The following is a 57,172-nucleotide window of genomic DNA, read 5'->3' on the forward strand; positions in this document are numbered from 1 at the left end:
GGAGCGGGTGGTGCAGGGGGTGCGGGAGGAAGGCCAGGAGGCATGCCGGGAAGCCCCGGAACACCCGGCCAACCCGGGATCTCCGGGCAGCCGGGCCTCTTGTGGAGCGGCCGAGTCAGCGGGTGCGGAATTGGCGGATCGGGCGATATCTTCCGAGCATGGAAGCCCTGACACACGCACGTTCCGGCGTGGCGATCCGGGCGGCGTCGAACTAGTCTAGCGGGTCGTCGGGTACTGGGGGAATGGCCGGTGCGGATCCCTCGTCGCGCGGGTGACTGGGGTGATGCGTCGGCATCACTGCGGCGGTATCGAGGCGCAATCCAGAGATCGTGAATCCTGCCGCGGCGAGTTGTTCCGCGACGGCGAGCGACGTCGAAGCCGCTCGTATGCGAGCCCGATGCTCGAAGCGGTCCAGCCGAACGTTCAACGTAAAGGGCGACAGGGTGGTGCGCAGCGCGATGAGCGCCTTCGAGAGCCGGTGGAGATCCGTCAGGTCGCCCGGAAGCGCGACGGTCATCGTAATGCCCAAGATGTCGGTACCACCCCGGCGGATCAGGCTCCCGATCACATCGCGGCTCGTCACAAGCCCAACGAGCGTTTGCCCGTCCACCACCGGCAACGCCCGAAGGTCGTGCCAGTAGATGGTGCGGGCGGCTTCCTCGATCGGCGCCTCGGCACTGATCACCACCGGGTTCTTCGTCATCACGGTAGCGATCGCGACGTCCGCCGGACTACCCGCGCAGGACGAAGGCACGCGCATCAGGTCTCCCCAGGTCGCGACGCCGACGAGGTGGTCGCCGGCCACAACGCACACGCGTCCCGTGCGCGCGGCCCGCATGGACTCTGCCGCCGCACTCACGGTCGCGTCCGCTCCGATCGTGAGCGGGTCCGTGATCATGCACTCCTGAACGAGCATCGCTCCCCCCAATCGCGTGTCATTAACGTAGGCGGAACGGCCCCGTGAGGCAATCGGGTCGTGGCCCGATTCTCCGGTTGCGGATTCTCGGCCGATGTACCTGAGCAACATCGTCAACATTCGACCGTGGGGCAGGTGCCGGATGGAACCGGGCGGGTCCGTGCGCGGTAGGGTTTTTGCTGGGGCGTCGGCGAAGTTGCCGACACGGGACGCTTGCCGCGGATCAGCCCGCCGAGAACACGCAGGGCAGGCTCTTGGGGAGGGTGGAATGCCGGGGTATCCGGCGATCGGGCTGTTTCTTCTCGCGGCGCTTGTGCTGCTGCTCATCCCGGGTCCAGCCGTCCTCAACATCGTGGCCTGCAGCGCGACCCACGGCCGGCGCGCGGGGCTGGTCTGCGTGTTGGGTACCCACGCGGCGACCCTCATCCACGTAACGGCGGCGGCCGCCGGGCTCTCGGCGCTCCTCGTGTCGTCGGCGCTCGCACTGAGCACCCTGAAGTATGTTGGAGCGGCGTACCTGATCTACCTGGGCGCCCAGGCGCTGCTGACGAAGGACGGAGACGAACAGGCGCCGATGCCCGCGCCCAAGCGTTCGGGTGAACTGTTCGCCCAAGGCTTCTGGGTCAATCTACTGAACCCGAAGACTGCACTCTTCTTCTTCGCGTTCCTGCCGCAGTTCCTCGATCCGGCCAGGGGATCCCCCGCGATCCAGATCTTCATTTTCGGCGCGCTGTTTGTGACGCTGGGATCCTGCACGGACGGCGCCTACGCTCTGCTCGCCGGCTCGGTGGGACACTGGATCAGAGGCGACGGTCGGTTCCGGCGCGTGCGGCGCGTGGTCACGGGCGGCATCTATATCGGCCTCGGCTTGACGGCCGCGTTTGCGTCTCCCGAGAAGAAGTAGCCACCGATCCACGCGCGGGGCCGACACATCCGTCGCGTGCCCCGAGGCTCGGGACTACGGTGAGCGGGACGTTGCTCGAACCCGGCGGCGCCCGAAGCGGGCGTCGGGAGTGCGCGCCCGCGCGGGTTGCGAACACCGCGAGAGTGATCCAGAGCGCCAGCCGCTCCTGACGGAAGAACGTTGATGCGTGGTCACGGATTGCTCACGGCCGGTGGGTCCGGTCCCCGGGGACCCGCGGCCGGGTCGGTGCGAGCGCTATTGGCCTAGCTGATCGAGCCGACTCATGTCCTCAGCAGTGATCTCGAAGTCGAAGACCCGCGCGTTCTCGTCGATGTGCTCCGGCCGCTGGGACTTGGGAAGGGCTGTGGTGTGCTTCTGCAGCGCCCATCGGATGAGAATCTGCGCGGGCGATCGCTCGTAGGCCTGCGATATCGCCAGGAGCCGTCGATCGCGCAGTTGCCGTCCCTTCGTGAGCGGACTGTACGCCTGAACGGCGATGCCGTGCTCGCGGCAGAAGTCCGCGAGCGCCCGGTCGAAGCCGAATGGGGAGAACTTGATCTGGTTCACGGTGGGCGGGATCTTCGCCGTGCGCAGGATCTCGCTGAGTTGATCGATGGAATGGTTGCTGACGCCGATGGCCCGGCACCTGCCGTCGCGGCACAGTTCTTCCATCGCCTTCCAGGTTCGCGTGACCATGCCCGGCGCGGGCCAGTGCACGAGATAGAGATCGACGTACTCGAGGCCGAGCGTCGCGAGGCTCCCCGCGAACGCATCGCTCGCGTGGGGTTGATCCCCGGTCCACAGTTTGGTCGTTACCCACACGTCCTCTCTGGAAACGCCGCTGTTGCGAACGCCTTCCCCGACGCCCTTCTCGTTGTGATAAACTTTCGCGGTGTCGATGTGGCGGTACCCCGCCCGCAAGGCGTACGCGACCGCGTCCGCGGCCGGCTTCCCATCTTCGATCTGCCACGTTCCGAGCCCCAGCACCGGCATCGCGGTGCCGTTGTTCAGCGTTACGCGGGACTGCAGGTTCATCACGCGTCTCCCTGTCTGCGGCGTCTTTCCAGCGTTCTGGTCGCCCCGAGGATCTTCCTGTGCGGCGCCCGGGCGACGCCCGCGCTGTCGCGGCCCGTCTGAGAGGCGGCGGCATCTTCGCAACATCTGCATGCTGCATTCACTGAGTCTTCACTGGGTCTTCACGGGTGACGCTTACGATGGCAGTAGAGGCGGGGAACGAATCCTTCCCGCTCGGGAAGCGAGGAGATCAGCGATGCGACAACTGACCGCGGTCGTCACTGTGGTCCTGATCACATGCCTGGGGCTCGCCAGCGTCGGCAGCGCCCAAGCGCAGCAACCGTTGCAGATCCAGGGCACGCTTCAGGCGGCGAACTGCCAAGCCCAGGAGATCACCGTGAACACGTCCGGCGGCGCCTCGACGTTTCCGGTCACCAACCAAACCGCGATCTACGTGAACGGCACGTTGACGCCGGTATGTTCGCTCCAAGCGTTCGTCGGAGCCCCCGTGACGGTGTACCTCGTGCCGAGCAACAGCCAGTTCGTCCTGGGTCGGCTGGACGTTAGCGTGCCGCAGGCCGCATCCCAGCCGGCGCCCTCGAGCGTGGCGGCGCCGTCCAGTTCCTCGACCGCGGTGGGCATCGCGCTCGGCGCGCTGTTCCTCGGCGGGCTCGCATACGTACTCCTGCACAACGCGAACAACCAACCGGCGCCGGCCTACGACTACAATCGCGGCGGCGACCACCGCTCCGATCAACGGAACCGGTGCCAAGATCCGAACAGCGGGAACCAGTGGTGCCGGTGACCGACGGCACGACGCGATGAACGCGGGAGCCGCGGGGCGCGCCACCGCTCCGCGGCTCCCGCTGTAGCGGATCGCCGCCGGGTCCTGTGAGTGTTACGGAGGGCGCCGCGGGCCCAACTCCGCGGCCGAGCGCAGCGCCCGGACCATCTCCGCCAATCCCTGCTGCGCGTCGTCCGGGATGTTGCCCGCGAACGGCAGGAGGATGCCCTGGAACACCTCGTGGGCGTTCAGCCGGACCTGGTCCGGGGCGACCGGCTCGATCGAGAACGTCAGCGTGCGTTGCAGGTTGTGGGAGAGCATCCATCCGCCCCAGCTCAACTCTTCGTCGGGCTTCACGCTGAGCACCGTCTCTTCGATCACGACCGTTTGGCCACCGCTGTGCAGCGTGAGCTCGAGTTGCGCTCCCTCTTTGAGCTCGCCTTTCGCCGGCGAGATGTATGGGTTCCACACCGCGTAGCCGGGCAGGTCCGCGAGGAGGCCCCATACCTTCTCCGGGGAGGCGTTGATCACCACATCGGACTGCGCTTCGCGGTGCGTGCTGAGGTTGGGCAGGTTGAACACCTGGGCCAGGACCAGGAGGGTCGCGGCGATCCCGGTATAGAGTTTCACCTCGCGTGCTCCGGGCCGCATCGGCGCAGGCCGCGATCTGCCGTCTTCATGGCTCCACTATAGCATCCTCGCCCAGACGCCGTCCGCTCCCGGCCGCGGAGGGTTCCAGGAGCCTGCGCCCGCGGGGCGGAACCGTACTCACCAGCCTCCGTTCCAGGGGTCGAGGTGCGCCATGGCATGGTCGGATGTGCCGATCGGTGACCGGGCTCCCGAGATCGTCAACACGGTCATCGAGATCCCGAAGGGGTCGAGCAATAAGTACGAGTACGATGAGACGCTGGACATCATACGGCTCGACCGCGTGCTGTTCTCGTCGGTGTACTATCCGACGGACTACGGGTTCATTCCCGAAACGCGCTCCCCCGACGGCGACCATTTGGACGTCATGGTGCTGATCTCGCAGCCTACGTTTCCGGGATGTGTCCTCGAGGTCGCACCCGTGGGCATCCTGGACATGCGCGATGAGGCGGGTCGCGATTGGAAAGTCATCGGAGTCGCGGTGGGGGACATGCGCGTGGCGTCGATTCGCGCGATCGACCACGTGAACGACCACACGCGGCGCGAGATCGAGCATTTCTTCGAGACCTACAAGAACCTTGAGGGGAAGTCGGTGGCGGTGACGGGATGGCTCGGCCGGGACGAGGCCTACCGCGTGGTGTCCGAGGCGCGCGAGCGTTTCCGCACCGGGGATCAGCGCCGCTAGCCCGGCCTGCAGGTGCTCGCTGGCTACCCGTTGAGGCCGACGTTGGCCTTGGGGTCCAGAAAGTTTGCCACGGCCTCGCCGAACAGATTGAACGCCAGCACCGCGAGCATGATCACAAGCCCCGGCAGCACCGATTCCCACGGCGCCATCATCAGCGACTGCCGGCCTTCGTTGATGATCGCGCCCCACGTCGGCGTGGGAGGCCGGACGCCGAGCCCGAGGTAATCGAGTCCCGCCTCGATCAGGATCGCGACGGGGATCGAAAACGTCCCGTAGACCGTCAGCACTTGGAAGAGGTTGGGCAGGATGTGACGCAGCATCACGCGGCCCAGTCCGGCGCCGCTCGCCCGCGCCGCCGAGACGAACTCCATCTCCCGAAGCGATAGCGTGGACGCATGCGTGAGTCTGGCGAATCGGGGCACGTAGGCGATCCCCACGGCAAGCATAACGTTCTGTACGCCTTGGCCGAAGAACGCCAGGATCAGGATCGCGAGCAGGATGAACGGAAACGCCAGCGCCACGTCGATGCAGCGCATGATTGCCTGTTCCCCCCGCCGCCCGCTGATCCCGGCCAGCATACCGAGCAACGTACCGCCGGCGGCGCCGATCGCGACCGCGAGCACGCCCACCAGGAGCGAGAGGCGCGTCCCGTAGATGACGCGCGATAGAATGTCACGGCCGAACAGGTCCGTGCCGAACGGGTGCTGCCACGTTGGCGCGCGAAAGGACGCCGACGCCGAGATGATCGACGGGCCGTAGGGCGCAAGCAACGGTGCAAAGACCGCGACGATGACGAGGAGCCCGATGAACACAAGCGACAGCAACGCGGGGATGTTGCGCCGGAGTGCCCGCCCGAAGCCGCGCCACCGGGAGCGCACCGCGGGGGCGGTAGGCGTGGATGCGATCGACCGCAACGCGTGTGCCACGGCGCGCGGCTACCGGTACTGGATACGCGGGTCCACGACCGCGTAGCACAGGTCGGTGACGAGGTTCATGACCACGAACGAAACGGCGAGGACGATCACGCAGGCTTGAACCTGCACGTAGTCCCGGCCCGTGACGGAATTCACGAGCAAGCTCCCGATCCCGGGCCGCGCGAACACGGTCTCGATCACGACCGTGCCGCCGACGAGCTCGCCGACCGCGATCCCGAGGATGCTGAGCACGGGGAGCAGCGCGTTCCGGAGCGCGTGCCGGAACACTACGGCGCTTCGCGCAAGCCCCTTGGCGCGCGCCGTCCGGACGTAGTCGTCCCGCAGGACCGACAGGAGGGTGGTCCGTGTGATTCGCGTCAGGTAGGCGAGGAGGCCGGCGGACAGCGCGAGCGCCGGGAGGATCGCGTGCAGGATGATCGAGCCGGGTTCAGCAAACGAGCCCGCGCCGATCGACGGCAACCACCCGAGTCTGCCTGAGAAAACAATGAGCAGCACGATGCCCACGAGGAAGTTGGGCGCGGAAACCAGGAGCAGGGACAGGAAGAGCGACAGGCGGTCCACCGGCGTCTCACTCCGCACGGCGGCCGTCACGCCGAGCGGGATGCCGATTCCAACCGCGATCGCCAACGCCGCCACGCCCAGGACGATCGTGTAGGGCAGCAGGCTGAGAATCTGCCATGCGGCGGGCGCGCCGGTGAGAAACGAGGTACCAAAGTCGCCAGCGGCGACGTTCCGGAGGTAGTGAGCGTACTGAATGAGGAGGGGTTGATCAAGCCCCCACATGTGTCGAAGCGCGGTCTCCCGATCGCTCGTCGCGAACGGACCGAGGAGCACCGCCGCGGGATCGCCCGGGAGCAGGTGAATGACCAGAAACACGCTGGTCACCACCCCCCAGATTAGCGGGATGATGAGCAGAACCCGGCGGACAAGGTACGGACGCATCGAGATGAATGTGAACATTCGATGGGCGCGGGCGTTCCGGGAATCCGCGCGCCGTCCGTGAGATTCGACGTCCCTGGCCTGCGCGTCCTTCTGCTGGCTCCGCGAGGTCCCGGCGCGCCGTTAGGGAGAGAAGACCGGGTTGACTTCGGGCGGAACGACTTCGACCCACTCGGGACCGCGATCGAAGGCGATCTCGTTCCCGGCTTGGTCGAAGAAACGCAGGCGGTCGATGCGGGATGCTTTCCGCCACGTGCCCGTGACCGCGACGCCGTCCTCGACGACCCACGCCTGTCCCGAGCCCAGGTCGGAGAACGTCCACGTGTCCTCGCCGATCACCGTACGCCCGTGGGTGCGCGGTACGACCGCGATCGCAATCGACTTGGCGGTCAGGGCCTGTCCGGTCCCCGCGTCGGTGTCCTCGGTGCCCCCGAGCTGCCGGACGTAGTCGTTGCTCGCCGGCCGATAGATCCACGAGACCGCGTACTCGGGAAACGAAAACGCGATCGATACGCTCTGATTGGCGGGGCGCTGGGCCGGCGGCGCATCGTCCTTCCAGTGCGGCGCGCCCACCGTGACGTCTTCGTCCCATCCCGGTTGGGTGACGGCCCGCAGGGCGTCGGTGGAGGTGAACACCGTGTGCTCGAACGCAACATGCGGCGCGAAGATCCGGTGAAATGCGTCACCGAACCGGAACTCGTTCAGGTCCTTCACCCGCAGCTGCTCGATCAGAGCGAGCGCATCGGCGTTGCCGCCCACGTGCGCCAGCGCGGCGTCCAGCTCGAGGGTGTAGTTCAGGAACTGTGTGCGCGCGGATCGGACGGGGCCGATGCGGGCCGCGTCATGCTCGGCGAAGATCGCAAGGTAGCGCGTGATCCCGCCTTCGGTGATGGCTTCATAGACGCGCGACGCCGCCGAAAGGCCCCATTGCGGCCTCGCTTCCGGAAAGTTGTCGATCATAATCGCGATCGGCCGGCGGGCCGCCAGCGCACCGGAGACCGGCTCGCCGTCGATCGGATCGGGCACAAACCGTTGCGTGGGCGGTTGCGCTGGCAGGCGTGGTGCGGGCGCGGGTCGGTGCGCCGGTGCGGTCCACAGGAACGCCCAGACGATCACAAGCGTCAGCCCCGCGAGACCCCACGTTGTACGGTTGACACGGATGCGCATAGTGGACCAGCCCAGTCTACTGAGCGGTGCTCCCATTGGCAAGGCGAACGCGTGTCCAGTGCCGTGTCCCGATCGCCGCGGCGTGTTTCGGGCCGGCGTCCCGACGCGGTCGTGATATTACCCAATCGCCCTGATCCCGGTGCGTTCGTTACCTGGGGCATCGATGAGGGAAGAGGAGAGATAATCTGGTTCTCCGTATCTTGCAACCGCGGCGCACGCTGCGGATCGTGGGAGGCGACGATGCGACGTTCGAATTTGCGGGGATGTGTCGCGGTGTTCTCATCCGTATTGGTGTTGACGGGAACACCGGAGATGCTTCGAGCCCAGCAGGCCCCGGACGCCACGGTGATCCGCCTCTACGCGCCGTTTGCTCCCGGGGCGGTTCGGCCTGGCGTGGAGGTCAGCGGTCGCGTGACCGGTGAGTGCTTCGCCGCCTCGCTGGCCGATCAGTCGCGAGCTGACGCCTGGCGCTGCATGAGCGCGAACCGGATCCTCGATCCATGCTTCCAAGGGTTCGAAGGAAGCAAAATCATGCTGGCCTGTCCGGAAAATCCCTGGTCGCCGCGGGTGACTTTGTTGGTGCCGAGTAAGGTGCCACCGCGCGCCCAGGCCAATAGACCGGGCATTGGACAAGGGCTCCCATGGGCCCTGGAGTTGACCAACGGGACCCGCTGCGTGTTTCTGACCGGGGCCACGTCCGCGGTCGCCGGCATGCGAGTCAACTACGGGTGTGTCGGCGGCCCGAGCGTCGTGGGCGAGCTGGATCGCACGCTGCCGCAGTGGCGCGCTTTTGTGGATCCAGGCAAGGGCGTGACCGTCCAGATGCAGGGACTTGCGGTCGTGTGGTACTAGCTGACTTAAAGGCGGGGCCGGAAGCCATCGGCTTCCGGCCCCCCAACGGCGGATCGATTGGTCGTCGGCTACGAGCCGCCGAGGGACAAGGCGGCGAGAATCTCGTCCGCTTCTGGCCGTCTTCCGGTCTGTTTCTTGGAAAAGACCAAACGGCCGTTGGCTGTCACTTCAAATACCCCGCCGGACGACGGGATCAGCCGCACCGATTCGATTTCAGAGAGGTTCTCTTTGAGGATTCGCTCCGTCACACGGACGGCGTGGGGAAGATACCCTCAACTCGTGCAGTACTCGATCGCGAGCGCTATCTTGCCAGCCACGAACTTCACCTCCGATGTCCGTTGCATGCACTCTTAGTACGCTTTTGATATAACATATGGCGACTCGTTTTGCTAACCCCCTCATGGGCGCCGGGCACGACGCCGGTTCGCGGCAGTCTGAGTGGACGAAGATTGTTGTCTCGGCACGTTGACCTTCGCGTCTCCATCGCGCATAATTACGTCAGGCGCAATCTCCCGGAGCCCCAACGACCGGCGGATCAGCGCAACCGAATAGTCCAGCACCGTACTTCCTCGGGCGGCAACCGCAGGTACGCACGATCATTCCGGCGGAGCGATTGAGGAAAGTGTATTTGCGCCGACGCGGGTGCGGCTGAGCAGCGGAGCGCGTGCCGGAGTCCCGGCGCCAATGGCAGAGAAGAACTCGCCCGTGCCGATGTTGGCAGGTGTGCAGTCGTGGTTGCCCATCGGTGATGGCAAGTGCGACAGTATGTGTCTCGGACGTTGGCACCTGGGTAGGCGTGGCGAACCGCCGCCGGGTTGGTTACGTTGCTTCGAGTGTAGGATCACGCTGCACCGGGTAAGTGTCTTGATAAGAGGAAGCGATCGATTGTTCGGCCGAGGAGGGCCCGTGCCGGATTCCGATCGCGGGTGTCTCGGCTGCGCTCGATGGGACGCCCCGGTTTTGGGTTGTCGCGGTGTACCGGCTACATCGAATGCGTTGGCCACAAGTAGCATTGGATGGAGGGTATGAGGATGTCCGGGCAGTTGGATCGTATCGAGCAGATGCTACGTGCGCTGTGCGCCCATCTCGGTGTGCACGATCTTGAGCAAGTAGTGGCGACCAACGGGGCGGAGTCCCAAGTCGCTGACGGCCGCCGCTACACCGGAGTCGTGTCTCGCTTCGAGCACGGATGGGGATTCATCGAATGTGAAGCGATGAACCGCAATTTCTTCGTCCACTACAGCGACATCGAAGGCACCGGCCTCCGTTCGCTGGATGCCGGCGAAACCGTGTCGTTCGAGATTGCGCCTGGTAAGGATGGACGTCCGAAGGCGGTCAAGGTGCGGCGGCAAGGAACGGTCCGCTCGCCGCTCCGGTCACCGCGCATCGAGGCGATTCCCCGCCGGCCACCCGCCTACGCGAACGGCGACGACGGGCTCGATGCCGAGGAAGGCACCGACGAGCATGAAGTGGCGCAACCAACGGGTCCGGCGGTGGGTCCCACGCGACCCTAGCATCAATGCCGTTCCGCACCTCTGCTCTGTCCCGGTAGAGACCCCGCGCCGCCGCTTTCGGCGCCCATCCATTGTGGCATGGCTGGACTTCGGCGGTTGACGAGCGAGCGCGACGAGGGCGCGGACGCTCGCGCCGCGTCGGGCGTCGACTGTGCTACACTATGGAAGAATGTCGGCTGAGCAGACCGGCGCGGGCCCGTAGCTCAGTGGATAGAGCAGGGGACTCCTAAGCCTCTGGTCGGGTGTTCGATTCACCCCGGGCCCGCCAAGCCTTATGTCCCACGCGCACCCCCCTGGATGAGGCCGTCGAGGCGTTCCTCCTCACGAAGCGTGTCGCCGGCTGCACCGCCGAGACCCTGCGCACCTATGATGGGTGGCTTCGGCGTTTTACCGCAGGGGTGCCGGAGACCACGGCGCTGGCGGTTCGCACGTTCTTCGTGGGGCTGCAGCACCTCAGCGCCAGCCGCCAGCACCAAGCATTCCGCACGTTGCGGACGTTCTTCCGGTGGTGCGTCGAGACAGGCGTGCTCCGGGAGACCCCATTCCGCGGCTTCACGATGCGCACCCCCAAGACGCTGCCAGACCTGCCGGCGCTCCCATCTCAACCTCATGGGCAAGGGGCAGCACCGGGCACGCGCACGGGCTGTACGAATCGCCGCTCACGCCGCGACTGGTCATCGAAATGGTCGGCGCGTGCTCGGCGAACTCCCCACACCGGCGCTGACCGTCGCCGTTGCGCGTGCGCCGGGAAACCAGCCACCGGGAGGGCAGCAGGTCTACGGGGGCGCGAGCACAGGCGAATACCTGTTCATCGTTGTGCCAATACTAGCAATGACCCAAGAGTTCTTGCGCGATCCGCGCGTGGGCGCCGTAGCGCAGGAGGAGCGTCGCGCAACAATGTCGGGGATCGTGACAACGATTCGGGGCACGACTGCTTGCCGACGCTGGGGATGGTGCAGCCTTACGGCCCGAACGGAATGCTGAAGTTGCCGAAGGAGGATGCGCTCCATCCATGAGCGGTGCACGAGTCCAAGGGGTTCTTGCCCTGCCCCACCGGCCCGTTCAAATACATCTGCGCGATCATGAAACAGGTCATCAGCAACCGCTTGGAGTCATCATTTTCTTTCGAGAACATGTTGACCTGAGTCTGTTGCAGCACGGTCTGCGCCTGTTGCAGTGCAGTGAGTTTTGATTCGATGTTTCCCAGGCGCGTCGAAATGTCGGTAAGGTCTTTGTCCAGTGCGTACGCTGGGCCCTGTGCCGCAGGTGCGGGCGCCAGCGGTGCTGCGTGCGCGTCCGGCGTTGGAAGATTAACGAGAATCGTACCCAGTTCAAAGGTAATTGCAGTCAACAGGACAATCGTCAGAACCTGGAACTGTTTCATCGACAAAGCCTCCTCAGTTTTCTACGCTCGTTATAAGACGACCTGATCGCGGACTCGCCCCACGTGTACACAGGGTGGCCCGCCGAGGAAGAGCTCCGGCGGGCCACCTGAATGCCTGGGCCGCACGGTCATCGCTGGTCGCGCGTCCGACCAGTTTCTGTTACGGGTCGACTGCCTTGATCGCGGTACCGCCGCAAACGGCGATCGCGAGGCACTTCACCATCGACGACCCTCTGGGATAGCGTGACGCCCGCCGGCCCCCCCCGGCCAAAGCGCCTGTGCCCTTCCGCACCCACCCCACCCGGAGGAGTCCGACTCCCTCCGGGTCCGCCACGCCGGCTATGCTAGAGGGTGCGGAGATCGGGGCGGTCGAGTAGTTCAATCCTGACACCATCGGGGTCGCGAATGATCCCAATGCGACCGATGCCGTTGCCTGCGGGCTTGGGGGTACCCGGCTCGGCGGCAACACCCAGCGCAGCCACGCGTTCAAGCGCTCTGTCCACATTCTCGACCCTTAGGGCGATGTGGCCAAAGATGTCGCCGGTGTCGGGTGTCGGTCGGTGCAGGAGCTCGACCACATCGTAGTTGAGATTAAAATACAGGATGTCGAGTTGTCTTTGCTCGATGTACATCTGCTTCAGGAGATTCATGCCCAAGCGGCGGCCGTAGAAGTCCCGTGCCGCGACGAGATCATTCGCGCGCACCGAGTAGTGGTCAAGAGACTTGACGACTCCGTGCTCGATGGGCGCCGTCCGATAGTCGACGTCGCGCTGGATGAGCTCAACGCGAGCTCCGTTTGGGTCCCCCAGGAAGCCGAGGCGCCCCACCCCCGACCCAGCGACCTTGGGCGCCACCAATGACTCGCAGCCGGTGTCGACGAGCGCTCGGTAGTCGGCGTCGAGGTCATCGGTCATGAACGCGATGTGCGTGATCCCGAAGACCTCGTGGGCCGCTGGCTCACGACGGTGCAGCAATTCGATCAGGCCCCCGGCGATCTGCAGGTAGACGATATCGGTTTGGCTGGAAGGGATGCGGTTTCGGACCGCCACCTTGCCACCAAGCACGTCCTGGTAGAAGGCGACGGACTTGTCCAAGTCTCTGATGACGATCCCGACGTGGTTGAGTTCGTAGATCATTGTGGCACCCCTTCTCCGTCTCTCGGTGCGCAGGCGCGGAAGGGCGTGGCGTTCCGACCTGCCCCTTCGGGCCGGACGAGGTCTGCCCTCGGCGACGCGCCGCGTGCAGCCCGCTCATCCGGCAGCCGTCGACTGTAGCAGGGTTCCCGCCGGCCCGCCTCGCCCCCTTTTGATGCAGGGGGTCAATCGATCTTCTTCAGTCCCTGCGATGCGGCGGTTTGCCGCGAACCCGCGCCGATGACGTCCGCTGAGCCTGGTTCATCCGGTGCTCGTCACTCAACTGGTGCCGGCCCACGGTCTCACCGTGATGTCAGGAATGTGGAGCCGGCTCGGACGATCCAACAGCCAGGCGACGATTTCTGCGATGTCTGACGGGTGCAACATCAGCGCCCGCTCGTCTTGCGACGGCGGCTTAATCTTATGATCCCAGATGGTCGTATTGACCGGGCCGGGGCTGACCGATGTGATACGAATGCCGGAGTTGCGGTATTCTTCGATCAGGGCTTCGGTCAGCGCTCTGGCCCCAAACTTGGACGCTGCATAGAGGCTCACACCCGCCGTGCTCCTGAATGCGGCGGTCGACAGGACATTGAGGATGTACCCACCCCCGGCCGCCTCGAGATGGGGCAACACCGACCGGCACATTAGATACGTGCCGGTCAGGTTCGTGTCGATGAGCCGATTCCACTCGTCGGTGGTCGTGTCTACCAGGCGCCGACGCGCGTTCATGCTCACACCGGCGCAGTTGACCAACACATCGATGCGGCCGAATCGCTTCATGACCTCGGCGACCGTGGCCGCGACCTCGTGCTCACGGGTGACATCTGCCGGGAGGCCCACGACCCGGCCGCGTAGCTCGGCGCCGAGGCTGTTGAGGGCGGTCTCGAGGCGCTTCGGGTCGCGGGCGACGGCTATCACGTGCATCCCCCGACCCGCGAGCACGCCGACGGTGGCGAACCCGATCCCCTGGCTCCCACCGGTCACGATCGCGACCTGGTCCGACAGGTTCCCCGCGCGTCTGTCCGGTAGCGCCATCAGCCCCTGAGCGCTCCCTCGCTGAGCCCTCGGACGAGCAACCTCTGCGAGAACGTGAACACGATGACCGCGGGGATGCTCATCAAGAGCGACGCCGCCATCAGATCGCCCCACCGGATGCCGTTCTCGTCGATGAAAAAGGCGAGGGCGACCGACAGCAGGCGTTTGTCCAACCCTTGCGTGAACACGAGCGCGAACAGGAACTCGTTCCACGCGAGGATGAACGAGTACATGGCGACCGCAACCAATGCGGGCTTCGCCATCGGCAGGACGATCCGCCACAGGAGACGCGGGATCGTGCAGCCGTCGACCACCGCCGCCTCTTCGATCTCAACCGGGAGGCTGTCGAAGAAGCCCTTGATCAACCAGATGGAGACCGGGAAGACCACCATGAGATACACGAGGACCAATCCCGGCAAGGTGTTCATCAGGTGCAGGTGGCGGAGGGTGATGAAGAACGGGACGATCACGACCACGCGGGGAAACAACTGCGTGAAGAGGACGGACCAGAGCAGCGTGTTGCGACCCGGAAAGCGGAAGCGGGAGAACCCGTAGCCTCCGAGGATCCCCACTGCGAGGGCGATCGCGGTGGTCGAGGTCGCCACGATCACCGTATTGACGAACCCGCGAATGATCGCCGCGTTGTGGAGCACCGAGATGAAGTGTTCGAAGGTCACCGGGTCGGGGATCCACTTCGGCGGATACGCGTACTGGTCGTTCGTCGTCTTCAGCGCCGTGCTCACGCCCCAGATCAGCGGCACGACGCTGAAGCACACGAAGAAGAGCCCGCACGCATACACCAACACGTACCGTCCGACACGGGCGGTCTGCTTTTTTGTGATCCGCGGCCCGGCCGCCGTGAGGCCCCGTGCCTGGGCCGGACGCCCGTGGGTCTCCAGGGGCGTCATCGCCAAGCCTGCTTGACTTGGCCGCCCCGGTTGGCGGCGCTGTAGACTGCAAGCAGCACGAGCGCACCAAGAAACATGAGCACGCTTAGCGCGGAGGCCCCACCCAGGTTGAAGTCGACGAATCCGGCCCTGTAGATCGCGAGGCTCCACGTCTGTGTCGCGTTCGCGGGGCCGCCGCCGGTCATCACGGTCAGCGTGTCAAAGGAGTTGACCGCGCTGACCGTTTCCAGGATGAGGGCGATGGCGAGTACACCCTTCACCGCGGGCACCGTGATGAAACGGAACAGCTGCCACCAGTTGGCACCATCGACCGAGGCCGCTTCGTATTGCTCCCCGGGCACGCCGCGCAGCCCGGCGAGGATCAGCAGCATGATGAAGGGGAATCCCGCCCACGAGTAGGCGATCATGACGGCAGGAAGCGCGGTGTGGGGATTGCCAAGCCAGTTGCGGGCCCAGCCAGTTAGGCCCCACGCCGTGAGGCTCTGGTCGAGGATCCCGCTGTCGCTCTGCAGGATCCAGCGCCAGAGGTTGGCGGCAACGACCGCCGGAATCGTCCAGGGCAGGAGGACCAAGACGCGCATCCAGGTCGTCCCCCGCACCTTAGCATTGAACACGAGGGCGGCCAAAAACCCGAGGACGAAACGGAGGACGACCGTGCCTACCACCCACCAAATGGTGCGTTCGAGGAGCAGGCCGGTCGCAGAATCACCGATGACGGCGGCAAAGTTGGCGAGCCCGACGAACGTCGTCTCGAAGGTCGGCAACCGAACCGCGGAGATGCTGAAGCGTAGGGTCTGAAGCGTCGGATAGATCATCATGACCGCGATGAGCACCGTGGCGGGTAGCACGAGGACGTACCCGGGCCCCCATTTCTGGAGCGCGACGCGGCGCCGACGCGCACGGGACGCCGCGAGCCGCTGCTGGAGGGCGTGCGGCGCGCCCCCAGGCCGGACGTCCGTGGCCCCACCGTCAGGAGGCGTCCGGATCACATCCTCCCCGACATGTACCGAGCAAAGTGCGGGATGGCCACTTCCGGCTCCTCGATCTCCGGGTGCCAGGCCTTCTCCCACTCGAAGTCCACGTATCCGTTGTAGTTTGCCGTCTTGAGAACCTCGAGAAACGAAGGGATCGGCGCCGTTCCTTCACCCGTCAAGACGAGATCGAATCCCTCCGCGGATGATTTGGCCGAGTCCTTCACGTGGACGTGCTTGATGTGTGGACCGAGCTGCGCCCACGTGTGCGCGCCCGACTCTCCGTGCCGGTAGGTGTGCAGCGTGTCCCAGAGGATCCCGAGATGCCGGCTCGCCCCACGAGAGAACAGATCGAGGATGCTCTTCGACGTGGAGAAATGATCGTGCGTCTCGAGCAAGGCGGTCACGCCGCGGGCATGGGTTTCGTCTGCTACTTCGCTGAGCCCCTTGACGATGGCGGTGATGGTCGCCTCCCGGTCCTGGTTCGCCGGGATCGGGCCCCCGTAGACGCGAAGGTACCGAGCCCCCAGTCCTTCCGCAATGGCGCAGTTGGCCCGCGACGACTCCAACTGCTTCCGTCGTTCGCCCTCGTCGAGGGAGTTCATTCGCACGCTGGTGTCGATGCAGACGACCTCGATGCCGCTGTTGTCGAAGCGCCGCCGAGTCTTGCCGATCGATGCCTGCGAGAACTCTTCCAGCTTCGGCAAGTCCACCTCGCCGCGAAGGAAACGAATCTCCACGCCGGAGAAGTCGTTGGTCTTCGCGAGTGCAATGACCTGGTCGATGTCGTAGTTGGGACACCCCAGGGTGCTGAATCCGAGTTTGAACACGGCGCGTATCCTTCCCGCTATTTTTTCGCCAACAAGGCGTCGATCTGCGTGGCCATCGCGTCCGCGGCTTGCTGCGGCGTCATCTGTCCGACGAGGATCTTCTGCGCATCGGTGATGATCACGGTCTGAATGCTGGCCCAGTTGCCAACCGTAGGCAGCGACCTCGCATCCCGCAGCGCCTTCGCGAAGATGACGTACTTTGGGTCGTTCCACGGGGGCGCGTTGTAGACGGACAGACGCGCAGGGGTGCGGTTCATGATCTTGCCCATATTCGCCGGTTTCGCGAGCCACAGGAGAAAGACCTGAGCGGCAGCCGCGTTCTGCGCGCCGACCGGCACTCCCATCGTCCACCCGCCGGACCGGTTGACCTTGCTCGGTGAGAGCACCACGCCCCATCGGAGGTCTTTGTGCTTCGATAACTCGTCGAAGATGTTCGAGGAGCCCGTGATCATCCCGACCTTGTTCGCCTCAAACAAGGGGAGGAGGTCGCGGGTCGTCGTGAAGTTGGGAGTCCCCTCCGGGGCGACGTGGTACTTGGTGTAGAGGTCAGCCCAGAAGGTTAGGGCCTGGACGCTCTTGGGGGAGTTGATCGTCGCTTTGGTGCTGTCCTTGTTGAGGAAATCCCCCCCATACGCCCAGATCACGGCGGACAACAGGTCCATGGCATTGGACGGGTCGCTGAGGTCGGCGGCGACGCCGACACCGTACTGGCCCGCGGTCGTGACTTTCCTCGCAATCTGCAGCATGTCGCCGAAGGTCCAAGTGTCGGTGGGGTAGGCGGCCCCCGCCTTGTCGAAGACGGTCTTGTTGTAGTAGAACACGTTGGCTGACGCTCGATTCGGGATCGCGTACTGATGGCCGTTGTAGCGGCTGGAGGCCCAGACCGAGGGCGAGTAGTCCTTCACATCCAGGCTCTTCGTGAGCGCGTCGAGCGGCTGCAGAAGGCCTTTGGCGGCTGCCGTGGACACCCAGGTCGCGTCGAGGTCGATCACGTCCGGTGGGGTGCCTCCGAGCGCGGACGCGACGAACTTATCGAGGTACCCGTTGATGGGCAGCGGCTCGATCTTGAGCGTGACCCCCGGGTAGTCTTGCGCCCACATCTGCGTGGCGATCGGGATCTGGGGTTCCCACCAACTCCCGACCCACACCGTCACCGTGCCGCTCGCCGTGGCGGCGAACGTCGACACGTTCCACGTGAGCATCCAAGCAAGGGCGAGCAGGACGACGGTGCGCAGAACCGGTTTGGTCCGCATGCGCGGCTCTCCTCCTCGATCGACGCCACGATCTCGACTGCGGGGCGGGGCCCATCCGGTCGCGGCGCCACGCGGCATTTGTTCGCCCATTCGAGTTTCGGCGCAAGACTCCCTGTCGAAGATGCGCTCCGGCCGGGCGCGCCTCAACAGACGAAGACCCGGCATCGAGCTGGATACGACTCGGAGTTCATCGAGCGCCAGAGGGGGCGAGCACGCACCACGCGTGCTTCTGTGAGCCTTGGACAGGCCATATGCCCGGCTGAGGTGATAGGGGGTCCGCCCATCGAGTCGCGCCCCGAGCTAATCTCCGTCGGGAACGAGCACCGCGCCCGTTTCGTTTTCCGGCAGCATGGCTTGCGGCAGGTGGTGATGCGGCAGGAAGAACCGGTTCGCCACCCAAGTCGGGACCACCGCACTCGCAATCACGGTTGCGACCAGAAAGGAGTATTGACTCTGCGAGATGATTCGGTGGGATAGCCCATACAGCGACGAGATCGTCCCGAACGTCAAGCCGGTCGACATCAACAACGTTGTGTACATGGCCTCGTCCCATCTGTACTGGAGGCGCAGCGTCAGCGGATAGAGCGCGACGAACTTACTGACGGCCTTGGCGAGGAAGAGCAGCACGAAGATGCCGATCCCTGCGACCAACACGGGAATTTGCACAAACGACCCCGCGCGAAGGAAGTAGAATGGCGTCAGCAGGCCGAGGCTCAGCGTCCGTAGGCGCCTGACGAAGGCAAGGTCTCTCCCGACCGTCCCGGCGAGCACCATACCGATGAGATACGCCGGCAATACCGGTTCCGATCCAGACCACGCGGCGAGGCCGCCGAGCAAGAACAGCGTGAACAACAGATATTTAGTTTCGAACTCCGACGGTCGACCGCCGAACCTCCGAAACAGGCCGGCCGTGCCGATGAGCAGCGCCCCGAGACTCAGCACGACGGCTGCGAGAAAGGCAAGGGTACGCCACGTGAACGGGGCGAAGATGAGGCCGAGCGCGATCACGGTGCCGAGGTCGTTCACGAAGCACGCGGCGAGGATCACCTTTCCGAAATGGGTTCGGTTCAGACCAAGTTCGAGCATCACCGCATACACGACGGCGACCGACGTCGTCGACAGCGCAACACCCGCGAGCCAGGACGCCGACGAATTCCATCCGAGAAAGAGGCGAGCCACCGCTGCGGCTCCGAGGAAGGGCGCAACGAACCCGATGAGACCGAGGAGGGTCGTTTCCTTCCAACTCTGGCGAATCGCGACTGGGTCGAGTTCCGCCCCGGCGAGGAAGGTCAGCATGATCGAACCCAACCCCGCCACGAATACAATCCAGCCATCGTTGGCGCCGAGGACGCTGGCGCCCCATGTGCGGGAAATCACGAAGGCCCCGAGCACGCCCACGACGATCTCTGTGAGCGCGATGGACACGCGGAGCCAGAACGACAGGAGCACGGCGACGAGCGCAAGCCCGAGCCAGGTCGATGCGGTGAGCCAGACGTTGTCCACGACGATCTCCCTCCGGGGTGCGGGCATACGAAAAGCCCCTACCCGACTACGGTCTGGGTAGGAGCTATCAGCCCCGGCAGGGCGGTTTCGGCGAGCTCCATCGCCGCACGCGGCTTCAAGCGGCAGTATATCGGCGCTCAGAGTCCGTTGTCAAATCACCGTGCCAACCGCAGCGTGTCAGGGGCCCGCCGCGTGTCGATCCCGCGTGAATCACCGATGGGTCGTCTTGACGGCGGTCTTTTTGGACCGCTTTCATGGTCACGAGGGCCGGGTAAGGGACGCGGCCTCGCTCAAGTACGCGCTCGGCGATCTTCCGTCGGCGGCGCGGCCGAAGATCTTTGGCGAGAACGCTGCCCGCGTCTATTGACTGCCGCCGCCGGTTTCTACGCCCGCGCAACCGGCACCTGAATCTCGGTGACGTAGGTTTCGTCGTCCTGACGGACGGGTTGCCCGCAGTGTAGGTATAGTTCGCGGATCGGCCCCGCGACACGATAGCCGTTCGTTTCGATCCAACGGAGGATGGCCTCGTACGACTGGTTCAGTCGGTTGTAGGCGCCGTGGTGCACCGTGCAGGCCATGAGCGCCGCCGGAAGTTGATAAACGCGCGCGCGTCCGCTTATCGACGCGGGATTCGCGAGGTACACGGCCGCCTCGGCGTCCACATCGCGTTCCTTGTGCTCAGCATCGTGCCAGATCGCGACCGCTAGGGCCCCGTCGGCCTGGCGGCCTAGATCAGCAAAAACGTGCGGGAACAAGCGGCCGACGTCCGGATAGGCGGGCAGGACCTCGCGCACGGAGGCCACCCATTGCGGATCAACTTCCTTCAGGACGACTTCGGTGCCCATCGTTCTTCCCTCCCTCTCGATCAGGTGTAGGTAGGCGTCGATGCGAGTCAGGCGGGAGCGTTCGTCGGACAGACGAGTTTCCTGCTCCGCGCGGCGCAATCGCAGCATGCCGCGGAGTTGTTCGGCCGTCACTCCGTCGCGGAGCAGCGAGGCGACCTGGCCGAGCGAAAACCCGAGATCCTTGAGCGCGAGAATGCGGTGAAGAACGGCGAGCTGGGACGCCGCGTAGTACCGGTACCCCGTTGCCGGGTCGACGCGCGCCGGTGTCAGCAGGCCGAGTTCGTCGTAGTGTCGGAGGGTCTTCACCGAGACGCGGCACAGCGCCGAGAAGTCGCCGATCTTGATCATGATGATGTTTTACACCCTCCCCCGAACGGAGAGTCAACCTCCTTCCGGCCGCCCGGGCGGGTCCAGCGTCTCGGCAGGAACCGCCGTTGCCGCCGGAGAATTTGTAGGTTGTATGATGACCGATAAATCTGCTGGCTCCTCACGGCCTGTCGCGCTCGAGCGCCTGCAGCCCTCGGCCGTCCACGTGCGCATTCGGGACCGGATCCGCCGGTACATCGTTGATAATCGGCTCCGGCCGGGGGACCGACTTCCTACCGAGGGGACCTTAGCGGCTCAACTCGGGGCCTCGCGAACTGCCGTTCGCGAGGCGCTGCGGTCCCTCGAGGCTGTCGGCGTGATCAACACACGCCAGGGTTCCGGCCGGTACGTCGGCGCGTTTGACCTCCGCGCCCTGGTTCACGGGCTCTCGTATGCGCTCGTGTTCGATGCCGCGAGCATCCGGGAGCTGTTGCAAGTACGGCGGGCGCTCGAAGCGTCGTTCCTCGGCGCGGCGCAGAAGACGCTTGACCGGGGCACGCTTGATGAGCTGGACGCGCTCGTGGGCGCGATGCGCGCCAATGCCGCGGAGGGCGCGCTGTTCATCGCGGAGGACCGGGCGTTTCACCGGACGTTGTTCCGCGGGCTGCACAACGGTGTGCTCAATACGTTGCTGGAGGCGTTTTGGAGTCTGTTCGAGACGGCCCTAGCAGAGCCGCTCCGACGCTCGACCGACCTGCTCCGCACGGTGCACCACCACGAGGCCATCGTCCGCGCGCTCAGGGGCGGACACCTCGGCGACGCGCAACTCGCGTTGGAACGGCACTTCGACGACGTCCAGGGCCGTCTCACGGGCCGGACCTTGTCCCATCCGCTGGAGCGTCTGAGCTGATGTTCATTGATCCGAACCGATGTTGGGGGGGTGGCCGAATGATCAGGAGTTCGTGGATGCGGAGTATCCGTCCCGCCGTGTTGTGCCTTGCGTTGTGCGCCCTATTGGTCGCGCCGACGTTCAGCCAGGCCCAGGCGCCGACGACGGTCTCGTACTGGTTGTGGTTGGATGATCCGACCGATCCGATGTTCCCAGCGGTCATCAAGGAGTTCAACGACTCGCACCCCGGGATCCGCGTCGTGCCGCAGGTGATTCCACTCGACCAGTTTCACGACAAGCTGGTGACCGCGATCTCCGCCGGGAGCGGCCCCGACGCCTCGCGGTTCAAGGACTGGTGGCTCGGTGAGTTCGTGCAGGCGGGCGCGCTGGAACCGCTGTCGCCGTACGTCGCGCACTGGGGCGGCCGGACCGATGTGATCGCCAACCTGTGGAACACCGGCCGCATCTCGCCCACCGGCCTGATCTACATGATGCCGCACCAGTTCATCACGTTCTACTTGTACTACCGGAAGGACTGGTTCCAGCAGGCCGGGCTGCAGCCGCCGCGGACGTTCGACGAGTTCGTAGCCGCGGCGAAGCGCCTCACCGACCCGGCGCACAACCGATACGGGTTTGGGCTGCGCGGCGGTGGCGGCGGCCAGGACCAGTGGTTGGCGTTCATGGTGGCGGGCGGCGCCCGGATGGTGGACGCGCTCGGCCATGTCGTCATCAATTCGCCGAAGGCCGTGGCGGTCAATCAGTGGTACATCGATCTGTACCGGACGCAGAAAGTCGCGCCGCCGAGCGCGCCGAGCGACGCGTACGCGCAGGTGCTGGGGGCGTTCGAAGGCGGGATTACCGCCATGTTTGCGCACCACGTCGGGTCGTCGGTGCTGGTCACCGATAAGCTCGGCGCCAGCGCGGTTGGCGTGATCCCGATCCCGGTCGCGGACCCGAAGGCGCCGGCCACGATGGCGACGATGGCGGGGAACGTGGTGCTCCGCGGGTCGAAGAACAAGGCGGCGGCGTGGACATTCATCTCCTGGCTGACCGAACGCAAGGCGATGGACGAGTGGAGCCGGTCGCGGCAGGGACAGCTGCCCGTCCTCACGTCGCTGGCGGCCAGCCCCTCCTACCAGAACAACCCGTTCTTTAAGACATCGTTCGACGAGGCGAAGTACGCGATCACCTGGCCAGGGCTGCCGGGGGTGGGGTATGTCTCCGCGCAACTGTGGCAGCAGTTGATGCAGCAGGCGCTGCTCGGACAGATTTCGAGCCAACAGATGCTTGATCGCATCGCGACGGCGCTCGCGTCCAAGTAATGGTCAGTGCGGCGCGGGGCGCCGTGCTCCGCCCCCCGGCGTCCCGTGCGCGGTCCGATCGGGCGCGCGCGTACCTGCTGCTGGCGCCCGCGTGTGCGCTGTTGCTCGGGCTGATCGCCTATCCGTTGCTGCGGGCGGTCTGGCTGAGCGTGCACGACGTTCGGCTGCTCCAACTCGGGACTGCGACGTACGTGGGCGGGGCCCAGTACGTGGCCTCGTGGGCCGACCCGACGTTTTGGATCGGGGTGCGCCAGACCGTGATTTGGACCGTTGGGGTCGTGGGCGCACAACTCGTCTTCGGGATGTGCGGGGCGCTCCTGCTGAACAAGCCCTTCCGCGGGCGGGCGTTCTGGCGGGGGGTTGCCCTCGTTCCTTGGGCCAGTTCAAGCGTCCTGGTGGCCCTGATGTGGCTGTGGCTGCTCGACAGCAACTACGGGGTGCTGAACGATGTCTTGCGCCGCCTCGGGCTGCTCCACACGGCGTTTGCTTGGCTCGCCGAGCCGAGGACGGCGCTCCCGGCCGTGATGCTGGCGGCGATATGGCAGGGGACCCCGTTCTTCGCGGTCATGCTGTTGGCCGGTCTCCAGGCGATTCCGGAGGACCTGTACGAGGCCGCGCGGATCGACGGCGGCAATGCGTGGGCCGCGTTTCGGTACGTCACGCTGCCGCTGCTCCGCCCGACGATCCTGATCACGACCATGCTCCGCACGATGTGGGTGGCCAACTACATGGACCTGACGTTTGTCATGACGGGAGGCGGTCCGGGTGTGGCCACGCTGACCGTCCCGCTGTACGCGTACTTCGCCGCGTACAAGCGACTGGCGATCGGCTCCGGGGCGGCCGTCGCGATGCAACTGGCCGTGGTGCTGGCGGGCGCCGTGCTCATTTACATGCGGCTCCTGGGTTCGGTCGAGGCCGCCGAATGAGTCGGACCCTTCGCAACCTACCGCACCGGGTGCTACTCACCGCGTGGTTGGGCATGGTGATCCTCCCGTACCTCTGGATGCTGGTGACCTCCCTGAAGGAGCCACGCGAGCTATACGTCTTTCCGGTGCGATACTGGCCCGCGCACCCAACGCTCGCGGGGTTCGCGCAGCTGTTTCAGACCACCCCGTTCCCGCGCTACATGTTGAACAGCTTTGTCGTCGCGACCGGCACCTGCGTCATCGCGCTCACTGCCGCGACGGCGGCCAGCTACGCGCTCTCCCGTCTCCCGATGCGCGGGAAGCGGGTGCTGTTGTTCGTCTTCTTGGCGACGCAGCTGTTCCCGGCGATCCTGCTCGTCATTCCGCTCTTCGTGATCATGCGCTCGCTGCACCTGTTGAACACGTACGGCTCGTTGATCCTCGCGGACGCGGCGTTTGCGGTGCCGTTCTCGACGTGGTTGATGACCGGGTTCTTCAACGCGCTGCCCCGAGAGCTCGACGAGGCGGCGACGATCGATGGGTGCGGGCGGCTGCAGGCGTTTCGCTATGTCCTGTTGCCCCTGGTGGCCCCCGGATTCGCGGCCGCGGGCACGTACATCTTCCTGTACTCCTGGAACGAGTTCATCTACGCGCTGACCTTCACCGCGGACGCGAGCGCGCGGACCATCCCGGTCGGCCTCCAAACGTTCATGGGCGAGTTCATCATCCGCTGGGATCTGCTGATGGCCGGCGGTGTGATCACCGCGGTGCCGGTCATCGTCCTGTTCATGGTTGTGCAACGGGAACTCATCGCCGGGCTCACCGCCGGCGCTGTCAAGGGATAGGAGGACGCTCGTGCCCAGTACGCGATCGTACGCGGCCCTCCCGCTCGAGCGGGCTGCCGCGCAGATTCGGCGCGATGTCATCGCGCAGACGGTGGTGGCCGCCAGCGGACACCCCGGCGGGGCGCTCGGGGCCGCGGAGATTCTGGCGACGCTGTATTTTCGCGAGTTGCGACACGATCCGGCCGCGCCGGACTGGCCCGATCGCGACCGCTTCGTTCTGAGCAACGGGCATTTGTGCGCGGGCCTGTATTCCGCGCTGGCCCGCACCGGATACTTCCCGCCGGCAGAGCTCCTGACGTTCCGGCGGATCGGGTCCCGCCTGCAGGGGCATCCCTCGCACGTCGATCTTCCCGGCATCGAGACGTCGGGCGGGCCGCTGGGGCAGGGGTTGTCCGTGGCCAACGGGATCGCGCTCGGCGTGCGGCTGAGGCGGGTGCCCGCCCGCGTGTATTGTCTGGTGGGAGACGGGGAGCTGCAGGAGGGCCAGATCTGGGAAGCGGCCATGACCGCGGCCCACTACCGCCTCGATCGCGTCTGCCTGATCGTGAACGACAACGGGCTGCAGATCGACGGCGCTACGTCGCTCGTGAAGCGGGTCGATCCGATCGCCCCACGCTTCCAGGCGTTTGGCTGGCGCGTCCACGAGATCGACGGACACGACCTCGACGCGATCGCGGGCGCGTTTGAACGATTTCACGAAACGCAGGACCTGCCGACGGCGATCGTCGCGAAGACGGTGATGGGGAGGGGGGTGTCCTTCATGGAAGGGGATGCCAAGTGGCACGGGACCGCGCCGTCCGAAGACCAGGCGGTGCAGGCGTTGCGAGAACTGCCGTCCGGGTTCGCCGCCGATCTGTGGGGTGGTGCACCCGCATGACCGTGGAATTGGCGGCCCGCGAACGGAAGGCGATGCGCGATGCCTTCGGGGAAGCGCTCGTCGACCTGGCCCAGGTCGACGAGCGGATCGTTGCGCTGACAGCCGATCTCGCCGAGTCGGTGCGCGTGCACCATTTCGCGGCACGATTTCCCGACCGGTTCTTCCAGATGGGCGTCGCCGAGCAGGACATGATCGGTACCGCCGCCGGCTTGGCGCTCGCGGGATTCATTCCGTTCGCGACCACCTTTGCCGTGTTCGCGACCAGCCGCGCCAATGAGCAGGTACGTCTCGCCGTCGCCTACAACCGGGCCAATGTGAAGATCGCGGTCAGCCACGGCGGCCTGAGCGTCGGGGAGGACGGCGCGACACATCAAGCCCTCGAGGACCTCAGCGCGATGCGGGAGCTCCCGGGGATGACCGTTGTCGCACCGGCGGATGCGTACGAGGCCGCGAAAGCCACACGGGCGGCGGCCGCGCATCTTGGCCCGGTGTATCTCCGCCTCGGCCGTACCGCCACGCCGATCGTGACCGATCCGGACACGCCGTTTGAGTTGGGGAAGGGCTACGTGATGCGCCGGGGGGACGATCTCACCGTGGCGGCGACGGGCACCATGGTGCCCGTCGCGCTCGATGCCGCAGCGCTGTTGAGCCGATCTGGCATCGGCGCTCGCGTCGTGAACTTGCACACGATCAAGCCGTTCGATCTTGCGCTCGTGGGACGCGCGGCGCGGGAGACCGGCGCGATCGTCACGGTCGAGGAGCATTCGATCCTCGGCGGCCTCGGGAGTGCGGTGTGCGAAGCTGTGGCCGGTCTAAGACCGGTGCCGGTCGAGCGCGTGGGCATTCAGGATACCTTCGGCGAGTCCGGCACGCCGGACGCACTGTGGCAGAAGTACGGCCTAACTCCCGCGGCGATCGTTGACGCGGCCCACCGGGTGCTCGCGCGAAAGGGTACGCGCGCGTGATTCGGGCGGTGGAGCGGTCGGGATCCGGGCGGAGGGTCGCCGGCGCCGCCGTCCGTGGACGGCGGGTGCCGTAGCCATGTGCGCCGCGTCGGCGCAACGTCCTGTGCGCCTTGCCGTGATTGGGTGCGGCGCTCATTCCGTCACGAGCCTGCAGCCGTGCATCCCGCTGATCCCCGCGTTCGAGTACGTTGCGGCCTATGACCGCCATCCCGAGCGTGCGGCCTTGGGCTTGCGTTTCGGGGCGCGACGATGGTACCAGGACGTCGCCCGGATGTTCGCGGACGAAGCGATCGACGCCGCCGTCGTGGCCGGGCCGGCGTCGATGAATCACGAAATGGGGCTCGCCTGCGCCGAGGCCGGCGTCCATCTGTTTGTCGAGAAGCCGATGGCACCGACGGTTGAAGGTGCTCGTCAGTTGGCCGATGCGATTCGCGCGCGCGGGCGGGTCGGGATGGTCGGGACGATGTGGCGCCACGCGCCCGCGATCCGCGTGCAAAAGACGATCGTCGAGAGCCCGGCGTTCGGTCGGGCCGTCGCGTTCCACGGTACGCATCTGGCACCGGGTGAGTTCGTCAGCGGGCCGGGTGGAAGGGGTGGCGGATCACTGGGCTGGCGCTTCATGTTGGACCAGGGATGCCACATGGCCGACTGCATGCGGTTTCTCATGGGCCCGGTGCGCGGTGTCACCGCGGCGACCTCGGCGACGACAACGCGTCGCGACCAGTTTGGTCTCTCGGCGCTGGTGCTCTTTGTCGGCGGCGCCACCGGGACGCTGTTGTTGGCGTCGCACGCGTCCGTGATGAGCCCGTCCCTGACCATCGTCGGGGACGCGGGACAGGCCGTGACGGTACGCCACCTCGTCTCGCTTGAGAGGTACCCGTTGCCCGATGAGCTCGCCGACCCCGCCCTGCGGGCACGGGTCACCCAGACCTGGGCCCACGGGGCCAACTATCGTGGCGTGAGCCGTCCGGGACACCTGGAGGCGCTGGAGCATTTTGCCCACGCGATCAACACGGGAACGGCGCCGACCCCGTCCCTCGATGATGGCTGGCGCGCCCTGCGGTTGTGCCAGGCGATGCTTGAGAGCACCGAAGGCGGGCGTTCGGTGTCCCTCGCGATCGGCGAGTAGGCGACGCGCGTCGCCGTGGGTGTCTTTGGACACGGGCACGGCGTTGCGACTCACCCTTCCGATCCTCGCGCGCCGTGCCGCGCTTTGACGGAAGGAGTGCAGGTGCCCAAATGGAAATGTCAGCACGCGTCCGCGCTCGCGGGCAGGAGTGTTGTCCGGGCCTCTCGCCCGGCCCTCGGGATCTGCGTCGTAGCCAAATTCGAGGGGGAATCCACGTCAGTCACGACCGCGCTCCTCGCGTTCATGGCCGCAAGCGCCGTGGTGATTGTGGCCCCCGGTCCGGATACCGCGTTGATCCTGCGCACCACCGCCGTTGAGGGACCGCGCCGCGGCGCGTACACCTCGGCCGGCATATTGTGTGGACTACTGCTGTGGGGCCTGGCCGCGGCGCTCGGCTTGAGCGCAGTGGTGGCGGCCTCCCATCTCGCCTACACGGTGCTGCGCGTCATCGGCGCCGCCTGGCTCGTCTGGTTGGGTCTCCACCTCCTGCTGCGGCCGCGCAGCGAGGTCCCCGCGGCGGGCGCGATGGGGGCCGCGAACGGCAGCGACTCCACGTGGTTTGTGCGCGGGCTCTTGTCCAATCTCACGAATCCCAAAGTCGGCGTGTTCTTTGTGACGTTCCTTCCGCAATTCGTGCCGGGAGGGGTTGCCGTCGCGCCGTTCATCGTGCTTCTCGTGTTGATCAACGTCGCGGAAAGCGTGATCTGGCTGGGCTTTCTGATCCTGGCGACGCGGCCGATCGCGCGTGCCCTGCGCCCCGCGGTCGCCCGCGCGCTCGACCGAACCACCGGTGCCGTCCTCGTCGGCGCCGGACTCAGCCTCGCCGCTGAGGGGCACCGGTGACCGAAATGCGGTGATGGCAGCGTGCCACCATGAGAGCGCCCGTTCGCCAAATCACCCCGATGTGGCCCGGTCGTGTGAACGTTGGTACCGCGATCGCTGCCGCCTTGAGGATTCGCGGAATTGTCCCATCGGTTGCCGCTTACTTCCGTGTAAGTTTGGTGCAACGCAATCAACCCCCCGCCCGATACTGAAGCGGCCTCGTGATTAGTAGTATCCGGGTAGACCTAATCGCGTCTGGGACGGGAGAGAGAGGATCATGCGAGCGTGCCAGCTCCGTTCGACCACCGGGGCGATTCCGGTGACGAATCGCAAGGCCGCGAGCCAGAAGCGGGACCGGAGCGGCGCCGGCGTGGCGCGGCGGCCGCGATTTGGTGAATCGCTGGTTCTGCTGCGCGCGTTGGGGTTGTCTCCCGCTGCAGTCGATCGCGATCGCCACTTGGCTGCGCGCAAATGGTCATATGAGCTGTTGGGTACCATGGTCGAGTATCCGGCCGGGGACGGGATACCGACGGTCGTCGTCATGAGCGGCGGCGCTGCCGCATAGGGCAACGGAGATGGCGTTACACCCGGCGTGTCACGTGGTTGAGGACTACCTCGCGGCTACGTTTCCGTTGAGCGTGATCGAAGAGTTTGAATGGACGGCGCAGCGGTCCTGGGCCTTCAAGGTCAGCGTTCCCCAATTGTTCCCCCGATTGCACTTCCAGTTGCTGGTGAGTACCCATTTCTTGGACAGAACGGATGACCATGAAATCGAACGCCTCCTGCGAGACTGGTATGTGGCCAACCGAATGCGGATGGTGGGTGCGAAAGAGTGGGTCTATGTCGCGGACAGCGGTGTCAGTCTCGGAGTGCCTGAACCCGCATACGCGTCACTCGGTCCCGGCCGGCCACTCAGGTAGGTTCGCGCGCTCCTGAGGCGTCTTCCCCCTCGCCCACCGCGCCGTGCCGTTCGTCTCGGCTTCGCTGCCCGCTCCTGCACCGCCGCGCGCGCCTCAGGGCAGCGCACCAATCTCCCAGCCTGGGTGATGGTAACCGCGGCGCCTCAGAACCCTAACGATGGCGCATTCGCCGAACCACCTTTGCGTGCAGGGCATATCCACGGCAAGGCTGTTCCGCATTCCCTTCGCCCCAACAACGACAGGCACGACGGGAGGATAACCTGAGGCTTGCACATCGCAACAGCGGTGTTGACATCCTAGTAAATGGCGTTTATAATTCTGACTCAGTAAATCTCATTTACTATACGGAGGCACAACATGGCACCGCAGATCGTCGACCTCCACGCCAATCCTTCTGACGAAATAATCCATCTCGGGCCGCTCACGGTGCGTTTCTTGATCACCCGAGAAGACTCGAACGGCAGTGTCGCGGCATTTGAGCTCCTTGTCCCGGGCGCGCAGCGCCTACCGGCGCCAGCGCATAGCCACGACCGCTACGAGGAGACGATCTACGGCCTCGACGGCGTGTTGACATGGACCGTCGACGGAACACAAATCGACGTTGGCCCCGGTCAGGCATTGTGCATTCCGCGCGGCGCCATGCACCGATTCGATAACAACGGACACCGGGACGTGAAGGCGCTCTGTGTGATCACGCCAGCTGTACTGGGTCCGCAGTATTTCCGGGAGGTTGCCGAGGTGTTCAATGCACCGGCCGGTGGTTCGCCGGACCGAGCAAAGATGGCGGAGGTCATGCGCCGCCACGGCCTCACGCCGGCCCCGCCTCAAGCGTAGCGCCTGCCGACGACGGCGACCCCATCTCATTTCAAGAATGCGGCGCAAGGCGATCAGCGGCGATAGGGGTCCACTTCCCGATGCCACAGGCGGGCGTGCACAACCCCGCGGGTCGTTCCAGGCGCGGGTGCGTGCGCCGAGACGGCCGGCTGACCCTCACCGCCGAGATCTCGATCGCAGTCGTTCGGCCTCGCTGATCTCGGGCGTGACAGGCTCACCCGTCCAAACGAGAGATATGCGCATCGGCGCGCTGTTGCGCGTTCCGGCTCAGGTGATCCAGCGCCGCATCATCAAGGGGCTCAACGCCGCCGGTTTTGCGGAGCTGCGCGTGCCGCATATGGCGGTGCTGCAATATCCAGGCCCGGATGGGGTTCGCCCAGGCATTCTCGCCGGGCGCGCAGGCATGAGCAAGCAGGCCATGAACCAGTTACTCCGGAGCCTCGAAAGTCTCGGCTACATCGTCCGGTCAGATGCCCCCGACGAGGGTCGCGCGCGAATCGTCCGCTTTACCAATCGCGGACGCGCCGCGTTCTCAAAAATCTACGACATACTCGGCGATCTCGAGCGCGAATGGCGCGCTGAGCTGGGGCCAGAGCGGTTCGACCAGCTCAAAGAGTTGCTGTTCCGCGTGTGGGAGAGCCCGTTGACCCGCTCGTAGGCGAGAACGCGGCACACCTGCCCGAGGATGCCATCGACTCCTTGGAGTAGCGGACGACCATGAAATCGAACGCTTCTTGCGAGACTGGCCTGCGGCCAGCCATACTCGGATGGTCGGTGCGAAAGAGTGGGGCTATGTCGCAGCGAGCAGTGTCAGTCTCGGAGTCCCCGAGCCACGTGAGCACATCCAAGATGGCACGGCCGTTCCGCACGTCCCTCGGAACCGTTTGGAACCGAATGGACTAAGGCCCCCCGAGTTAGCGAGGGCGATCCAGAGACGTCAGGGCGCAATTGCCACACCAGATAAGGCGTTCCGGGGATAGTCAGGGATCCGAAGGACCGAAAAGATAACACGGCGTTAATCCATTCACCACCTCGCCTTGCTACGGTGCGTCGAGGCGCGCCGCCGCCGCTCGGTGTTGCGTCCGCGTGCGGCGTCGGCTGCGACGCGTTGAACACCGGAGGACACACATGTCTCGAGGCGATCTCCTGATCGTCGCCACCTCGGTCGCGCTGCTGTCGGGCTTCCCCGCGACCGCCGCGGTGTCGGCGGACCCGGACGGGATCGCGACGGCGACCCCGATCAAGCACCTCGTCGTGATCTTCGACGAGAACAACTCCTTCGACCACTACTTCGGTACGTATCCATACGCCGCCAATCCGCCAGGGGAGCCGCCGTTTGTTGCGAGGCCCGATACGCCGACCGTCGACGGGCTCACCCTGGAGCTGCGATTCCACAATCCGAACGCAGCGGCGCCGTTCCGGCTGGATCGCGCGCAGGCCAGGACGTGCGACAACGACAATCACTACAAGGACGAACAGACGGCGTACGACGGTGGTCTGCTCGATGGGTTCGTGACGCTCAGCGCCGCCGCGGCGGAGTGCACGCCCCATCTGGCGATGGGCTACTATGACGGCAATACCGTCACCGCGCTGTGGAACTACGCCCAGCACTTCGCGATGAGCGACCGGTTCTTTGCGTCCACGTTTGGTACGACCGTGATGGGCCATCTCAACCTGGTGGCCGGCCAGACTCACGGTGCGGACCCGGCGTCGATCCCCGGCGCGGTGGTCAACGGGTCGGTGATCGGGAACGTGGATCCGGCGGCCGATGACTGCGCCGCCGGCCGGACCGTGCAGATGGGCAACCGGAACATCGGCGATCTCCTAAACGCCAAGGGCGTCTCGTGGGGCTGGTTCTACGGCGGCTGGGCGCCGACCGGCAGCAGGAACGGTAAGGCGGTGTGCCGCGGCGACTACAATGCGCACTACGCGCCGTTTCAGTACTATGGGTCGACCGCGAACCCTCACCACCTGCCGCCGGCGTCGGTGACGTCGATCGGACGGACGGATCAGGCCAACCACCAATACGACGCCGCGGACTTGTGGCGCGCGGCGTCGAACGGCACGGTACCCGCGGTGATCTTTCTCAAGGCCCCGCGGATCCAGACCGGGCATCCCGAAGACTCGGACCCTCTGGCGGAGCAGCAGTTCCTGGTCGACACGATCAACCGCTTAGAGCGTCTTCCCCAGTGGCGCTCGATGGCGATCCTGATCACATACGACGACTCGGACGGATGGTACGATCACGTCATGCCGCCGATCATGAGCCGATCTCACGATCCGGCGAACGATGCGCTGCTGGGCCCGACCGGCCTGTGCGGGGCGCCCCCGGCGGGGGCGTATCCGGACCGGTGCGGGTATGGGCCGCGCCTGCCCCTTCTGGCGATCTCGCCCTTCGCCAGGCAAAACTACGTCGCGCACACGACAACCGACGTCGCGTCGATCATCCGCCTCATTGAGGACAACTGGCGCCTGGGACGGCTCGGGGACCAGTCCTTCGATGCGATCGCCGGACCGATGCTTGATCTCTTCGACTTCGGCGGCCAACGGGCGCCTGCGCTGTTTCTCGATCCCAGGACCGGAGAGCCCGTGCCCGGGCACTGCGCGAGGGCGCGGCGTTCGACGAACCGGGAACCCAGAGCTCCGGCCGGGGACGCGTCACGGCGCGTCGGTTTCGACCTCATACCACAGCGTCCGGTACTGCGGCCCGATGTCGACGATCGCGCGGCCCTGTTCGACGTGCACGGGGACCGGTTCTCTCTGCTGGCCGCGTTCGTCGAGCGCCCAGACCCGCACCCGCCCGCTGTTCGCGGTCAGGGTGACGCGCGCAGGCACGCCCTCCGCCAACACGGGAGGACCGCCCCAGTGGTTGCCGAGCGTGACCGAGACGCCGTCGGGAGGCGGCCCCGTACCCGCGGGGCGGTCCGGGTAGATCGTCCACCGCGCGTCGGTGTTCTGGGAGTACCCGAGTGCGACGACGATCATGCGCCGCGCTCGGTCCAGCGGTGCGGATCCGTCCATCGCCGTCACCGCCCACACGCCGAACCCGTGTTGGTTCGTGGCCCCCGGCTGTAGCGTGACCGGACCGAACGGAAACGTACGCCCGCCGCCGAATCCGATCACCGCCTTCGTGCGCGGAGTGTCGACCGTCACGACGCCGCGTCCTTCTTCCCGCACCGCCCACGCGAGTTGACCGGTGTCGCTCACGGCACGTCCGGTCTCCGGACGAGGTTCCGCGGGCGCCGGAGGCGCACCGCTCGCGACGGCGACGCGGTGCCGAAGCGGCAGGATCTCCGCCCCCCGGCCGATGGTCTCATACGCACGGCCGATATCCGTGGACCGGGCGATCTCCTGCTCCTGCTCGGCCGTGGAGCCGACCGTCACCAGCCGCACGCCCGGTGCCACGTCCTCCCGCCTGAACATCACCGCCCCCAGCCAGGCGCTCAGCAACCGGACGGGGTCGGTGTCGAGGGCGAAGTAGTTGCGGATCACCGGCCTGGCCCAATCCTCCTGCGACAACCACTGGGATCCCCAACCCTCCCGGTACGCCCATCCCGCGACGCCATCCCAGTCCTGGAGCGATCCATAGGCGGAGGCTAGCATGAACGCCTCGGCCCCGAAGGTGTTCGGTTGTGGATGGTTGTACTCGTCGACGACGAGCGGCCTGCCGGGTCGGCGGTAGAAGGCGATCCGGTTGAGCGGGTACCACCCATCGCGGGCGCCCGTCATGCTCCGGTTTCGCACAAACCAATTGTCGGGATCCCACGGACGGCCGGGAAAGACGGGATGCGACCAGTAGCCGTGCATGGATGTGACGTCTGACTCTACCTGTGTGTCAGTCGGGCTGTAGTCCGCCTGCGAGCCCACGAGCAGCGACCGCACGTGCAGCTCGTCCCGGAGAAACCGAAACTGGTCGGCAAAGAACGCCCGTTGGGTCTCGAAGAGGAACGCCACCCAATCGCGTTGAGCGCCGAGCGTGCGCCCGGTCAGCGCCGCGTGGGCGAGCGGGGGCACCGTTCCTCGCGTGGCGCTCTCGTCGTCGCCGAGACCGACGACCGCATCCTGGAGGAGTGACACGCCGGTCACCGATACCGTCGCGGGTTGATAGCCCACGACGAGATTGAGCTTCGCGTCCGGCTCGGATTCGGTCGCGGTCAGCTCCGCCGCGTATTCATGCCACGCGTCGGTGAGCGTCCAGTCGACGGACTGCGTGACCACACGGTAGGGGGGATGCGCCTGTTGGACGTTGACCGTGATCCGGATGCCGGGCCGGACCGCGCGGGCCCACAGGGTCAGCCGGTACGGACGGTCTTTCTGCAACCGCAGTCGGTTCTGGGAAACGGTGACGTGCCAGCCTTCGGCGTCGACGCGGGCGACCCGCACGTCCATCCGCGGCGCCCCCGGTTGGGGGCCGCCCGCCCCGACCTCCGTCTGAGCGCTCGCATCGCCGTGCAGATCGAGGCGCCAGCCGGTCGTCCCACGCTCGAACCCGCCGTTTGCCAGGAGTTCTGGGCCCGCCGCGGAGGCGCCCGCGGTCCACGCGGCGCGCAGCGCCGCGTCGTCTCGGTAACGCGCGCGCAGCCACCGGTTCCACCTCATCTGGAGTTCCTCGGTGAGGGGATGCAGCGCCGGCGCCGCTCCGGTGATGAGAGGATCGAGCGCGCCTTGATCCCACGAACTCAGCAGCCCGTCCTCGTTGGTCACCTCCACGATCGCAATCGCCGGGTCTTCAGCGTAGGTCAACCCCGTGCGGGGATTGCGGTGCGTCAGGAGCTGCCGGGCGAGCGCCTGGTTCTCGGCGATCACGGGCGTATAGAACGCCGTCACGCCCGTGCCGTCAGACGGCCATCCCTCCGGCACGCTCTGCTGCGCGCCGAGGACGCCGGACGGGTACGCGCTGCGGAAATGGTTCAGCACCAGGTGCACGTAGATGCCGTGGTTGCGGAGTGCCGCAACGACCTCGTCGAGACGGCTGAGCGCGTCGGGGTCCAGCGTTCGCGTGACGGGGTTGAGCCATCCCGAGGGCGCCAGATTGGAGTTTTGGGCGATGCGGACGTAGTTCACGCCCATCCGGGCGAGCCGGGCGGCGACCCGCTCGGCCGTGGCACGGTCGGTGAGCGCCGCGCCGCTCGCGAGGTCGAACCCCCACAGGCGCACGCGCTCGTCGCCCCGGTACAGATGGCCGTCCGAGCCGGCGCGCAGGCGGTCCGCCTCGCCCTCGATCGGCCGGTTCCACCCGCTGAGGTCCGTCGGTCCTGGCGACGCGTCGTCCCACGGCATCGTAAATGGAAAGAGGTTGTCCGCGCCATGAGAGCGCGGCGGCGGAGTCATAGACACGAGCGCCGCCACCAGCCCCACCGCGAGCGCGCGTACGGCCCACAGGGATGCGCGTCCGGACCGAGCCGGGCGAGCTGGCGTTTGACTATCGTTCCACGGTCGCAGAACCGCACCACCCCACCAGGCGTCTCCGCATCGTCGAGGTGCCCCCGGAAGATGCCTCCTGCACGAGCAACAACGTCCAAACACGGTCCGATGGTTCCAGGCGCCGTCCGGACATCGCTCCGGGCCGTCCCGCACTCGTCGCCGATCCGCGCCGCGGTGCGGACCGCCCGGGAGGGAACGGAGATACCGTGCCGTAATAGTGTGCAATTCCGAAGTCCCGAACATCAATCCGCGATGAGGTGACGCATGACGCAACGCCACTGGCCCGCCTGTCCCAGACACGCGCCTCGGTCAGACGGGTCGTTGGGGATCGCGTCGGCGGGCGCCCGCATAGCCGGCGCGATGAATCGGCGTACCTTCCTCCGCACGGGGGCGCGAACGGTCGTGGGCGCGGCCGCGATCGCAGCGGGGAGCGGCTGGCTCGAGGGGGTGCGGGACACCGCAGCCGCGGCGCCCGCGGTCAAGGCGGCCGTCCAGTTCGGCTGGGTCAAGACCGTCGAATTCGCCGGGAGCTTCATCGCAGATGACCGCGGGTACTACACGTCCGAGGGGCTGGACATCGACATGCTCTCGGGCGGTCCGGGGGTGGACGTCGTCACCGCGATCGTGTCCGGGAAGGCCACGTTCGGTTGCGGCACCGGCGCGCAGATCCTGGCGAAAGCGAGGCAGCAGGGCGCCCCGATCAAGGTGCTCGGTGTGCTGTACCAGAAGAGCCCGCTCGCGGTGCTCTCGTTGAAGAAGAGTCCGATCCGAACGCCGCAGGAGTTGCTCGGGAAGCGGGTTGGCGTTGCGGCCGCGGACAGCATTCCGTGGACGACGTGGTTGGCGCTCAACCACCTGGATGCGTCCAAGATCACGCGCGTGCCCGTGCAGTTCGATCCGGCGCCGCTCGTGACGGGTCAGGTGGATGCGTTCCTGTCGTTTGCGACCGAACAGCCGGTGGAGCTACAGGTCGCGGGGGTGCCGGTCGAGTTCTTTTTGCTGGCCGACTATGGGTACGCGTCGTACTCGGGATGCTACTACGTCCTCGAGGACACGCTCAAGAACCGCCGCGACGACGTCGTACGTTTCATGCGCGCCGAGGTTCGCGGGTGGGAGGCGAACGCGGCGAACCCGTCGCTCGGCGCCAAGCTCACGGTCGAGAAGTACGGGAAGGCACTCGGGCTGAGCTACATGTCCCAATATCTGGGGAACAAGGTGACGGTCGAAAAACTAATGCAGACCCCGGTGACCAAACAGCACGGGCTGCTGTGGATGGGGGATGCCGAAATCGCCGCCAACGTGTCCCTGTTCAAGCAGACCGGCATCACGGTCGGCCCGGAGCTGTTCACCTCGGAGGTGCTCCAGGAGATCTACCGCGGGCGGAACCGGGTGTGACCGCACCGGCCGCAGCCGCGCGGCCGGCGGTGGGTGAGCGGTGACAGCCGGCGATGTCGGCGCCGCGACGTCCGCGGCGCGTCCCCCCGCGGGGTTGGTGCTCGACGGCGTCCGCAAGACCTATCGCCTCGGCGGACGGGAGATTCAGGCGATCGGCCGCATGGACCTCCGCGTCGCGGCGGGCGCGTTTGTCGCGCTGTTGGGCCCGTCGGGGTGCGGCAAGTCCACCGCGCTCCGGCTGCTGGCGGATCTCGAGACGCCCACCGAAGGCGTCGTGCTCGTGGAGGGCGCACCGCCGGCGGCCGCGCGCGCGCAGCGCCGCCTGGCCATCGCGTTCCAGGATCCCGCGCTGCTGCCGTGGCGGACGGTCTACGGCAACGTGACGCTCCCGCTCGAGGTCACGGGTATTCGTGTTCCGAAGCACGAGGTGCTCGATCTGATCGCGCTCGTTGGCCTGCGCGGGTTCGAGAGCGCGCGCCCCGGGCAGCTCTCGGGCGGCATGCGGCAGCGCGCCGCCATCGCGCGCGCGCTGGTGACGCGTCCGCGGGTGCTGTTGCTGGACGAGCCGTTCGGCGCGCTCGACGAGATGACGCGTCAACGGATGAACTTGGAGCTCCTGCGAATTTGGGGCGAGCAGGCCCCGACGACGCTGCTCGTCACCCACTCGATCGCCGAGGCGGTGTTTCTGGCAGACCGGGTGGTGGTCATGACCCCGCATCCGGGCACCGTCCGCGCCGAGGTGCCGATCGATCTCGCGCGTCCGCGAGGGCCGGCGCTCCTGCGCAGCCCCTCGTTCCACGCCCTTTGCGACCGGCTCAGCGAGCTGTTGTTTACGGGCGCCGAGACCGATGACGTCGCTGGGCGGTGAGGGACCGGCCGCGGATGTGCCGGCGGCCGGCGCCCGGTCGCACGCCCGCGGCCTGGGGCGGCTTCCCGCGTGGAGCGACGCGATCCTGGGACCGGTCGCGCTCGCGGGGCTGTGGCAACTCGCCGGAACGGTGCTGCCGTGGGCACGCTACACGCTGTCGAGTCCGTCCGCGATCGCGCTCCGCGCGTGGCACGACCTGGCGATCTACCCGACGAACGTGGCCACGACCCTCTCGGAGGCGGGGCGCGGGTTTCTGTGGGGGAACGTGGTCGCGATCGTGCTCGCGCTCGTGATCGTGCAGGCGCCACGGATCGAGGCGCTCCTCATGCAAGTGGCGATCGTGATCTACGCCACGCCGCTGCTCGCGATCGCACCGATCATCGCGGTCGTGCTCCCCGGCGACGAGCCCAAGGTGGTGCTGGCGGCGCTGGCCGTCTTCTTTCCGACCGTGATCGCCGCGCTGATCGGCCTCCGTTCGGCGGACGCCGCGTCGCTCGATCTCATCCACACGCTTGGCGGCCGATCATGGGACGTGCTCCGCAAGGTGCGCGTGCCCGCGAGCGTGCCTTGGATCTTCGCGGGGCTCCGCATCGCCGCGCCGGCGGCCGTGCTCGGCGCCGTGCTCGGCGAGTTCCTCGGGGGGGACCGCGGACTCGGTGTCGCGATGGTAAACGCCATGGCGACGCTGGACACGCCGCGGGTGTGGGGGCTCGCGATCGCGTCCAGCGCGCTCGCCGGCGCCGGGTTCGTGATGGCGGCCGTCGCCGCCCGCGCGCTCGTGACCTGGTCGCCGCCGCTCGACGTGGCAGTGGCATCGATCGGCCGGCTCGCCGGGTCGGCCGTTGGGCTGCCGTGGGCGGCCCGCCGGGCGGGACTGCTGGTGCTCTCGATCGGGGTGATGCTGGGCCTGTGGACGGCGTTCATCACGATCTTCCATCTCAATCCGTTCTTCGCGAAAGACCCCGGCGCGGTCGCGCGCGACCTGTTCGCGGGGCCGCAAGCGCCGGGGGAGCGGGGCGCGCTCGCGCAGGCCCTCGCGATGACGCTCGCCGACGCCGCGGTCGGATTTGCGGCCGGCACGGCTGCCGCGGCGCTCGTGGCCGTCGTCTTCGTGGTGCACCCGCGCCTCGAGCGGGCGTTCATGCCGGTGGCGATCGCGCTCCGCTCCGTGCCGGTGATCGCGATGACGCCGCTGTTGGTGTTGCTGTTCGGCCGGGGGCTCCTTGGCACCACCGTCATCACCGGGATCATCACGTTCTTTCCGACGTTGGTAAATGTGCTGCAGGGGCTCCGCTCCGCGTCGCCGCAGGCCGTCGAGGTGCTGACGTTGTACGGGGCCGCGCCATGGACGGTCGTGTGGAAGGTACGGCTCCCGAGCGCCCTGCCAAGCCTCTTCGCGTCGGTGCGTATCTCGGCGCTCGGTTCGATCCTGGGCGCGATCGTCGCCGAGTGGCTGGCGACCGGGCGCGGTCTCGGGTATTTGATGATCATCTCGCGGGCGCAGTTCCAGTTTCCGATGTTGTGGGCCGCGGGAATGCTCGTCACGGTCGTGTCGGTGGTCATCTACGGGATCATCTCGTGGATCGAGATCCCGGTCCTCCGGCGCTACGCGCCCGGTCAGGTCGATCAATGACGCGGGACGACGCAGGATGAAACGGGGTGGCGCATGGCGATGACGTGGAGCGGCGAGCCGGTCTACGATCGGAAGGCGCTGATCGACGCGGCGGCCGGGCGGCGCGAACTGGACCTCGTGGTGCGGGGCGTTTCCGTTGTCAACGTGTTCACCGGCGAGGTGCGTCCGGGCGACATTGGGATCAGCGGAGGGCGGATCGCGCATGTCACCGGGCCGGGGGAGCCCCCGCTTGCCGGGCGCGAGATGGTGGACCGCCCGGACTGGTTCGCGATTCCCGGGCTGATCGACACGCACGTGCACATCGAGAGCAGCATGATCACGGCGCGGCACTACAGCGAGGTGGTGCTGCCTCACGGCACCACCACCGTGCTCATCGACCCGCACGAGCTCGCCAACGTGATGGGCCTGCGAGGCGTCCGGTACATGGTGGACGATTCCGCTGCCACACCGCTCCGTGTGCTCGTGACGGCACCGTCCTGCGTGCCGTCGGCGCCGTCGGTGGAGACCGCGGGCGCCAGTTTCGGCCGCCGGGAGATCGAGGAGATGCTGACGTGGCCGCGGGTCGTCGGGCTGGCGGAGGTGATGGACTATCCCGCGGTGATCCGGGGCGACGACCGGATGCTGGGGTTGATCGAGGCGGCGGAGGCGGCGGGCGGAATCGTCCAGGGACACGCGCCGCGCGTCCGCGGGCGACTGTTGTCGGCGTATGTTGCGGCCGGGATCGATTCCGACCACGAGAATCGCGAGGCGGTCGACGCGCTCGCCAAGCTTCGCGCCGGCCTCTACCTCGACGTGCGGGAGAGTTCGCTGTCGCCGAACGCCGCGGCCATGGCCGAGGCGCTTCGAGGCCGCGGGTATCTGCCGACCGTCACGCTCTGCACGGACGACGTCGTGCCTGAGGACCTGCTGCGATACGGCCACATCGATCATGTTGCCCGGCGGCTCGTCGAGGAGGGGCTGGACCCCGTGGATGTCGTGCGGTTCGCGACGCTCAACGCGGCCAACCGGATCCGCCGGCACGACCTCGGCGCGTTGAGCCCCGGTCGGATCGCCGACGTGGTGCTGTTGTCCGACATCGGGCGGTTTGACGTTCGCGAGGTCTACCGCGCGGGCCGCCTCGTGGCGCAGGACGGGCGATGCGTCGTCGTGCCGCCGGCGGAGCGCCTTCGCGCCGAGAGCGCCGCCGTGGAGCGCGAGAACACGATCCATCTGCCGGCCGGTCTCGGCGCCGACGCGTTCCGGCTACGCGTCCCGGGAACGCCGGACGGCGACGCGGTAATCCGCGTGATCGACTTCAACGGCCGCAGCGCGCCCGTGCGGACGACCTACGGTACGATGCGGGTCCGGATCGCAGGCGGCGAGGTGACGCTGCCCGCGGGCGACGGACGGCCCGCCGTGACCCTCGCGGTCGTCGAACGCCACGGCCGGCACGGGGGCGTGACCTGCGCCGTCCTCCGCGGCTTCGGTCCGAGCGAGGGGGCGCTCGCCAGTTCGGTGTCCCACGACTCGCACAATCTGACGGTGGTAGGGACCGATCGGGACGACATGCTCGCGGCATGCCGCGCGCTCGCCGAGTGCGGCGGTGGCATCGTGCTCGTGCGCCGCGGGGCGGTGGTCGCAAAGATCGACCTGCCGGTTGCCGGGCTCCTGTCGTTGCGTCCGGCCGAGGATGTCGCCCGCGAGGTCGCGGCGTTCCGGCGCGCGGCCGAGGCGGCCGGGATGGTGGGGGAGCGACCGTTCACCGGTATCGTCTCGCTCACGCTCGCGGTGAGCCCGGAAGCCAAGCTGTCCGACCTCGGACTGATCGACGTGGAGCGCCAGACGCTGCTGCCGATGGTCGTGGGGTAACGCGGCAGACCTGAATCTCGCGACGCTGGGCCTGCTGCTGTCGGCGGCCACCGGTGTGATCGGCGGCACGTCGATCCTCGCCGTACTGGAGCGCCTGCAGACGATCCGCAGCGTCTCGCAGACGGGGAAGCAGACGCTGCGCGGCGCAACCGTACTCGGGTTGACGTGGATCTACGCCCGGACCGCGGACGCTCAATGGAAGGAGTAGACGACGGTGGACGCAACGGCAGGAGGCGGACCGATGCAACTGGGGTTTGTGAGCGCCATTCTTGCGGATCTCTCGCTCGAGGCCGTGTTCCATGTTGCGGCCCAGGCTGGGTTCGATTGCATCGAGGTGATGTGCTGGCCGCGCGGGAAGGCGGAGCGGCGATACGCCGGGGTGACCCATATCGACGTCACGGCGCTGGACGCCCGGACCGTCGCGGACGTGCACGGGTTGATACGATGGAGCCGCGTGCAGATCTCCGCGCTCGGATACTACCCGAATCCCCTTGCGCCCGATGAGACCGAGCGCCGCGTCGCCCTCGACCATCTTCACGCGGTCATCGACGCAGCCCAGCGCCTGGGGCTCTCCCGCGTCAATACGTTCGTCGGGCGGGACCCCCACCGCTCGATCGACGATCAGTGGCCGTTGTTCCGGGAGGTGTGGCCGCCGCTCGTTCAGTACGCCGCGGAGCGGAACGTCTGCCTCGGGGTCGAGAACTGCCCGATGCTGTTCACGCAGGACGAGTGGCCGGGCGGCAAGAACTTGGCGATCAGCCCGGCGGTCTGGCGGCGGATGTTCGAGGAGATCCCCGACCCGCACTTCGGCCTCAACTACGACCCGTCGCACATGATCTGGCAGCAGATGGACGAGATCCGGCCGATCGCGGAGTTCCGCGCGCGGCTGCACCACGTGCACGCGAAGGACGCCAGGCTCGACCGGCGCCGGCTCGACGACGTCGGGGTGCTCGCGGTCCCGCTTGCGTTCCACACGCCGAAGCTCCCGGGGCTGGGCGACGTGCGGTGGGGGCCGTTCTTTTCCGCGCTGACGGACGCGGGCTACGCGGGGCCGGTCTGCGTCGAGGTCGAGGACCGCGCGTACGAAGCCACCCTCGACGATCGCAAGCGCGCGCTGCGGCAGTCCGCGGCGTACTTGAGACAGTTCATCCCGCGGGGCTGAGGTCGGCGGGCCGCGGAAGGAGAGGCCGAGATGCCCGAGGGTCCGAACCTTCCCATTCGCGTCGGCGTCATCGGCGCCGGCTTCATCGGCCCCGCGCACATCGAGTCGCTCCGCCGCCTTGGGTTCGTGCGCGTCGTTGCGCTGGCCGGGAGCAGTCAGGCGTCGGCCGAGCACAAGGCCGCGTCGCTGTTCGTCCCCGCGGCGTACGGGGACTATCGCCGCCTGATCGAGGCCCCCGACGTGGACGTCGTGCACATCACCGCCGCCAACGTCCACCACTACCCGGCGGCCAAGGCGGCGCTCGAGGCCGGCAAGCATGTCGTGTGCGAGAAACCGCTGGCGATGACGACCGCGGAATCCGCGGAGCTCGTTCGCCTTGCGGAGGCGAGCGGGCTGGTCAACGCCGTCACGTTCAACATCCGCTTCTATCCGCTGCTCCAGCACGCCCGCGCGCTCATCGGACGCGGCGATCTCGGCCCGGTGTATCTCGTGCACGGCGGCTACTGGCAGGACTGGCTGCTGCTCGACACCGACTACAACTGGCGGGTCGATCCGGTGGAAGGGGGCGCGTTGCGCGCCGTCGGCGACATCGGTTCCCACTGGCTCGATCTCGCGCAGCACCTGACCGGCCTGCCGATTCGCGCGGTGCTCGCCGACCTCACCACGGTGCTGCCCTTGCGCCGGAGGCCGTCGAGGCCGCTCGACGCGTTTGCGACCGCCGCCGTCGAGCGCACGCCCGTGCGGGTGGAGACCGAAGACGCCGCGACCGTGATGCTGCGGCTCGGCGATGCCGCGCGCGGTGTCATGATGGTCTCGCAGGTGAGCGCCGGGCGCAAGAACCGTCTCGCGATCGAGGTGAACGGCGCGCGCGGCTCGATCGCGTGGGACGGGGAGCGCCCGAACGAACTGTGGCTCGGGCACCGCGACCGGCCGAACGAGACGTTGATCAAGGACCCCGCCCTGCTGGACCCTGCGGCGAGGCCCTACGCACGGTATCCGGGGGGCCATGCGGAGGGATTTGCCGACAGCCACACCGCGATCAACCGCGCGATCTACGACTACCTTCGTGCGGGCGGCCGGCGGTCGGGACGCCCGCCGGAGTTCCCGACGTTCGCCGACGGCCACCGCGAGAACGTCATCGCCGAGTGCATCCTGGCGAGCGCCCACGCGGCCCGGTGGGTTGAGGTGCCGGCGTCGTGACCCCGGTCGGCACTCTGGGCGCGGGCTTCATGCGCGAGATCCACAGCGCCGCATGGCAGAACGCCCCGCAGGCGCATGTCGTCGAGGTGGAGGGATGACGATGGACGGGCTGACGGCCCGCTTGAACGGGCTCTGCGACGCGCAGCCGTTCGAGACGGGCTGGTACCTGAAAGACCTGGCGACGGGGTCGACGGCGCACCGCGGCGGGGACGTCGTGGTGCCGTCGGCGAGTACGCGCAAGATCGCGATTCTGATGACGGCGTTGCGCGCCGTCGAGGCGGGGCGGCTGTCGTTGACCCAGCCCGTGCTGATCCAGGCGAAGCACCAGACCAGCAACAGCGGATGCTTCCAGTTCTTCCTGCCGGATTTCACGCTGCCGCTGCGGGACGTGCTCGTGATGATGATCATCGTGAGCGACAACGCCTGTACCGGCACCGTGGTCGAGATGCTCGGGCTCGACGCGATCAACGAGTTCAGCCGGTCCGTGGGGATGACGGGCACCGCGCACCGCCAACCGGTCCCGCCGAACGTCGATCTCGGCGTGGAGGCGAACCGCGACATCCCGCCCGACCTCAACCGCCTCAACGTGACGACGCCCGCCGACGCGGGCCGGCTGCTCGAGCTGATCTGGCTCGGGACGCACGATGCGGCGGCGGCGGCCCGCCTGGGGTGCAGCCAGGCGCTCTGCCGGCTTGCGCTCGATATCCTCGGCTGGCAGCGGCTTCAGCAGCGCCTCCCCTCGCTGCTCCCGGTCGGGACCAAGGTGGCGCACAAAACGGGCACGGCGGCGCGGAACTTCAACGATGCCGGGATCGTTTTCGAACACGACCGGCCGTTGTTCATCCTCACCGTGTACACTGGGCGCGTCCCGTGGACGCTACCCGACGGCACTCCCGGCAAGGCGGGGGCGAGCCACCACATCGGGCGGCTGTGCCGGGCGTGCTGGGACGTGCTCAGCACCGAGGAGGGCCCGGCCTACACCGGATCCTAGCTCACGAGCCCCTCACGAGGCGCCACAGTTTCTCGCCGGTCAGCGGCAGGTCGACGCCGCGCACGCCGAGGGGCGCCAGCGCATCCAGGACCGCGTTGGCCAGCGCGGGCGGCGCGCCGACGGTGCCGGCTTCGCCGATGCCCTTCGCACCCAACGAGGTGTACGGGGTCGGCGTTTCAGTGAATTCCGCGGCGATCGCCGGGACGTGCGGCGCACGGAGCATGGCGTAGTCCGTGAACGTCGCAGTGAGCAGCTGGCCGGTGTCGTCGTAGACGACTTCCTCGACCAGCGTCTGGCCGAGCCCCTGGACGATTGCGCCGATTACCTGACCCTCGGCGAGCAGCGGATTGACGATCCGGCCGGCATCGTCCACGGCCACGAACTTCAGGATCCGTACCTCTCCGGTGTCGCGTGCGATCTCGACGACGGCGGCGTACGCACCGAACGGGTAGACCATGTCCGGCAGCGAGAAGGTGCCTGAGGTCTCGAGCCCCGGCTCGATGGTGGCCGGGAGGCGGGCCGGTTGGTGCGCCGCCGCAGCCACCTGCCGGAACGTCACCGCGCGGGCGGGCGCCCCTCGGACGGACAGACGGCCGTCGCCCCACTGGAGGTCCGCGTCCGACGCTTCCAGGAGATGCGCGGCGATGCGTCGCATTTTGGTCTTGATCTTTTCCAGCTCGCCCACCAGCGCGGCGCCGCCGACCGCAATCGAGCGGCTGCCGAAGGTGCCGACGCCCGTGGGCATGAGCGCGGTGTCGCCCTGCTGAACCACGATCGTGTCCATCGGCACCTGGAGAACGTCGGCCGCGATCTGCCCGAACGTCGTGTCGTGTCCTTGACCGTGCGCGGTCGACCCGGTGCGAACAATCACCTGTCCGTCGGCGTGCACTGAGACGGCCGCGCTCTCCCATAACAGTCCGCCCGCGGGCTCCACGTACACGGAGAGGCCAATGCCGAGGAGTCTCCCAGCGGCCCGCGCACGCCGCTGCGCTTCCCGCCACCTGCCGTAGTCCACGAGCTCGCACGCGCGGTCGAGCGCCTGAGCGTAGTTGCCGGAGTCGTAGACTGATCCCAACGCGGAGCGGTACGGCAACCGGTCAGGCGGGATCAGGTTGCGCCGGCGCGCCGCGACGGGGTCCACGTTCAACTCGCGCGCCACGAGATCGACCATGCACTCGATCAGGTACGCGGCCTCGGGGCGCCCGGCGCCCCGGTACGCAGAGGTCGGCACCTTGTTGGTCGCGGCCCCGATGATGTCGATCCTGGCCGCGGGGATGTCGTAGACGCCCGTGACGAGCTCGGCCACGCGCGCCGTCGGCATCGCGGTCGCCGGGTACAGGTACGCGCCCGCGTCCGCGACGACCGTGCCCCGCAGCGCCGTGATTTTCCCGTCGGGCCCGACTGCGACCTCGAGGTCCGCGTCGAAGCCGCGTCCGTGGGTGGACGCGATGAAGTTGTCGCGGCGCTGCTCGATCCACTTGACCGGCCGCCCCGTCTCGATCGCGAGGTGCGCCGCCACCACCGCCCCGGATGCCAGGGCCCCCTTGCTGCCGAACGCGCCTCCGACGTCGGGCACAACGACCCGGATGCGGTCTTCCGGACGGCCGAGCATGCGGCTCAGCTGGGCGCGCGGCCGGTAGGGCTCTTGGGCGGAGACCCACAGGGTCAGCAGATCGCCCGCCGGATCATACACCGCGACGGCCGCGCGGGACTCCATCGGCGCCGGCACCACGCGCGGGATGTGGAACCGCCCGCTGACCACGCACGCCGCCGCAGCAAACGCGCCGGCGACATCCCCGCTGCCGCGCGTCATTCGGATGAGGACGTTGTCGCCGAGCGCCTCATGAAGGAGCACGGGCGACCCGAGGGCTGCGCGCGCATCGGAGAGGGCCGGCAGCGGATCGTAGTCCACCACCACCAGCGCCGCCGCGTCGATCGCGGCGGCAAGACTGTCGGCCAGGACGCCCACGACCGGCTCGCCGACGTAGCGGACCTTTTCCACCGCCAGCACGGGGTGCGGCGTGTTTGCCAGTTCGGCGTTCCGCAGGGGGTTCACGGGCATGGGACGGACCCGGCCCGCGAGATCACCAGCCGCGACGACCGCGATCACCCCCGGCGCACGCCCCGCGTCGTCGATGTGGACGCCGCGCAAGCGCGCGTGGGCGTGGGCGCTCGGCACGAGCACGAGATGAGCCATGTTGGGCAGCACGATGTCGTCGACGTACCGCCCCCGGCCTTGCAGGAATCGCAGATCCTCGCGGCGCTTCAGGTGTCGTCCGATCAACCGGCCTTCCGGGCGCGCCGCGTCCGATGTGCGGTCGGGCACTGCTCCGCCTCCTTGGCCGACCCGTGCTCAGTCGATCTTCTACTCAATACGTACAGGACCCATTCGCGGACCGCGTCGTCGGCGGGGAACGTTCGGGACCGGGCGTGTCAGCGGTCCGCCGAGGGATCGAGCGCGTCGCGCATGCCGTCGCCGACGAAGTTGAGGCTCAGCAGCGTCACGGCCAGCACGAGCGCCGGGGCGATGACCAGAAGCGGATAGGATTCGATCGCGTCCACGCCTTCCGCGATCATGAGGCCCCAACTCGGCGTCGGCGGCTGGACGCCGAGTCCGAGGAAGCTCAGCCCCGCCTCGGCGATGATGAAGTATGGAATGAGCAGGGTGGCCATGATGATGATCGGTGCCGCGACGTTGGGGAGGAGGTGGGCGGCGAGGACGTGCTGTTCCGACGCGCCCAGGCTCTTCGCGGCTTGCACGAACTCGCGGTGCCGCAGCGCGAGTGCCTGTCCCCGCACGATGCGGGCGACGTCCAGCCATCCGACGAGCGACAGCGCGAGCACGATCGCGGCGACACCGCCGGTGTCCTGATTCAACGTCCGCAGCCAGACAAGGGGGCCAGATCGAATGGCCGGCAGGAACGCCGTGAAGAAAGTCTGCAACAGCACGACGAGCAGCAGGTTCGGAATCGCATACGCGATGTCCACGACCCGCATCAGCAGCAGGTCGAACGTGCCCCCGAAATAGCCCGCGGTGAGGCCCATCGGCACGCCCACCATGAGGACGATGACGGTGGTGGCGAGGCCGACGCTCATGGAGACCCGGGCGCCGTAGACCATCCGGCTCAGCATGTCCCTGCCCAGCGCGTCGGTGCCGGCCAGGTGGTGCGCGTCCGGCGCCGCGTACGTTGAGAGCAGATCCTGTTTGTCGTACCGATAGGGCGCGAGCGTCGGCGCTCCGACGGCAATCAGGACGACGGCGGCGAGAAACAGGGCGCCGACCGCGGCCATGCGGTGCCGCGCAAACCGGGCGAGGGCACGACGGTAGCCCCGGCGCGCCTCGGCACGTCGAGCGGGGAGCCCCGCCTCGAGGAGCGACGTGCTACCCATAGCGCACTTGTGGATCGAGTGCGGCGTACGATAGGTCGACCAGGATGTTCATCGTGATAATGATGAGGGCGAACAGCAACGCGAGCGCCAGCAGCACGGGGTAGTCGCGTCCGGTCGTCGCGGTGACGAAATAGCGCCCGATCCCTGGGACGCGCGTGATTGTCTCCACGAAGAACGATCCCGTGATGACGTCGGCGACGAGGATGCCGGAGACGGTGGCGACCGGTGTCAACGCGTTCCTAAGGCCGTGGCGCAGGATCACGCGCGAGCCGGCGAGTCCCTTCGCCCGCGCCGTGCGGATGTAGTCCTGGTGCAGTACCTCGAGCAGGGACGTTCGGAGATACCGCGCGAGTATCGTCGCGGGTCGAAACCCGATCGCGACCATCGGGATGAGCACGCGGATGTCGAGCAGGCCCCGCCACCCACCCGTGGGTACCCAATGGAGCGCAACCGCGAACACGGTCACGAGCAGCGTGGCCATGACGTAGTTCGGAATCGATATGCCCAGCACCACGGCGCCCATCGCCGCGTAGTCCACGGGGGTGTTGCGGTACACCGCCGCCAGCGTGCCGAGCGGGATCCCGACGGCGATCGCGAACAGCATCGCCGCCGCTCCGAGCTGCATCGAGACCGGAAAGAACTCCGCGATGATCTCGGAGACGTCCTGCGATGTGTTGACGTACGACGGTCCGAGCGATCCGTGCACGGCGTTATCGAGGTAGAGCACGTACTGCGTCCACAGCGGCGCGTCGAGATGGTACTTGGCCTTGAGGTTCGCGATCACCTGAGGCGCGAGCGGCTTCTCGGCGTTGTCCCAGGGACCGCCCGGCGTTGCGTGCACCAGCAGGAACGCGAGGGTGTAGACGATCACCATCGTGGGGACCGCGAGCAAGAGGCGTCGGGCCAGGTAGGCGCCCATGGGCGGGGACGTCGGGGGCCGCGCGCAGCGCGGCCCCCGAGCGCTCGATGTCAGTGATCCAGGATCTTGACCCGTCCGAACGTTCCGTACCAGGCGGCGGCGGCCGGCGGGAGCGCGAACCCCTGCACCCAGGGCTTGATCGCGATGATCACGCCGAGGTGAAAGATCGGAATCGCCGGCAGCTCGGTGTTCAGGATCTTCTCCGCGGACTCGTACAGCTGTTTGCGCTTCGCCGCGTTCCCCTCGGCGGAGCCCGCGCGCACGGCCGTGTCGTACGCCGCGTTGCGCCACTTGGTGTGGAAGAAGTCCTGCTCGGAATCGAACAGAATGTTGGCCCAGTTGGCGGGGTCCTCGTAGTCCGACCCCCACCGGTTGATGTACGCTTCGTACGGCTGCGTCGCGTACGAGTTGAATGCGGCTTGGAACTCCTTCGCCTCCATCCGCTGCAGCGTGACGTTGATCTTCAGCGTGTCCTGCCACATCTGCTGCAGCGCCTGCGCCACCAGGTCGAACGTCACGAGCTTCGGCCACGAGATCTTGAAGCCCGGGAATCCCTTGCCGTCCGGGTATCCGGCCTCGGACAGCAACTGGCGCGCATGGGCGACGCCGCCGGTGAGGGGAGGATTCGCGAGGTAACCGATCGTGCCCGGCGGCGTGATCGTGAGGGCCGGATCGTAGATGCCGCGGAGGACCTGGCTGGCGATCCGCGTATGGTCGGTCGCCAGGTACAGCGCCTGGCGGACCTTAGGGTTGCTGAGCGGCGACTTCGTGTTGGTGGTGTCGCAGAACATCATCGCCGTGCCCGACCACCGGTACTTGTGGGTCTGCTTGCCAAGCGTCGCGTCGCCGCGGACCCGCACGATGTCGGCTGGCTGGATCTGGTCGGTGACGTCGAGCTCGTTGTTCTCGTACGCGGGCAGGCTGGTGCGGAACGGATCATCGGTCAGTGTGAACACGACCTTCTGCAGCGTCGGCTTGGGTCCCCAGTAGCGCGGGTTCGCAACGATCGTCAGCTCCTTGTCGTGCTCCCACGACTGCAACTTGAACATGCCGTTGCCGACGTGGTTGCCGGCTTCCACCCACTTCTTGTCGTACTTCTCGACCTGCCACCGGGGCACCGGCATGAAGTTCCACGTGGACACGAGGCGTGGGAAGTACGCGGCGGGCGCGGCCATGGTGGCCTGCAGGGTCAGGGTGTTCACCGCCTTCACCGCGACGTTGTCGGCGGTCTTGGTCTTGCCCTTGTTGTAGTCGAGCGCGCCCTTGATCGGGTAGAACGCGGACGCGTAGTCGCTCGCCACCGCCGGGTCGAGCACGCGCTTCCACGAGTACTCGTAGTCCGACGCCGTGACAGGGTGCCCGTCGGACCACTGCATCCCCGGCCGCAGGTGGAACGTGTACGTCAGCCCGTCCGCGGAGACGCTCCACGAGCGCGCGGCGAGCGGGATGATGTTGCCGTTGCCGTCGAAGGTGATCAGCGGGTCGAACAGCGCCATGCCGATGAGGATCTCGGGGCGGGCTTCCATCGTGGCCGGGTCGAAATGGAGCGGTTCCTGGTCCGGGTAACGGAGGACTTGCTTCGCCGGCGCCGCGAGGGCGGCTGCGGCCGGTTCAGGACGCGCGAACGACGCTGCGCTTGCGCCGACCGCAGCGGTACTTCCGATCATCGCGCTGAGCTTCAGGAACTGACGGCGAGAGATCAACCCGGACCGATAGTACGCCTCCCAGGGAAACCGCATCGACCGATTCGCCACCGTGCTCTCACCCCCGGACCAGAGTAGTGGTGCCTAGCAGCGATTCGGCCGGGTAGGCGGAAACCCTTTCGCCGCGGTCACACCGTGATCGTGTCCCCGCGTGTCGCGGACGCCTTCACTGCGTCCATCAGGCCGACCACACGCCGAAAGTGTTCGAAGTGGTTTGGACGCGGCGCCTCTCCGGCGGCGATGCGCACGCCCTCGTGGAGCATCGAGACGACCGGTTCATCCATCCAGGGAAGGCGCGCCGCGTCCCGCTCCCCGTGGAAGCGGACCGCCGTCCGGTAGGGCTCGAGGCGCAGCGCGTCGCGCGATCCGATCAGCTCGATTTCGACCTCGCCTTGCGGCACCGTGGGGATCGACGCGGGCAGGCAGCGCGACAGGTCGATCGTGGCGATGGTGTCATCCCCGAGTCGCGCGACGATCGCCGCCGTGTCCTCGGTGCCGCCGAAGAGGCCGGCGACCGTGGCGTGCACCCGGCGGAGCGCGTGGGGCACGGCCGTGCACAGCGTGTCGAACAGATCCCAGCCCAGCCGGTCGAGGATCGAGTCGTCGCCGGAGCCGCGGTCGGGGACCCGCAGCCGGACGGCGGCATAGATCGAGTGCAACCTGCCGAGTCCTCCCGCCACGGCCAGCGCAACCGCACGGGCCCCCGCGGGCGTGTACCGGATCTCGCCGGGTGCGAGCAGCACTCCGTGTCCCCTCGTCTGCGCGGCGGAGAGGCGATCGAGGGCCTCCGTGGTCGTGGCCGCAGGAGCGGGGCACACGACGATCTTGTCCGCACCCAGGGCGGCTTCGACCGCTGCGCTGCGCCCCGGATCGTCGCTCGCGACCAGCACGACCCCGACCGCCGGATGCCGGGCCACCGAACCCCAGTCACGTTCGAACCCGGCCCGCAGGGATCGCGCCAGGGCGGCGGCGGCCGTTCGGTCGCGCCCGTTGGGGCTGGGGGCGATCGCCGACACCTCGGCACCCGCGGGCGGCGCTGCGTAGTCCGCCAGCGCTGCGGCGTACCGGTTTGCGCCGATGATGCCCATCCCGATGGGAGACGTCACGCTTGAGCCCTCCCGCCCTCGATCGGGCTGCCGGCGGCGAGATGTACGACCCGGCCCGAGCGCCCCGACTCGACGCCCGCGAGGGCGAGTCGGAGCGCGGCGCGGGCGTCCTCCGGAGGCATCGGCACCGGAGTGTCGCGCCGCACCGCCTCGACGAACGCCGCGTGCTCACGCACGTACGCGGGCAGATTGTGCAGGAGGATCTCGTAGCCTCCGGGGAACTCCGCCGCGCCCTCGCGGAATCGTGTGATGCTGATCAGGTCGTGATCCTTCGCGCGCAGCGCGCCGCGATCACCGTACAGCTCGAACTGATGGAACGCCGGGTACCCGGGCGGCAGGCAGTTGCTGAGCTCGCTCGACCCGATGGCGCCGTTGGCGAAGCGGACGGTGTACGTCAAGAAGTCCGGCACCCCGCGGTTCCCCTCCATCGTGATCTTGTGCTCGCAGGAGACGGAGACCGGTTCCGCCCCGACGAACCATCGCAGGAGGTCGGTTTCGTGCACGCCGTTGAGGATCGCCGCGCCCACCGTGACGTTCGGATCGCCCGACCAGTGGGTGGCCGAATAGTAGCCGCCGGTCTCGCCCGTCCGCGCGCGACTCCGGCGCTCGTTCTCGCGCACGAGGCGCACGGCCCCGACGTCGCCGCGATCGACCGCCCGCCGCACCTGCATGTACCGCATCGTGAACCGGCGGCTGTGGGCGATCATGAGGTGGACCCCGGCCCGGCGGCACGCGGCGATCATCGCGTCCGCGTCCTCCACCGACGTGGCCATCGGCTTCTCGCACAAGACGTGCCGGCCGGTCGCGGCGGCTGCCTCGGTCCACTCGCGGTGGGCTTTCTCCGGCGTCGCGATCACGACGACATCGATGTCCTTCCGCGCGATCAGCTGATGACCGTCCGCGTACGCGTCGGCGCCCCACGGCGCCGCGGCGGCGCGCGCGGCCTCCACGTTCACGTCGGCGGCGGCGACGAGCGTGACCTGCTCTCTCAGGTGCTGCATGGCGGGGAGGTGCGCGCTGCGGGCGATGCCGCCGCAGCCGATCAGGCCGATCCGGATTCGTGCCACTCGCCACCTCCGGGAAGGCTGCGGTCGCCGCGGACATGTTCGCCGCCCTGGCGACGCGCGGTTGCGCAGTGTCTCGGGGACATCGGCACAATACCACGCCGTCGGCGCGCTTCCTGCCCGGGGCGACCGCCGGCCGGTTCCGAAGCGCCGGTGGAGGATCTGGTCGCCGCGATTCCCAAGCCCTTACAGTGTGGACGCGCGACGCATCTCTTGGCCTCTCCTCGCGCTGTTATGGATCATGGGGGCGGATCTGCGCCTGACGATTCTCGCGGTGCCGCCGGTTCTCACGCTGATCCATCGCGACCTGCATCTGTCCGAGGCCGGCGTCGGCGCGCTGACGGCGTTGCCGGTGTTTCTCCTGGCGGCCGCGGCGATCCTCGGGTCACTGCTGATCGCGCACACGAGCGCCGTCCGCGCCGCCGCGGCCGGGTTGTTGCTCGTCGCGGTGGCGTCCGCCCTCCGCGGCGTCGGTCCGTCGGCGGTCATGCTCTTCGCGATGACTCTGCTGATGGGGATCGGGGTGGCGGTCACGCAGCCGGCGATGCCCTCGCTCGTGGGGCGATGGTTTGCATCCCGCGTCGGCCTCGCGACGGCAGTGTACACGAGCGGGCTCTTGATCGGAGAAGCCCTGAGCGCGGCGCTCACGCTGCCGTTCGTGCTCCCGCTCGTCGGGGGGAGTTGGGAGCGGAGCTTCGTCGTCTGGTCGCTGCCCGTGCTGCTCACCGCGCTCGTCCTCGGCGCGCTGCCGGCCCCGCCGCCCGCCGCGGCATCCTCGCGCCGTTGGTGGCCCGACTGGCGCGGGGGACCGACGCTGCGGTTGGGTCTGACGTTGGGCGGCGCCTCGGCCGCGTACTTCGGATCCAACGCGTTCATCCCTGAGTTCCTGCGCGCCACGGGGCGGTCCGACATGATCGGCCCGTGCCTCACCGCGCTGAATACGGGGCAACTGCCCGCGTCGGTCGCGGTCGCGTGCCTGGCGCCCCGGATGATCGGGCGGCGCGGGCCGCTGATGGCGAGCGGGGCGCTGATCCTGGCCGGGTTGGCGATCTTCCTCCTCGCACCGGGACCGGGCCTCGTGCTCGGAGCGGTGGTGATCGGATTCTTTACCGCGCAGATCCTAGTGCTGACGCTGGCGATGCCCCCCCTGCTGACGGAGGCGCACGACGTGCACCGGCTTTCGGCGGGCATGCTCGCGATCGCCTACGCCTGCACGTTTGTGTTTCCCCTGCTCGCGGGTGCGGCGTGGGATGCGACCCGACTCCCCGCCACGGCGTTCTTGACCGTTGCCGCCGGCTCCGTGATCTCCGTGGCCGCGGCGGCCGGGCTGCGACGTTGACGGCCGCCGCCCGCCCGTCGGCCCGTGAAGGAACGGTTGGTCCCCCCGCGTATTCAGTGGGCGTCGCCGTGTCCGCGCCAGGGGGGGGCGTCGAGCAGGTGCACAGGGGAGCCGCCGTGCGATGAGTCGGTCCGCGACCGTGTTGGCCAGGTTTCCACTGTCGGCGACCGCGGCCGTCGTCGACTCTTGTGGGGCGGTTCGCACCCGAGCCGGCACGCGGGGCCGGGGCTCCGCCGCGGCCACGGGTCCGTGATGCGTCTCGGGGTCGTGTTGCGAGATCTTCTGCCGTCGCCGGGACCGGCCCCCAGCATCCCCGCGCGCCGGATGGTGGAGCTGGCCAGCGAGGCCGAAGGCCTCGGCTACGACAGCGTCTGGATCACCGAGGGGACCGGCAAGGAGAGCTTCGCGATGCTCGGGGCGATGGCGATGGCCACCTGCCGCGTCGCGCTCGGGACGAGCATTCTGCCGATCCTCTCGCGGCCGGTCACGGTGACGGCGATGGCCGCGGCCACGCTGGATGATCTCTCGGGCGGTCGCGTCAGGCTCGGGCTCGGGACCGGCCACCCCGCGATCAGCGAGATGGCCCACGGGATCGCGTTGCCGCGTCCGGTCCGCGCGATGCGCGAATACGTCGAGGCGCTGCGCCTCGCGCTCTCGGGCGACTCGACGCACTACGATGGGGAGACGCTCCAGATTCGCCGGTTCCGGCTGGAGTTCGCGCCGTCGTGTCGCGTGCCGATATTCATCGCGGGGCTCGGCCGCACGATGCTGCGCCTCGCCGGGGCGCTGGGCGACGGTGTGATCGTGACGTGGGTGCCGCCTTCCCGCGTCTCGTGGGTGCGCGAGCAGGTAGCGGACGGCGCGCGGCGGGCCGGGCGGGATCCGAGAGCGGTGACCGTTGTCGCGACCGTCCGCGCGTGCGTGTCGGACGACCCGGAGGCGCGTGACGCGGGCCGCCGACAGCTCGCCTGGTACGCGCGGTTGCCGGTGTACGCGCGGATGTGGCGGGAGAGCGGATTTGGCGACGCGGTCGACCGCGTCACCGAGGCGCTCGGTGCGGGCGTGGAGGCCGCCGCGGGGGTCGTGCCGGACGAGATGCTCGACGCGCTCATCGCCTTCGGGGGGACGACGCGGCTGCGGACGCATCTCTCAGCGTACCGGACGGCCGGAGTAGATCTTCCGCTGGTGTATCCGGTGCCGGCCGGCGCCGATGCCCCGTTGACGGCGCTTGAGACGATGCGGGCCGCGGCGCCCGCGCGAGGGGAGGGCGGGGCGTGATTCGGGTCGCGATGCTGGACGACTACCAGGGTGTGGCGTTGACGATGGCCGATTGGGGCGCGCTGGGCTCAGGGGTCGGCGTGGAGGTGTTTCGCGATCACCTGAGCGACGAGGGGGAGATCGCCGCGCGCCTCGCGCCGTTCGCGGCGGTCGTCGCGATGCGCGAGCGGACGCCCTTCGGCGCGTCGTTGCTCGAGCGGCTGCCGGACCTGCGGCTGCTCGTGACGACCGGCATGGGCAACGCCTCGATCGACCTGGACGCGGCGACTCGGTTGGGGATCGTGGTGACCGGCACGCCGATGCTTCCCTACCCGACCGCGGAGCTGACGTGGGGTCTGATCCTGGCCCTCGCGCGGCGGATTCCGCAGGAGCACGCGTCGGTCCGACGCGGCGACTGGCAGGCGACCGTCGGCGTCGGCCTCCGCGGCAAGACGCTCGGCGTCATCGGCCTCGGCCGGTTGGGGGCGCAGGTCGCCTCGATCGGGCGCGGGTTCGGCATGGTCGTGACGGCTTGGAGCCAGAACCTGACCGCGGCGCGTGCAGAGGAGTGCGGCGCGACGCTCGCGACCAAGGACGAACTGCTGCGCACGGCGGACGTCGTCACCATTCACCAGCGGCTGAGCCCGCGCACCCGAGGGATGATCGGAGCGCGGGAGCTTGCGCTGATGCGGCCGACCGCGTACCTCATCAACACGTCGCGGGGTCCGATCGTGGACGAGCGCGCGCTCCTCGACGCGCTCGCGCGCGGCACGATCGCGGGCGCGGCGCTCGACGTGTACGACGAGGAGCCGCTCCCGGTCGACCATCCGCTGCGGCGCGCGAACAACCTCGTCACGACTCCACACCTCGGGTACGTCACGGTGGAAGGGTATCGAGAAGCCTACGGCGGCGCGGTCGAGGACATCCGTGCGTTTCTCGACGGGCGTCCGGTGCGCGTCCTGAACGAGCCCGTCCTCGCGTCGCCGGCGCTGCGCGCTCGACGTCCCGACTAGGCGGAGTGCCGGAGTTCTTGCCGTTGCGGCGGGGGGTGAGCGCGGTCCTCACCGGGCCGTCGGCACAACGTGCCTCCACCGTGGCTGAAACTTCCGCGGCGAGAGTCCCTATCCCCACAGCGCCGGCTTCGTCACCATCATGAACACGATGACCACGACGACGACGGCGAGGGCGATGCCGAGCTGCGTGCTGAGGGCCTCGAGCTTCCGATATTCGGGCGACGCGGCGCCGCCGGCCTCGAGCGCGGCGATCTGCCGTCGTAGTGTCGGCGTATAGCCCACGGCGGCGATCACGACGAGGATCACATAGAGGATCAGGCTCGTCAGCAGCCACGGGGTCGTCACGGGGATCCTTCCTAGATAGGCCATGGCCAGCCCGGTGATGAGGAGCAAACCATAGGCCGGATTGGCAAGGCGATCGTCCAGGACCTTAATGCCTCGAAGCGTGAAGGGGAGGTACTGAGGCTCTCGTGCCGCTCGTGAGAGCCAGACACCATACGTGATGTTCGTCCCCAGCGCGGTGATGGCCATCAGCACGTGGACCCATTTCAGGATCGGATAGGCTGCCATGCGTCCCTCCCCGCAGCGTGATCAGGCATATCCTCCCGTCCAAGATCGAGGAGGAGGCGTCTCGGGCGAGTTCAGGCGCCACGGTTTTATTGCGCCCGCGCCGCCTACCGGCATCCGCACGACGTTGGCAGCGCTACCTGGCTCGCGGCGGCAGTCCTCCCAAAACGTCAACGGGCCGGTTGCCCGGCCCGCTGCTCGAGGATCACAAAAACATGATCTCAAGAAACGCGTCTTCTGTCAAGAGCCGCTGCGC

General features: G+C 67.6%; 53 protein-coding genes, 1 tRNA gene, 1 pseudogene and 1 riboswitch. Of the genes and pseudogenes, 31 read left to right on the forward strand and 24 right to left on the reverse strand.

Annotated features, from left to right (window positions below):
* Positions 1-211 precede the first annotated feature (211 nt).
* On the reverse strand, positions 212-916 hold the full coding sequence (locus VKZ50_03430; protein ID HLJ58763.1) for a CBS domain-containing protein: 705 nt from the start codon (positions 914-916) through the stop codon (positions 212-214).
* A gap of 268 nt (positions 917-1,184) precedes the next feature.
* On the opposite strand from VKZ50_03430, the gene VKZ50_03435 reads away from it, so the two are divergent.
* Positions 1,185-1,820, forward strand: a complete 636-nt coding sequence (locus VKZ50_03435) for a LysE family translocator (GenBank protein HLJ58764.1) — start codon at positions 1,185-1,187, stop codon at positions 1,818-1,820.
* A gap of 255 nt (positions 1,821-2,075) precedes the next feature.
* Here the strand turns inward: VKZ50_03435 and VKZ50_03440 are convergent, their stop codons facing one another.
* Positions 2,076-2,855 (reverse strand): aldo/keto reductase, encoded by a 780-nt coding sequence (locus VKZ50_03440; protein ID HLJ58765.1) that lies wholly within the window; start codon positions 2,853-2,855, stop codon positions 2,076-2,078.
* A gap of 235 nt (positions 2,856-3,090) precedes the next feature.
* On the opposite strand from VKZ50_03440, the gene VKZ50_03445 reads away from it, so the two are divergent.
* Entirely contained in the window at positions 3,091-3,639 is a 549-nt protein-coding gene (locus VKZ50_03445) for a hypothetical protein (GenBank protein HLJ58766.1), read from the forward strand.
* Between the two features lie 93 nt (positions 3,640-3,732).
* Here the strand turns inward: VKZ50_03445 and VKZ50_03450 are convergent, their stop codons facing one another.
* Positions 3,733-4,248 (reverse strand): SRPBCC domain-containing protein, encoded by a 516-nt coding sequence (locus tag VKZ50_03450; GenBank protein HLJ58767.1) that lies wholly within the window; start codon positions 4,246-4,248, stop codon positions 3,733-3,735.
* A 172-nt stretch (positions 4,249-4,420) separates the two neighbouring features.
* On the opposite strand from VKZ50_03450, the gene VKZ50_03455 reads away from it, so the two are divergent.
* Entirely contained in the window at positions 4,421-4,951 is a 531-nt protein-coding gene (locus VKZ50_03455; protein ID HLJ58768.1) for an inorganic diphosphatase, read from the forward strand.
* Between the two features lie 23 nt (positions 4,952-4,974).
* Here VKZ50_03455 and VKZ50_03460 read toward each other — a convergent pair whose 3' ends face one another.
* From VKZ50_03460 to VKZ50_03470, 3 genes are all read right to left on the reverse strand, one after another.
* A complete protein-coding gene (locus VKZ50_03460) occupies positions 4,975-5,877 on the reverse strand; it encodes an ABC transporter permease (protein HLJ58769.1) in 903 nt (300 codons plus the stop codon).
* Positions 5,878-5,886: 9 nt separating this feature from the next.
* A complete protein-coding gene (locus VKZ50_03465; GenBank protein ID HLJ58770.1) occupies positions 5,887-6,846 on the reverse strand; it encodes an ABC transporter permease in 960 nt (319 codons plus the stop codon).
* A gap of 102 nt (positions 6,847-6,948) precedes the next feature.
* Complete coding sequence (locus VKZ50_03470) at positions 6,949-7,992, reverse strand: DUF3048 domain-containing protein (protein ID HLJ58771.1); 1,044 nt, start codon at positions 7,990-7,992, stop codon at positions 6,949-6,951.
* A gap of 240 nt (positions 7,993-8,232) precedes the next feature.
* Here VKZ50_03470 and VKZ50_03475 point away from each other — a divergent pair, with 240 nt between their 5' ends.
* Positions 8,233-8,844, forward strand: a complete 612-nt coding sequence (locus VKZ50_03475) for a hypothetical protein (GenBank protein HLJ58772.1) — start codon at positions 8,233-8,235, stop codon at positions 8,842-8,844.
* A gap of 68 nt (positions 8,845-8,912) precedes the next feature.
* Here the strand turns inward: VKZ50_03475 and VKZ50_03480 are convergent, their stop codons facing one another.
* On the reverse strand, positions 8,913-9,149 hold the full coding sequence (locus tag VKZ50_03480) for an Rdx family protein (GenBank protein ID HLJ58773.1): 237 nt from the start codon (positions 9,147-9,149) through the stop codon (positions 8,913-8,915).
* Between the two features lie 726 nt (positions 9,150-9,875).
* On the opposite strand from VKZ50_03480, the gene VKZ50_03485 reads away from it, so the two are divergent.
* Together VKZ50_03485 and VKZ50_03490 are read left to right on the forward strand one after the other, a co-directional pair.
* Complete coding sequence (locus VKZ50_03485) at positions 9,876-10,358, forward strand: cold shock domain-containing protein (GenBank protein ID HLJ58774.1); 483 nt, start codon at positions 9,876-9,878, stop codon at positions 10,356-10,358.
* A 192-nt stretch (positions 10,359-10,550) separates the two neighbouring features.
* A tRNA-Arg gene (locus VKZ50_03490) sits at positions 10,551-10,626 on the forward strand.
* A gap of 693 nt (positions 10,627-11,319) precedes the next feature.
* Here the strand turns inward: VKZ50_03490 and VKZ50_03495 are convergent.
* From VKZ50_03495 to VKZ50_03530, 8 genes are all read right to left on the reverse strand, one after another.
* Positions 11,320-11,742, reverse strand: a complete 423-nt coding sequence (locus VKZ50_03495) for a hypothetical protein (protein ID HLJ58775.1) — start codon at positions 11,740-11,742, stop codon at positions 11,320-11,322.
* 344 nt (positions 11,743-12,086) lie between these two features.
* Positions 12,087-12,878 (reverse strand): VOC family protein, encoded by a 792-nt coding sequence (locus VKZ50_03500; protein ID HLJ58776.1) that lies wholly within the window; start codon positions 12,876-12,878, stop codon positions 12,087-12,089.
* Positions 12,879-13,154: 276 nt separating this feature from the next.
* Positions 13,155-13,913, reverse strand: coding sequence for an SDR family oxidoreductase (locus VKZ50_03505; protein HLJ58777.1), 759 nt, complete (start codon positions 13,911-13,913; stop codon positions 13,155-13,157).
* Positions 13,913-14,821: a carbohydrate ABC transporter permease gene (locus VKZ50_03510; GenBank protein HLJ58778.1), complete on the reverse strand. Its 909-nt coding sequence runs from the start codon at positions 14,819-14,821 to the stop codon at positions 13,913-13,915. Before VKZ50_03510 ends, VKZ50_03505 begins: the two co-directional genes overlap by 1 nt.
* The gene (locus tag VKZ50_03515) at positions 14,818-15,810 is read right to left on the reverse strand and encodes a sugar ABC transporter permease (protein HLJ58779.1); all 993 of its coding nucleotides are present in this window, start codon (positions 15,808-15,810) and stop codon (positions 14,818-14,820) included. The genes VKZ50_03510 and VKZ50_03515 overlap by 4 nt, the downstream gene beginning before the upstream one ends.
* Positions 15,807-16,622, reverse strand: coding sequence for a sugar phosphate isomerase/epimerase family protein (locus VKZ50_03520; GenBank protein HLJ58780.1), 816 nt, complete (start codon positions 16,620-16,622; stop codon positions 15,807-15,809). The genes VKZ50_03515 and VKZ50_03520 overlap by 4 nt, the downstream gene beginning before the upstream one ends.
* Before the next feature lie 17 nt (positions 16,623-16,639).
* On the reverse strand, positions 16,640-17,875 hold the full coding sequence (locus tag VKZ50_03525) for a sugar ABC transporter substrate-binding protein (protein ID HLJ58781.1): 1,236 nt from the start codon (positions 17,873-17,875) through the stop codon (positions 16,640-16,642).
* Positions 17,876-18,175: 300 nt separating this feature from the next.
* Complete coding sequence (locus VKZ50_03530) at positions 18,176-19,378, reverse strand: cation:proton antiporter (protein ID HLJ58782.1); 1,203 nt, start codon at positions 19,376-19,378, stop codon at positions 18,176-18,178.
* A gap of 51 nt (positions 19,379-19,429) precedes the next feature.
* Positions 19,430-19,492: riboswitch (Fluoride riboswitch) on the reverse strand.
* A 112-nt stretch (positions 19,493-19,604) separates the two neighbouring features.
* Here VKZ50_03530 and VKZ50_03535 point away from each other — a divergent pair.
* Positions 19,605-19,745 carry a hypothetical protein gene (locus VKZ50_03535; GenBank protein ID HLJ58783.1) on the forward strand — a complete coding sequence of 47 codons (141 nt, stop codon included), beginning with the start codon at positions 19,605-19,607 and terminating at the stop codon, positions 19,743-19,745.
* Positions 19,746-19,761: 16 nt separating this feature from the next.
* On the opposite strand, the gene VKZ50_03540 is transcribed toward VKZ50_03535, so the two are convergent.
* Positions 19,762-20,571: a MerR family transcriptional regulator gene (locus VKZ50_03540; GenBank protein HLJ58784.1), complete on the reverse strand. Its 810-nt coding sequence runs from the start codon at positions 20,569-20,571 to the stop codon at positions 19,762-19,764.
* Between the two features lie 115 nt (positions 20,572-20,686).
* Here VKZ50_03540 and VKZ50_03545 point away from each other — a divergent pair, with 115 nt between their 5' ends.
* The 13 genes from VKZ50_03545 to VKZ50_03605 all read left to right on the forward strand — a co-directional run bounded on the left by VKZ50_03545 (position 20,687) and on the right by VKZ50_03605 (position 33,112).
* The gene (locus VKZ50_03545) at positions 20,687-21,439 is read left to right on the forward strand and encodes an FCD domain-containing protein (GenBank protein HLJ58785.1); all 753 of its coding nucleotides are present in this window, start codon (positions 20,687-20,689) and stop codon (positions 21,437-21,439) included.
* A gap of 56 nt (positions 21,440-21,495) precedes the next feature.
* Positions 21,496-22,740, forward strand: a complete 1,245-nt coding sequence (locus tag VKZ50_03550) for a sugar ABC transporter substrate-binding protein (GenBank protein HLJ58786.1) — start codon at positions 21,496-21,498, stop codon at positions 22,738-22,740.
* Positions 22,740-23,666, forward strand: coding sequence for a sugar ABC transporter permease (locus VKZ50_03555; protein ID HLJ58787.1), 927 nt, complete (start codon positions 22,740-22,742; stop codon positions 23,664-23,666). Before VKZ50_03550 ends, VKZ50_03555 begins: the two co-directional genes overlap by 1 nt.
* Complete coding sequence (locus VKZ50_03560) at positions 23,663-24,490, forward strand: carbohydrate ABC transporter permease (GenBank protein HLJ58788.1); 828 nt, start codon at positions 23,663-23,665, stop codon at positions 24,488-24,490. Before VKZ50_03555 ends, VKZ50_03560 begins: the two co-directional genes overlap by 4 nt.
* Positions 24,491-24,500: 10 nt before the next feature.
* Positions 24,501-25,367, forward strand: a complete 867-nt coding sequence (locus tag VKZ50_03565) for a transketolase (GenBank protein HLJ58789.1) — start codon at positions 24,501-24,503, stop codon at positions 25,365-25,367.
* Positions 25,364-26,332: a transketolase family protein gene (locus tag VKZ50_03570; GenBank protein HLJ58790.1), complete on the forward strand. Its 969-nt coding sequence runs from the start codon at positions 25,364-25,366 to the stop codon at positions 26,330-26,332. The genes VKZ50_03565 and VKZ50_03570 overlap by 4 nt, the downstream gene beginning before the upstream one ends.
* 76 nt (positions 26,333-26,408) lie before the next feature.
* Positions 26,409-27,461, forward strand: coding sequence for a Gfo/Idh/MocA family oxidoreductase (locus tag VKZ50_03575; protein HLJ58791.1), 1,053 nt, complete (start codon positions 26,409-26,411; stop codon positions 27,459-27,461).
* Positions 27,462-27,704: 243 nt separating this feature from the next.
* On the forward strand, positions 27,705-28,304 hold the full coding sequence (locus VKZ50_03580) for a LysE family translocator (protein ID HLJ58792.1): 600 nt from the start codon (positions 27,705-27,707) through the stop codon (positions 28,302-28,304).
* Between the two features lie 256 nt (positions 28,305-28,560).
* A complete protein-coding gene (locus VKZ50_03585; GenBank protein HLJ58793.1) occupies positions 28,561-28,848 on the forward strand; it encodes a hypothetical protein in 288 nt (95 codons plus the stop codon).
* A 10-nt stretch (positions 28,849-28,858) separates the two neighbouring features.
* Positions 28,859-29,203, forward strand: a complete 345-nt coding sequence (locus tag VKZ50_03590; GenBank protein HLJ58794.1) for a hypothetical protein — start codon at positions 28,859-28,861, stop codon at positions 29,201-29,203.
* A gap of 357 nt (positions 29,204-29,560) precedes the next feature.
* Positions 29,561-30,037, forward strand: coding sequence for a cupin domain-containing protein (locus tag VKZ50_03595; GenBank protein ID HLJ58795.1), 477 nt, complete (start codon positions 29,561-29,563; stop codon positions 30,035-30,037).
* Between the two features lie 235 nt (positions 30,038-30,272).
* Positions 30,273-30,695, forward strand: a complete 423-nt coding sequence (locus VKZ50_03600; protein ID HLJ58796.1) for a MarR family winged helix-turn-helix transcriptional regulator — start codon at positions 30,273-30,275, stop codon at positions 30,693-30,695.
* Between the two features lie 470 nt (positions 30,696-31,165).
* Complete coding sequence (locus VKZ50_03605) at positions 31,166-33,112, forward strand: alkaline phosphatase family protein (protein HLJ58797.1); 1,947 nt, start codon at positions 31,166-31,168, stop codon at positions 33,110-33,112.
* A gap of 1,047 nt (positions 33,113-34,159) precedes the next feature.
* Here the strand turns inward: VKZ50_03605 and VKZ50_03610 are convergent.
* Positions 34,160-35,704: pseudogene (locus VKZ50_03610) on the reverse strand (carbohydrate binding domain-containing protein).
* Positions 35,705-35,821: 117 nt separating this feature from the next.
* On the opposite strand from VKZ50_03610, the gene VKZ50_03615 reads away from it, so the two are divergent.
* From VKZ50_03615 to VKZ50_03650, 8 genes are all read left to right on the forward strand, one after another.
* Positions 35,822-36,856, forward strand: coding sequence for an ABC transporter substrate-binding protein (locus VKZ50_03615; GenBank protein HLJ58798.1), 1,035 nt, complete (start codon positions 35,822-35,824; stop codon positions 36,854-36,856).
* A gap of 40 nt (positions 36,857-36,896) precedes the next feature.
* Positions 36,897-37,724 (forward strand): ABC transporter ATP-binding protein, encoded by an 828-nt coding sequence (locus VKZ50_03620; GenBank protein HLJ58799.1) that lies wholly within the window; start codon positions 36,897-36,899, stop codon positions 37,722-37,724.
* Positions 37,705-39,357 (forward strand): ABC transporter permease subunit, encoded by a 1,653-nt coding sequence (locus VKZ50_03625; protein HLJ58800.1) that lies wholly within the window; start codon positions 37,705-37,707, stop codon positions 39,355-39,357. Before VKZ50_03620 ends, VKZ50_03625 begins: the two co-directional genes overlap by 20 nt.
* A gap of 33 nt (positions 39,358-39,390) precedes the next feature.
* Positions 39,391-41,205 carry an adenine deaminase C-terminal domain-containing protein gene (locus tag VKZ50_03630; protein ID HLJ58801.1) on the forward strand — a complete coding sequence of 605 codons (1,815 nt, stop codon included), beginning with the start codon at positions 39,391-39,393 and terminating at the stop codon, positions 41,203-41,205.
* A gap of 55 nt (positions 41,206-41,260) precedes the next feature.
* Complete coding sequence (locus VKZ50_03635) at positions 41,261-41,413, forward strand: hypothetical protein (protein HLJ58802.1); 153 nt, start codon at positions 41,261-41,263, stop codon at positions 41,411-41,413.
* Positions 41,414-41,446: 33 nt separating this feature from the next.
* Entirely contained in the window at positions 41,447-42,367 is a 921-nt protein-coding gene (locus VKZ50_03640; protein ID HLJ58803.1) for a sugar phosphate isomerase/epimerase family protein, read from the forward strand.
* Positions 42,368-42,397: 30 nt separating this feature from the next.
* On the forward strand, positions 42,398-43,567 hold the full coding sequence (locus VKZ50_03645; protein ID HLJ58804.1) for a Gfo/Idh/MocA family oxidoreductase: 1,170 nt from the start codon (positions 42,398-42,400) through the stop codon (positions 43,565-43,567).
* A gap of 100 nt (positions 43,568-43,667) precedes the next feature.
* Positions 43,668-44,558, forward strand: a complete 891-nt coding sequence (locus tag VKZ50_03650; GenBank protein HLJ58805.1) for a serine hydrolase — start codon at positions 43,668-43,670, stop codon at positions 44,556-44,558.
* 1 nt (position 44,559) lies between these two features.
* Here VKZ50_03650 and VKZ50_03655 read toward each other — a convergent pair whose 3' ends face one another.
* From VKZ50_03655 to VKZ50_03680, 6 genes are all read right to left on the reverse strand, one after another.
* Positions 44,560-46,884 (reverse strand): xanthine dehydrogenase family protein molybdopterin-binding subunit, encoded by a 2,325-nt coding sequence (locus VKZ50_03655; protein ID HLJ58806.1) that lies wholly within the window; start codon positions 46,882-46,884, stop codon positions 44,560-44,562.
* Between the two features lie 107 nt (positions 46,885-46,991).
* The gene (locus VKZ50_03660; GenBank protein HLJ58807.1) at positions 46,992-47,948 is read right to left on the reverse strand and encodes an ABC transporter permease; all 957 of its coding nucleotides are present in this window, start codon (positions 47,946-47,948) and stop codon (positions 46,992-46,994) included.
* On the reverse strand, positions 47,941-48,867 hold the full coding sequence (locus VKZ50_03665) for an ABC transporter permease (protein ID HLJ58808.1): 927 nt from the start codon (positions 48,865-48,867) through the stop codon (positions 47,941-47,943). The genes VKZ50_03660 and VKZ50_03665 overlap by 8 nt, the downstream gene beginning before the upstream one ends.
* Positions 48,868-48,917: 50 nt before the next feature.
* A complete protein-coding gene (locus tag VKZ50_03670; GenBank protein HLJ58809.1) occupies positions 48,918-50,621 on the reverse strand; it encodes an ABC transporter substrate-binding protein in 1,704 nt (567 codons plus the stop codon).
* Between the two features lie 77 nt (positions 50,622-50,698).
* Positions 50,699-51,676, reverse strand: a complete 978-nt coding sequence (locus VKZ50_03675) for a Gfo/Idh/MocA family oxidoreductase (protein HLJ58810.1) — start codon at positions 51,674-51,676, stop codon at positions 50,699-50,701.
* Positions 51,673-52,743 (reverse strand): Gfo/Idh/MocA family oxidoreductase, encoded by a 1,071-nt coding sequence (locus tag VKZ50_03680; GenBank protein HLJ58811.1) that lies wholly within the window; start codon positions 52,741-52,743, stop codon positions 51,673-51,675. The genes VKZ50_03675 and VKZ50_03680 overlap by 4 nt, the downstream gene beginning before the upstream one ends.
* 190 nt (positions 52,744-52,933) lie before the next feature.
* Here VKZ50_03680 and VKZ50_03685 point away from each other — a divergent pair, with 190 nt between their 5' ends.
* The 3 genes from VKZ50_03685 (at position 52,934) to VKZ50_03695 (ending at position 56,349) form a co-directional block, all read left to right on the forward strand.
* On the forward strand, positions 52,934-54,079 hold the full coding sequence (locus VKZ50_03685) for an MFS transporter (GenBank protein HLJ58812.1): 1,146 nt from the start codon (positions 52,934-52,936) through the stop codon (positions 54,077-54,079).
* Between the two features lie 252 nt (positions 54,080-54,331).
* Positions 54,332-55,357, forward strand: a complete 1,026-nt coding sequence (locus VKZ50_03690) for an LLM class flavin-dependent oxidoreductase (GenBank protein ID HLJ58813.1) — start codon at positions 54,332-54,334, stop codon at positions 55,355-55,357.
* Complete coding sequence (locus VKZ50_03695; GenBank protein ID HLJ58814.1) at positions 55,357-56,349, forward strand: D-2-hydroxyacid dehydrogenase family protein; 993 nt, start codon at positions 55,357-55,359, stop codon at positions 56,347-56,349. The genes VKZ50_03690 and VKZ50_03695 overlap by 1 nt, the downstream gene beginning before the upstream one ends.
* Positions 56,350-56,457: 108 nt before the next feature.
* On the opposite strand, the gene VKZ50_03700 is transcribed toward VKZ50_03695, so the two are convergent.
* Positions 56,458-56,919, reverse strand: a complete 462-nt coding sequence (locus VKZ50_03700; GenBank protein HLJ58815.1) for a DUF2269 family protein — start codon at positions 56,917-56,919, stop codon at positions 56,458-56,460.
* Positions 56,920-57,172: the final 253 nt, after the last annotated feature.

Source organism: bacterium (assembly GCA_035295165.1).
Taxonomy (GTDB): domain Bacteria; phylum Sysuimicrobiota; class Sysuimicrobiia; order Sysuimicrobiales; family Segetimicrobiaceae; genus JAJPIA01.

Excerpts from the sequence above, each read along its gene's own strand:
- VKZ50_03430 (HLJ58763.1), bottom strand. The coding sequence starts at position 916 with ATGCTCGTTCAGGAGTGCATGATCACGGACCCGCTCACGATCGGAGCG.
- VKZ50_03435 (HLJ58764.1), top strand. The coding sequence starts at position 1,185 with ATGCCGGGGTATCCGGCGATCGGGCTGTTTCTTCTCGCGGCGCTTGTG.
- VKZ50_03440 (HLJ58765.1), bottom strand. The coding sequence starts at position 2,855 with ATGAACCTGCAGTCCCGCGTAACGCTGAACAACGGCACCGCGATGCCG.
- VKZ50_03445 (HLJ58766.1), top strand. The coding sequence starts at position 3,091 with ATGCGACAACTGACCGCGGTCGTCACTGTGGTCCTGATCACATGCCTG.
- VKZ50_03455 (HLJ58768.1), top strand. The coding sequence starts at position 4,421 with ATGGCATGGTCGGATGTGCCGATCGGTGACCGGGCTCCCGAGATCGTC.
- VKZ50_03465 (HLJ58770.1), bottom strand. The coding sequence starts at position 6,846 with ATGTTCACATTCATCTCGATGCGTCCGTACCTTGTCCGCCGGGTTCTG.
- VKZ50_03470 (HLJ58771.1), bottom strand. The coding sequence starts at position 7,992 with ATGCGCATCCGTGTCAACCGTACAACGTGGGGTCTCGCGGGGCTGACG.
- VKZ50_03475 (HLJ58772.1), top strand. The coding sequence starts at position 8,233 with ATGCGACGTTCGAATTTGCGGGGATGTGTCGCGGTGTTCTCATCCGTA.
- VKZ50_03485 (HLJ58774.1), top strand. The coding sequence starts at position 9,876 with ATGTCCGGGCAGTTGGATCGTATCGAGCAGATGCTACGTGCGCTGTGC.
- VKZ50_03495 (HLJ58775.1), bottom strand. The coding sequence starts at position 11,742 with ATGAAACAGTTCCAGGTTCTGACGATTGTCCTGTTGACTGCAATTACC.
- VKZ50_03500 (HLJ58776.1), bottom strand. The coding sequence starts at position 12,878 with ATGATCTACGAACTCAACCACGTCGGGATCGTCATCAGAGACTTGGAC.
- VKZ50_03505 (HLJ58777.1), bottom strand. The coding sequence starts at position 13,913 with ATGGCGCTACCGGACAGACGCGCGGGGAACCTGTCGGACCAGGTCGCG.
- VKZ50_03510 (HLJ58778.1), bottom strand. The coding sequence starts at position 14,821 with ATGACGCCCCTGGAGACCCACGGGCGTCCGGCCCAGGCACGGGGCCTC.
- VKZ50_03525 (HLJ58781.1), bottom strand. The coding sequence starts at position 17,875 with ATGCGGACCAAACCGGTTCTGCGCACCGTCGTCCTGCTCGCCCTTGCT.
- VKZ50_03540 (HLJ58784.1), bottom strand. The coding sequence starts at position 20,571 with ATGATCAAGATCGGCGACTTCTCGGCGCTGTGCCGCGTCTCGGTGAAG.
- VKZ50_03545 (HLJ58785.1), top strand. The coding sequence starts at position 20,687 with ATGACCGATAAATCTGCTGGCTCCTCACGGCCTGTCGCGCTCGAGCGC.
- VKZ50_03550 (HLJ58786.1), top strand. The coding sequence starts at position 21,496 with ATGCGGAGTATCCGTCCCGCCGTGTTGTGCCTTGCGTTGTGCGCCCTA.
- VKZ50_03555 (HLJ58787.1), top strand. The coding sequence starts at position 22,740 with ATGGTCAGTGCGGCGCGGGGCGCCGTGCTCCGCCCCCCGGCGTCCCGT.
- VKZ50_03560 (HLJ58788.1), top strand. The coding sequence starts at position 23,663 with ATGAGTCGGACCCTTCGCAACCTACCGCACCGGGTGCTACTCACCGCG.
- VKZ50_03570 (HLJ58790.1), top strand. The coding sequence starts at position 25,364 with ATGACCGTGGAATTGGCGGCCCGCGAACGGAAGGCGATGCGCGATGCC.
- VKZ50_03575 (HLJ58791.1), top strand. The coding sequence starts at position 26,409 with ATGTGCGCCGCGTCGGCGCAACGTCCTGTGCGCCTTGCCGTGATTGGG.
- VKZ50_03580 (HLJ58792.1), top strand. The coding sequence starts at position 27,705 with ATGGCCGCAAGCGCCGTGGTGATTGTGGCCCCCGGTCCGGATACCGCG.
- VKZ50_03585 (HLJ58793.1), top strand. The coding sequence starts at position 28,561 with ATGCGAGCGTGCCAGCTCCGTTCGACCACCGGGGCGATTCCGGTGACG.
- VKZ50_03590 (HLJ58794.1), top strand. The coding sequence starts at position 28,859 with ATGGCGTTACACCCGGCGTGTCACGTGGTTGAGGACTACCTCGCGGCT.
- VKZ50_03595 (HLJ58795.1), top strand. The coding sequence starts at position 29,561 with ATGGCACCGCAGATCGTCGACCTCCACGCCAATCCTTCTGACGAAATA.
- VKZ50_03600 (HLJ58796.1), top strand. The coding sequence starts at position 30,273 with ATGCGCATCGGCGCGCTGTTGCGCGTTCCGGCTCAGGTGATCCAGCGC.
- VKZ50_03605 (HLJ58797.1), top strand. The coding sequence starts at position 31,166 with ATGTCTCGAGGCGATCTCCTGATCGTCGCCACCTCGGTCGCGCTGCTG.
- VKZ50_03615 (HLJ58798.1), top strand. The coding sequence starts at position 35,822 with ATGAATCGGCGTACCTTCCTCCGCACGGGGGCGCGAACGGTCGTGGGC.
- VKZ50_03625 (HLJ58800.1), top strand. The coding sequence starts at position 37,705 with ATGACGTCGCTGGGCGGTGAGGGACCGGCCGCGGATGTGCCGGCGGCC.
- VKZ50_03630 (HLJ58801.1), top strand. The coding sequence starts at position 39,391 with ATGGCGATGACGTGGAGCGGCGAGCCGGTCTACGATCGGAAGGCGCTG.
- VKZ50_03640 (HLJ58803.1), top strand. The coding sequence starts at position 41,447 with ATGCAACTGGGGTTTGTGAGCGCCATTCTTGCGGATCTCTCGCTCGAG.
- VKZ50_03645 (HLJ58804.1), top strand. The coding sequence starts at position 42,398 with ATGCCCGAGGGTCCGAACCTTCCCATTCGCGTCGGCGTCATCGGCGCC.
- VKZ50_03650 (HLJ58805.1), top strand. The coding sequence starts at position 43,668 with ATGGACGGGCTGACGGCCCGCTTGAACGGGCTCTGCGACGCGCAGCCG.
- VKZ50_03660 (HLJ58807.1), bottom strand. The coding sequence starts at position 47,948 with ATGGGTAGCACGTCGCTCCTCGAGGCGGGGCTCCCCGCTCGACGTGCC.
- VKZ50_03665 (HLJ58808.1), bottom strand. The coding sequence starts at position 48,867 with ATGGGCGCCTACCTGGCCCGACGCCTCTTGCTCGCGGTCCCCACGATG.
- VKZ50_03690 (HLJ58813.1), top strand. The coding sequence starts at position 54,332 with ATGCGTCTCGGGGTCGTGTTGCGAGATCTTCTGCCGTCGCCGGGACCG.
- VKZ50_03700 (HLJ58815.1), bottom strand. The coding sequence starts at position 56,919 with ATGGCAGCCTATCCGATCCTGAAATGGGTCCACGTGCTGATGGCCATC.